A 55,314-nucleotide genomic window follows, 5' to 3' on the forward strand; every position below is an offset into this window, starting at 1 on the left:
TTCGTGATCTTCAACCCGTGGCGCCAGGCAGGTGAACGGCAGGTGGGGCTGGTTGGCGTCGAGTGCCCAGACTTCGCTGGTGGTCTTGCTGCCCAGCGACAGGATCAACTGCTGCTCGGAGCTGGAGCGATAGCAGTGCAGGAAGAAACGCCCGTCCGGCTCATGGAAGACTTCTTCGGCGGCGGTGCCATCGAGGCGATAACGGAACAACTTGTGCGGGCGGTGGGTGTCGTCGAGCACGCCGAAGAACAGCGTCAGGCTGTCGTTGGCCCAGGTCATGCTGCCGTCACTGTCTTCGAATTCCAGTTCGCTGACCTTTTCGTTGGACAGTTCCTTGACGAACAGCGTGTAGATCTCATCGCCCGAGGTGTCGACGCTGTAGGCCAAACGCTGATGATCGGGGCTGATGCTGAACGCGCCCAGCGAGAAGAAGCCGCCGTTGGCCAGCGCATTCGGGTCGAGCAACAATTGCTCGCGGCTTTCGTCCAGGGTCAGGCTGTCGTCGGCCGGGCGCGGGCAGCGGTAGTGACGCGCGTATTCGTCGCCCGCCGTGGTGCGCGTGTAATACAGGTAAGGCCCCCACGGCGAGGGCAGGGACAGGTCGGTTTCGAGGATGCGGCCCTTGATCTCATTGAACAGGGTTTCGCGCAGTTCGGCCTGGTCGGCGGTCTGTGCCTCTTGATAAGCGTTTTCGGCCTTGAGGTAGTCGAGCACCGCATCGGTGTCGCGTTCCTGCAGCCAGGCATACGGATCGGCGCCGGCCGCCTTGTGGGCAATCGGGGCACTGATGACGGGGGTGGATGCGGACATGGAAGGCTCTCGGATAATTCAAGAATTAGGGGTTTCGCACGACTTGCAAATCGCCACAGCTCTTGTAGGAGCGAGCTCGCTCCCACAGGGTTGGCTACTGGCCGTCTGGTATTGGGACAAGCCGCAGGCGCGAAAAGTCGTTACTATAAGCGCCTCTTTGCCTGCCTTGCCATGGACACCATGACCGAGAACGACTATCTGATCGCCTGGGGCCTTTACGCCTTTGCCGCCGTGGGCTGCCTGCTGGTATGGATGCGCCTGACCACCTGGATGTGGCGCTGGCTGCGCGAGCCGCTGCGTGTGCTGATGGCGGTGTTGCTGTTCAGCCCGACCATCGTCGATCCGGTGAAAGCCAAGGTTGCGCCGGCCATCGCCATCACTGCGCTGGACATGCTGTTCAAGGTTGGCAACAACGCCTGGCGCGCGGTGTCCGACCTGTTCATGTACGGCATGATCGCCTTGGGCGTTTATCTGGTTTTCGTGTTGATCCGCATGCCGATCGAGCGCGCTTCGAAGGCCCGTCGCGAACAGACCGAGGCCGCCAAGGCCGCCGCCCGTGCCGATGAGCGCGACGACGATCAGCCGTTCGGCGGTGCCGGTGACGACCGCTACGGTCGCCCGCCGGTACCGAACAGCCCGCAGCGCATGCGGGTCGAGCCGCGTCTGTAACCCGAGAGTCCGCACATGTGTGAATTACTGGGCATGAGTGCCAACGTGCCGACCGATATCGTGTTCAGCTTTACCGGCCTGATGCAGCGCGGCGGACGTACCGGCCCGCACCGCGACGGGTGGGGCATCGCGTTCTATGAAGGGCGCGGCTTGCGCCTGTTTCAGGACCCGGCCGCGAGCAGCGAATCGGAAGTCGCCAATCTGGTGCAGCGTTATCCGATAAAGAGCGAAGTGGTCATCGGCCATATTCGTCAGGCCAATGTCGGCAAGGTCTGTCTCTCCAATACTCACCCGTTCGTCCGCGAGCTATGGGGACGCAACTGGTGCTTCGCGCACAACGGTCAGCTCGCCGAATTCACCCCGATCAAAAGTTTCTACCGCCCTGTTGGCGACACCGACAGCGAGGCGGCGTTTTGCGATCTGCTCAACCGCGTGCGTGCAGCATTTCCGGAACCGGTCGATATCGAAGTGCTGTTGCCGGACCTGGTCGCCGCCTGCGCCGAATATCGCAGCAAAGGCGTGTTCAACTGCCTGCTCAGCGACGGTGACTGGCTGTTCTGTTATTGCTCGACCAAACTGGCACAGATCACCCGGCGCGCACCGTTCGGCCCGGCGCGCTTGAAGGACGTCGACGTGATCGTTGATTTTCAGGCCGAGACCACGCCCAACGACGTGGTCACGGTGATCGCCACCGAACCGCTGACCGAAAACGAAACCTGGACCCGATACGAACCGGGCCAATGGAGCCTGTGGCGACGCGGTGAATGCGTCAGTCAGGGCAAGACCGAATAAGGATTTGCATTCATGTTGCTCAGTTATGTACGGCTGGTGTTGTTTGCTGCGGGTCTGTTGATCGGTGTTCAGGTACCGGGTTTCATCAATGATTACGCCCAGCGCGTCGAAGCGCACTTGATCGAAGCGCAAACAGGTTTGCGTGGGTTCCAGGGCACTGCCGATCAGTTCTTCAAGGGCGATATGCAAGCGCTGGTCGCGCATTACCGTGCCAGCGAAGACCCGATCTTTCGCAGCGATGCCGACAGCCTGAACACGCTGCTCAGCCGCCAGGTCGCGCTGGATAAACAATTCCAGGCGATGCAGGGCCCGTGGTACGTGCGTTTTCTGCAAGTGGTGCTGGCCGCCGATCCGGACATCCGCAAGGAAACCTGGAACGGCTACAGCTATCAGATTCTGCTGACGCCAGAAGCGATGATCTGGGGCATGAGCGGTGCGCTGGTGCTGTCGTTCGGCATTGAATGTCTGTTCCGTTTGATCGATTGGGTGGTGCTGGGTGGTCGACGCTTGCGCCAGAGCCGGCCGATCGAAGACCGCGATGTGCGCGGACTCTGAGATTTAACACAAACCCTGTGGAGGGAGCTTGCTCCCTCCACAGGGTTTGTGTCATTCAGCCAGGGCGATGTAGTCCTTGCCCACTTTCTGCGCATACCCCTCAAGCACCTGCTGACACATCGTCACCATCTCTTCTACCCATTCCACCCCGACCCGCCACGACACCACCACCTGCAGATCCGGTGGTCGCTGATCGATGGCAAGCAAGGTCAATTCGCCCCGCGCCAGCTCCTCGGCCACCAGCACCGGCGGCAACGCGCCGATGCCAAAGCCGTCACGCAGCAACCGGGTGATCGCTGAGACCGAATTCACGCAATTCAAGCGTGGCGCCATGACGCCGTTGACCTGCATCAACGCCAGAATGTCCTGATGCGGGCGAGAGTTTTTTGAATAGGTGATGATTCGTTCCTGCGCCAGTTCAGCGAGGTCGGCGTAGTCGCGGTTGTAGATCGAGTTGCTCGCCACGATCCAGCCCAGCGGATGACTCGCCAGCTCCAGGCTACGCACGCTTTCGTGGCGAATCAGGTCGGTCTGCAGCACCAGATCAAGAAAACCTTTTTGCAGCTGATCGCAGAGATTGAGCGACGTATCCGCCACCAGCTCGATTTCCACTCGCGGATACAGGTCGGTCATCTGCGCGACCAAGGGGCTGAGCCAGGTGTGAATCACTGTGTCCATTACGCCGATGCGCACCCGGCCGACCTTGCTTGAACGGGTCTCGATCGACTGCTTGAGCGCTGCCATGGTATCGAGCATCTGCTCGGCATAGTCGAGCACTTTCAGGCCTTCCGGAGTCAGGCTCACCCCGCGTGAGTCGCGCAGAAAAAGCTTCACTCCCAGCTCGCCCTCCAGCACCGCGATGCGGCTGGAAATCGACGCCTGGGTGGTGAACAGCTTGTCGGCGGTCAGGCGAAAACTCTTCAGCCGGGCGACCCAGACAAAGGTCTCGAGAAACTTCAGGTTCATGGTAAAGGCTCGGGTGACAAATTTTTTTTATGGCTAAGGCGGGGTTTTATTCGTTGGACGCCGCAGGGCCGTGCGACGAAAAATCGACGCATCCGGTTCCCACGATAGGCGTCGTCGGGACTTCGAACAAGACCAATAAAAGCCCTGCGGAGATTTGCCATGAGTGCTCCCGACACCCTCGATTTACCCAAGGCCACGGCACGTCCGGGGCCGTTCGACTGGTATCGCAACATCAACCAGCAGGAGCGCCGCACGTTCTGGAGCTGCAAGATCGGTTACGGTCTGGACGGCATGGACACGCAGATGCTCAGCTTCGTCGTGCCTACACTGATTGCGATGTGGGGCATCACCACCGGCGAAGCGGGGTTGATTCATACCAGCACGTTGATCGCTTCGGCGATAGGCGGTTGGGTCGCCGGGATTCTCTCCGACCGCATCGGCCGGGTACGCACTCTGCAACTGACAGTGCTGTGGTTCGCCTTCTTCACATTCCTCTGCGGCTTCGCGCAAAACTACGAACAACTGCTGATCGCCCGCACCCTGATGGGCTTCGGTTTCGGTGGCGAGTGGACGGCCGGTGCCGTGCTGATCGGCGAGGTGATCCGCGCCAAGGATCGCGGCAAGGCCGTCGGCATGGTGCAATCCGGATGGGCGTTGGGCTGGGGCCTGACGGCCATTCTTTATGCGCTGCTGTTCTCGGTATTGCCGCCGGAAGACGCCTGGCGCGCGCTGTTTATCCTCGGCATCGTGCCGGCGATTTTCGTGATTTTTGTGCGTCGTCTGGTGAAAGACCCGGAGATCTATCGCGAAGCCAAAGCCGCGCAATCCCCGGAAAATCCGGCGAAGTTCTACGAGATTTTCGCGCCCGGCATGCTCTTCACCACCTTTCGCGCTTCGCTGTTGACCACCGGCGCGCTGGGCGGTTACTACGCGATCACCTCATGGCTGCCGACTTTTTTGAAGAACGAGCGCGGTTTGAGCGTGCTCGGGACCGGCGGCTATCTGGCGATGGTGATTGTCGGTTCCTACGTCGGCTATGTGATCAGCGCTTACCTGACCGACCTGCTGGGGCGAAAAAAGAACTTCATCCTGTTTGCGGTCGGCTCGTTCACCATCGTTCTGCTGTATACGCAACTGCCGGTCAGCAACGGCGTGATGCTCTGGTTGGGGGTTCCGCTGGGCTTCTTCGCTTCAGGGATTTTCAGCGGGATGGGCGCGTTTCTCACTGAGCTGTTTCCCACGCGAATTCGCGGTTCAGGCCAGGGTTTTTGCTACAACATTGGCCGGGCGCTGGCGGCCTTGTTTCCGCTACTGATCGGCCTGCTCAGCCAGAAAGTGCCGCTGAGCATGGGTATCGGTGCCTTCGCAGCGGTGTCCTATGGCGTGGTGATCATTGCAGCGTTGAGCCTGCCGGAAACCCGTGGCAAGCAACTCGATGCGCAGTAACTGATAACCTGCCGGGCAGTGTCCTACAGATAAAAAGACAAGAACCTACAGGAGCGTTCACCGTGAGCCGCCTGCTATTGAACTGCGACATCGGCGAAAGCTTCGGCAGCTGGACCATGGGTCTGGATTCCGAAGTCATGCCCTTCATCGATTGCGCCAACGTCGCCTGTGGTTTCCATGCCGGTGACCCAGGCATCATGCGCAAAACCGTGGCGTTGGCGCTGAAGCACGACGTACAGATCGGCGCGCATCCCGCCTATCAGGACCTGGCCGGATTCGGCCGCCGCTCCATGGCTTATTCCGCGCAGGAACTGCAAGACATCCTGCATTACCAGGTCGGCGCGCTCGACGGCATTTGCAAAGCGCAGGGCGCGCGCGTCAGTTACGTCAAACCCCACGGCGCGATGTACAACGACATGATGGCCAACCCCGCGCAATTACGCGCAGTGATTCAGGCGGTGGCCGCGTATGACCACAGCTTGCCATTGATGCTGATGGCAACCCGAGACAACGCTGCGGCGCAGCAAATCGGCGATGAATTCGGCGTGACCCTGTGGTTCGAAGCCTTCGCCGACCGTGCCTACGACAGCGCTGGCCGGCTGGTCTCGCGGCAACTGCCGGGCGCGGTGCATCACGACTCCGAGAAAATCATCGAACAAGCGCTGACCATCGCCCGTGGCGGCGAGCTCATCGCCAGCGATGGCAGCGTTTTACGTCTGCGCGCCAACACCTTGTGTGTGCACGGCGACAACGCCAGTTCGGTGGCCGCCGTCCAGCGCATTCGCGAGGCTTTGAAGCAGTCGAGCGCGTCATGAACCCACGGATCGAAGTGGTGGCCGTGGATTGCCTGATGCTGCGTCTGTTCGATGAGATCGCCGAAGCCAACATGCCGTGGATGCTCGCTGCCAGCGAGCGCTTGCGCACGGCGTTTGGCGCGCAGCTCATCGATCTGGTGCCGTCCTATACGACATTGATGGTCCATTACGATTTGACGGTTTTGTACCCGGCTCAGGCGCGAGCGTTGATCGCCGAAGCGCTGATTGATTTGTCACCGAGTACGCGAACCTCTGGCCAATGTCACGTATTGCCGGTCTGGTACGACCTGAGCGTCGGGCCGGAACTGAGTCTTTTGGCCGAGCGCAGCGGCCTGGCGGTGGAGGAGGTCATTCGTCGGCACAGTGCCCGGGAATATGAGGTATTCGCCCTTGGCTTTGCGCCGGGTTTTGCGTTTATGGGGCTGGTGGAAGAAATCCTCGCCGCGCCACGCCTGAGCACGCCACGGAAAAAAGTCGCCGCTGGCAGCGTTGGCATCGCCGAACGTCAGACCGCTGCGTATCCCGTGGTATCACCCGGCGGCTGGAACCTGATCGGCCGCACCCCGGCGAAACTGTTTGATCGCCATCGCGACGGCTACAGCCTGATGCAGCCTGGTGACACCGTCCGATTCGAAGCGGTCAGCCATGCCGAGTTCATCAAGCTGGGCGGCGACGATACGCCGCTGGAGGCGCTGGCATGACTCGACTGACGATTGAGGCGAGCACGCCGCTGTGCCTGTTGCAGGATGCCGGGCGGTTTGGCGTGCGGCACCTGGGCGTGACGCAGGGCGGCGCGGCGGATGGGTGTTCGATGAGTTGGGCCAACTGGCTGCTGGGCAACGCGCTGAATGCGGCGGTGGTTGAAATCACCCTCGGCGGGTTTGCAGTGGTGGCTGAAGACGATTGCCTGCTGGCGTTGGCCGGCGCGGATCTGGGCGCTCAGATCGATGGGCAGCCGCTGGCGCCGTGGCGCAGTTTCATATTGCTCAAAGGGCAAATATTGCGGTTCAACCAGCCGTTACTGGGCGCTCGCGTCTATCTTGCAGCGCCCGGTGGTTTTGCCGCACCGAAGGTGTTGGGCAGCAGTGCCACGGTGGTGCGCGAAGCGCTCGGCGGTCTGGATGGAATGGGTTTGCCACTCGCCAAAGGGGCGACGCTCGGTTATGGCGGGGAAGCGCTGGCGGTGCGTGAAGTGCCTTTGACGCTTCGGCCGGATCTCGCGGCGGGCACGCCTCTGGATGTGGTGCTGGGTGCACAGATTGGCCAGTTCAGCGGGCAAAGCCTGTTTGATGTGTTCAACAGCGCCTGGACGCTGGACAGTCGCGCGGATCGCATGGGCATTCGCCTCCTCGGCAAGACCCTGGAATATCAGGGGCAGCCGATGATTTCCGAGGGGATTCCTTTGGGCGCCGTGCAAGTGCCGCCGGACGGGCAGCCGATTGTGTTGCTCAATGACCGGCAGACAATCGGCGGGTATCCGCGCTTGGGCGCGTTGACGCCGTTAGCGTTGGCGAGACTGGCGCAGTGCCTGCCAGGGGCGCAGGTGAGATTGCGGCCGGTGGTGCAGGAAGTCGCGCATCGCGAGCACATCGAGTATTTGCAGTGCTTTGTTTGATCGTTCCCACGCTCCGCGTGGGAATGCCGCCCGGGACGCTCCGCGTCCCTGTGACGCAGAGCGTCACTTGATGCATCCCCACGCGGAGCATGGGAACGATCAGGTCGTCATTTGGAAAGAAACCGCATCCCTTCTTCAAGCCCGCGCAGCGTCAGCGGATACATCTGATCTTCGATCAGATCGCGGACGATATTGGTCGACGACGTATAGCCCCACGTGTCCTTCGGATACGGATTGATCCAGATGAGCTTCTTGTATTTTTCCATGAAACGCTGCATCCACACGTAACCGGGCTCTTCGTTCCAGTGTTCTACGCTGCCGCCGGCCTGGGTGATTTCATAGGGCGCCATGGCGGCGTCACCGATGAAAATCACTTTGTAATCGGCCCCGTACTTGTGCAGCAGATCCTGCGTCGAAGTGCGCTCGGACGTGCGGCGCATGTTGTTCTTCCACACCGATTCATAAATGAAGTTGTGGAAGTAGAAGTATTCGAGATGCTTGAACTCGGTCTTGCAGGCCGAAAACAGTTCCTCGCAGATCTTCACGTGTGCGTCCATCGAGCCGCCGATGTCGAACAGCAGCAACAGCTTCACCGTGTTGCGCCGTTCCGGGCGCATCTGGATATTCAGCAGGCCGGCGTCTCTGGCGGTATGGTCGATGGTGCCGTCGATATCCAGCTCTTCCGCCGCGCCCTGGCGAGCAAACTTGCGCAACCGGCGCAGAGCGACCTTGATATTTCGGGTGCCCAGTTCCACCGAGTCGTCGAGGTTCTTGTACTCGCGCTGATCCCAGACTTTCACCGCTTTACCCTGGCGCTTGCCGGCGTCGCCGACCCGAATGCCTTCCGGATTGAAACCACCGGAACCAAACGGACTGGTGCCGCCGGTGCCGATCCATTTGTTGCCGCCGGCGTGGCGTTCCTTTTGCTCTTCGAGGCGCTTCTTGAATTCTTCGATCAGCTTGTCCAGCCCGCCGAGGGACTGGATCTGTGCGCGTTCTTCGTCGGTCAGCGAACGCTCGAATTCCTTGCGCAGCCAGTCTTCGGGGATCAGCGCCTGCAGGTGATCGTCGAGCTTTTCCAGACCGTTGAAGTAGGCACCGAAGGCACGGTCGAACTTGTCGAAATGCCGTTCATCCTTCACTAGAATCGCCCGTGACAGGTAATAAAACTCGTCCATGTCGGCGAAGGTCACGCGCTGTTTCAGCGCGTTGATCAGGTCGAGCAGCTCACGCACCGAGACCGGTACCTTGGCTGCACGCATTTCATTGAACAGGTTGAGCAACATGGCATCAGCCTCTTAGCGGGTGCCGCGACGGCTCATGAACGCCAGACGCTCAAGCAATTGCACGTCCTGCTCATTCTTCACCAAGGCGCCTGCGAGCGGCGGGATGGCCTTGGTCGGGTCGCGTTCGCGCAGCACCGCTTCGCCGATATTGTCGGCCATCAGCAGTTTCAGCCAGTCGACGAGCTCCGATGTCGATGGCTTCTTTTTCAGGCCCGGCACTTTGCGCACGTCGAAGAACACGTCGAGCGCTTCGCTGACCAGGTCCTTCTTGATGTCCGGGTAATGCACGTCGACGATTTTCTGCAGGGTGGTGCGGTCGGGAAACGCGATGTAGTGGAAGAAGCAACGGCGCAGGAACGCGTCCGGCAGCTCTTTCTCATTGTTCGAGGTAATGATGATGATCGGGCGCTTTTTGGCCTTGATCGTTTCGTCGATCTCGTAAACGTAGAACTCCATCTTGTCGAGTTCTTGCAGCAGGTCGTTGGGGAACTCGATGTCGGCCTTGTCGATTTCGTCGATCAGCAGAATCACCCGCTCCTCGGACTCGAACGCTTCCCAGAGCTTGCCTTTCTTCAGGTAGTTGCGCACGTCGTGGACTTTTTCGTTGCCCAGTTGCGAATCGCGCAAACGGCTCACGGCGTCGTACTCGTACAGGCCCTGATGGGCCTTGGTGGTGGATTTGATGTGCCAGGTGATCAGCTTGGCACCGAACGACTCGGCCAGTTGTTCGGCGAGCATGGTCTTGCCCGTGCCCGGCTCGCCCTTGACCAGCAGCGGCCGCTCCAGGGTGATGGCGGCGTTGACTGCCAGCTTCAGGTCATCGGTGGCGACGTAGGCCTGGGTGCCTTCGAACTTCATCTGCAAATCCTCGAACGGTAACGCCGGCCCGAAGGGCAGGGCGGGGCGAATAATCGGATGCCCGACTATAACGCGCACATCGGTCGACTGTGAACGCAGACGCCGTATTCAGTCTCTGAATGAGGCGTCACATGTTGACTCAGTTTCGGCCCAAAGCCAGTATTCACGTATCGCCATATTGGCGATACCTTGTGTCGCATGTCTACTAAATACAGATTTCGCGATAAATACAGGATTCAGCTACGAGAGAAGGATCACCCGCCACCCCATGTGCACCTGACGGGCGGCGGAGTTGACGTGATACTGAGCCTTGAAACCCTCGAAGTGATGATGGGTAAGGCGCCGTCGCTCATCATCAGAGAGGCGCTGGTTTGGGTTGCGGCTCATCAGGCGCAACTATTGGAGGACTGGAAACGATGTTACCCATGAAACGGCCTCGATTGTCGGCTGTGAAGGCATTGCCCGGATATGCTCTGGCGCTGACTTTCATTGATGGACAAGAACTGCTGCTCGATTTGAGCAGCGATATAAAAGGACGAGAGGCTCTGCAACCCTTGCTTGATAGCAACGTGTTTGCCTCTGCGATGCTTGCGGACGATGGCTGGTGTGTTGAGTGGCTGGAACCGGATATACAGATCGGTGCCGATACGTTGTATCTGGATGCCTTGGCGCAAAATGCTTCTGACGAAAACACGCGCATATTTATCGACTGGCGTGCGCGCACCGGGTTCTCGCTTAATCAAGCCGCTGAAGCGCTTGGCGTCAGCGCACGCAGCATCAGTCGCTATAGCAGTGGTCGGGACGTCGTGCCGCGCTCTCTAGCGCTTGCCTGTCTGGGCTGGGATTCATTGCAGCAAAACTCAAAGCTGGCCGCCGAAGACGTTGGTCGATACGTCGTCAAGCGAAAACCTTAACCCTCATCCGGCTCCGGCCGTTCATACCGCGCGTTAAATGCCTGAATAAAGCCATTGCGCAGAATCTGCAGGACCGCTTCGAACGCACTGATATTTTGCTGGTGGACGTTGCCGCTGAGTTCGACTCGGGTGGCGAACTGGTTTTTAACCTGGTTTTTCAGCACGTTTTCGGTACCGCCGACCAGGGCTTCCCAGACCGAGCGGAGAATGCCCTTGTTCTTGTTCTCGACGTCCTGCTGCCAGTTGAATACGTCCACGTCGCGCAGCAGCGGTTTGATGTATCCGGTCAGTTTGGCGTTTTTCGCTTTGGCTTCGATGACCACGTCACCGTGGCCCGCGTTGAAATCGAACTTGCCATAAGCGGCGGCGAAATCATTCATGCGCTTGAGCTCGATTTCACGCGCGCGCAGACGAAACTCGAAGTTTTCGAAATCGCTCAGCGGATCGAACGTAGCGGTGGCTTCCACAGGCGCATGACCCAACATCAGGGCTTTGCCCTCGAAGCGTGCATCGCGTTTGCCATCGGTGGCTGCGATGTTGGTGAGGTTGTAAATGCTCGCATCGACATTTGTTGCATTCATGTTCACGGGCGGTTTGGAATTGAAGTTGCGAAAGCTGATCCGCCCGTCGCGGATGCGCAATTCGTTGAGGGTGATCGGCAGGAGTTTGCCCAATTGCTCGCGCCAGTCGGTGCCTTCACCCGTTTGAGAGTTCTGCTTGTTGGCGCCACCGTCGACGAAGTTCACTTCGGGGTTGACGAACGACACCTCAGCCACCACGGCGTGGTCGTACCACAGCGCATGCCAGCTGACGGAAAGGTCGATGAGTGGCGCATCGACGAAAGGCACCGGCACTCTGCCGTCGACCTTGACGATTTTCAGGCCGTTGATTTTGTACGCCCCGCGCCACAGCGCAAGGTCGACGTCAGTGATCTGGCCACGGTAGTCGCCCATGTCGGCGAGCTTGTCATTGAGGTAGTCGCGCACCAGATAAGGCAGGGCGAAGTGCACGGCGACGAGCAGCACCACGACTCCCGCCAGGGTCCAGAGCGGCCAGCTGTAACGACGCTTCATGGCAATGTTCCTTGATGAGTATTCCTTGATGGATCCCTTGATCAGAAATCCATCAGATTCAAATCGATTGACTGCACGCCTTTGCAGACGTTCGACCCGACTGGACTGCGACCGGCAACAGGCTTACCTTGAAAGGCTGAATTCAACGCTGCATAAGGACCCAGCCATGAGCCGCATTTACGCTGATAACGCCCACTCCATCGGCAATACGCCGCTGGTTCAGATCAACCGGATCGCGCCGCGCGGGGTCACCATCCTGGCCAAGATCGAGGGGCGCAACCCCGGTTACTCGGTCAAATGCCGGATCGGCGCCAACATGATCTGGGACGCCGAAAGCAGCGGCAAACTCAAGCCGGGCATGACCATTGTCGAGCCGACCTCCGGTAACACCGGCATCGGTCTGGCCTTTGTCGCCGCGGCTCGCGGTTACAAATTGATGCTGACCATGCCGGCGTCGATGAGTATCGAGCGCCGTAAAGTCCTCAAAGCCCTGGGTGCGGAGCTGGTGTTGACCGAGCCGGCCAAGGGCATGAAGGGCGCCATCGAGAAAGCCACGGAAATTGTCGCCAGCGATGCCGCCAAATACTTCATGCCGGCGCAGTTCGATAACCCGGCCAATCCGGCGATTCACGAGAAAACCACCGGCCCGGAAATCTGGAACGATACCGACGGCGCGGTTGATGTGCTGGTCGCCGGTGTAGGTACCGGTGGAACCATTACTGGCGTCTCGCGGTATATCAAGAATACGGCCGGCAAACCGATTCTTTCGGTGGCCGTCGAGCCGACGTCTTCACCAGTAATCACTCAGGCTCTGGCCGGGGAGGAGATCAAGCCCAGCCCGCACAAGATTCAGGGAATTGGCGCCGGGTTTGTGCCGAAAAACCTTGATCTGTCGATGGTCGATCGGGTCGAGCAGGTGACCGACGAAGAGTCCAAGGCCATGGCCTTGCGCCTGATGCAAGAGGAAGGGATTTTGTGCGGCATCTCCTGCGGCGCCGCCATGGCCGTTGCGGTACGGCTAGCGGAAACCCCAGAGATGCAAGGCAAGACCATCGTCGTGGTGCTGCCGGATTCGGGTGAACGTTATCTGTCGAGCATGTTGTTCAGCGACTTGTTCACCGAGCAGGAAACTCAGCAGTAATCGCGTTGATTCAGGTCAGCCAGGGTTCAGGCTCTGCATGTTAATAAAGGCTTTGTTGCGCAATGCTTAACACTGAATCTTGTGTCAGGCGGGTTTTTCCCGACGCCGGTAGTGTTTATCATGGCCGGCTGCCATGCCGGGTAAAGGGCATTGTGCAGTGTTGTCTTTATTCAAGGAGTTGTTGATGACCGTTTCGTTTGCCGCCAAGGCGTTTGTGCTGTTGCTGTTTCTGGGCAGCACGCTCTATGTGCATTTGCGCGGCAAGGCGCGTTTGCCGGTATTGCGTCAGTTCGTCAACCACTCGGCGTTGTTCGCCCCGTATAACGCCTTGATGTACCTGTTCTCTGGCGTGCCTTCGAAGCCGTATCTGGATCGCAGCAAGTTTCCGGAGCTGGACGTGTTGCGCGACAACTGGGAAACCATCCGCGACGAAGCCATGCATCTGTTCGACGAAGGTTATATTCGCGCTGCCGAGAAGAACAACGACGCCGGTTTCGGTTCGTTTTTCAAGAAGGGCTGGAAGCGCTTCTATCTCAAGTGGTACGACAAACCGCTGCCATCGGCTGAAGCCTTGTGCCCGAAAACCGTGGCGCTGGTCAGTGCGATTCCTAACGTCAAGGGTGCCATGTTCGCGCTGCTGCCGGGCGGCAGTCACCTCAACCCGCATCGCGATCCGTTCGCCGGTTCCCTGCGTTATCACCTGGGCCTGTCGACGCCCAATTCCGACGATTGCCGGATTTTCGTTGATGGCCAGGTTTACGCCTGGCGCGATGGCGAGGACGTGATGTTCGATGAGACCTACGTGCACTGGGTCAAGAACGAAACCGACCAGACTCGCGTGATTCTTTTCTGCGACGTTGAACGCCCGTTGAGCAACCGCGTCATGGCCCGCATTAACCGCTTCATCAGCGGCTGGCTCGGCCGCGCCACGGCGCCGCAGAACCTCGACGACGAACGCGTTGGCGGAATCAATCAGGCTTATGCCTGGAGCAAGCGTTTCAGCGACCGTTTCAGTGGCATGGTCAAACGGTGGAAGCGCCGCAATCCCAAGGCTTACCGCGTGATGCGGCCGGTGCTGGCGGTGGTGGTGCTGACATTGTTGGGATACTGGTTGTTTGGCTGAGGCCGGATCAGACGATAAAAAAACCGCTCCTTTGGAGCGGTTTTTTATCAACGGAAGGAAAAAGACGACCCAGCCAGCACGCCGCATGGCTCTTCAACGGCTGGGGTGGCCAATGCATCCCTGATGCGCTTCAACTCACGTTCAGTTAACTCACCCGAGGGCCGCTTTCTTTCAGCCTTTCTGGATCCGGACGCTGATGATTTCTTTTCAACGACAGCTTTCATGGTATCTCCGACGTTGATCATTAAATGAGCAGGTGCTCAGATACTAGGCTTAGTCAATCCGCTTCACAAGCCGACCCTCTGGGTCGAACTCGAAACCCAGTTGTCGGTATAGCGGGATGGCGCCCGAAACAGGTTCCTGTATTTCGATTTGTTGGCTGCCTATGATCCGTGCAAAGTGAGTAACGGCAGTGAGGGCAAAGGTTGCTATTCGGCTCTTGAGGGGATGATCGTTTACCGGCTTACCCTCCAGGCGCACGATTTTTACTCTCAAGCGGCTTTGGTTAGGGTTGGCAAAGCAAAGTCCGCAAAGCTCATGATCAAACCAGATTGCCAAATCGAAGCTCATTGGCTCTTTGGCCTTCCACCGTCCAACTTCTTCCCAGCAAAAATGCGGATCAGGCCATTCCTCATACGCTTTCAGGGCGGACGCATTGATAGCTTCGAAGCGAACCCCGGATTGATCGAACCCTGCAATGGCGCGCCCCTCCAGTTCGTTCTGCAGTTTGGCAAATGTGAGGGCGGTCCGCTTCCTCGCCTCCGACCTATACAACTGATACCGCAAATATGTCCGTTCCCTTGGCATGTGATCTCTTGCATTCCCTGTCTCCTGACAATCCGTTGCCACCGCAATTACCCTAATCACCCAGCGCCATGCTGTCGCTGGCGGCCCTTTGCCCAAGTCGTTGCAATCTGTGTCCCGCGCTGGTTATAGTCAGCTCTCGCGAGCCGCCGTGCTCATGCTTTCATTTCTTCAAGAAAGATCTGCGCCCATGCCTGCATCCCTCATCAACGCGGTAGTCGAGTCAGCGGTCAACGCTGGCGTCGTGCCGTGCGGGCGTCGGCAGCCCACGCAGATCAGTCATTACCCTCCACCTGTCAGTAGCACGCCGGTGTGCGCAGTCGTATCACCGCCAGGCGTTGGCGTTTCGGGCTGATCGGCAGTTTTCTGCTGACCCCTGCGCCCGCCTGAAAAACTACTGAATCTCAGCTTCGGCTGAATTGGCTATGTGCCTGACTACAGGTGGTATTCATGTTTGTCCTTTCGAAACAATCCGCGCTCGCGGCGGCGTCCACGAGCCTGTTCGTTCTGCTGTGGAGCAGCGGGGCGATATTCTCCAAATGGGGCCTGGCGCACGCTTCGCCCTTTGCCTTTCTGTTGATTCGCTTCGCAATCGCCTTGTGCGGGCTGGTGCTGCTGGCGCCTTTGCTGAAACTGAAGTTGCCCAAGGGTCGCAAGCCGATGCTGTTTGCGGTCGCCACGGGGATGGTGTTGCTCGGGGCTTATCAGATCTTTTATCTGCTGGCGCTGGACAGCAAAATCACGCCGGGGGTGATGGCCACTCTGATGGGCGTTCAGCCAATTCTTACGGTCGTGCTGATGGAGCGCCAGCGTTCGGCGAGCCGCCTGTTCGGCCTGGCGTTGGGGCTGGCGGGGCTGATCATGGTGGTGTATCAGGGGATCGGTCTGGCCGGGATGTCCTGGAGCGGAATGCTGTTCGGACTGCTGGCGCTTGCGAGCATGACGCTCGGCTCGATCATGCAGAAACGCATCACCGACAACCCGCTCGGCACGCTGCCGGTGCAATACCTGGCCGGACTATTGCTGTGCGCGATCTTCGTGCCGTTCCAGCCGTTCCACTTCGAGCACAGCACCGGTTTCATCGTGCCGGTTTTGTGGATGGGACTGGTGGTGTCAGTGCTGGCGACGCTGTTGCTGTATCGATTGATCGCGCGGGGCAATCTGGTGAATGTCACCAGCCTGTTCTATCTGGTGCCGGCGGTGACGGCGGTGATGGATTACCTGATTTTCGGCAATCGGCTGGCAGCGTTGAGTGTGCTTGGGATGCTGTTGATCATTGTTGGATTGGTGTTTGTGTTCCGTAAGACCGGATAGCCGATAGGCAGGTGGCGCTTGTTGCGCCGCCTTTCGCGAGCAGGCTCGCTCCCACATTGGAATGTATTCTTCTGTGGGAGCGAGCCTGCTCGCGAATACCTGCGACGAAAATCTAACGAGCTGACACCCCGGCGGGCTTGACCACCGCCGGCTTCAACACCAGCCACAATGCCAGCGCAATCAGCACGCCACCGTACACATGCGCCATCGACAGCGGCTCATCCAGCAGCAATGCGCCCCACAACACGCCAAACGCCGGGATCAAGAAGGTCACGGTCATCGATTTCACCGGGCCGATGGAAGTGAGCAGGCGGAAATAAATGATGTAGGCGAACGCCGTGCAGCCCAGGCCCAAGCCCAGCAGTGACAGCCAGACGCTCCAGCCGCCCCAGCTCACCGGCGGTGCGGTAATGACGCTGTAGCCGAAGAGCGGCAACAGAAACAGCGAAGCCCCCAACATACTGCCTACGGCCGCGAGTTGGCTGTCGAGCCCGCCGCGCTGGTCCAGCCAGCGACGAGTGAGGAATCCGGCGAATCCATAACACGTGGTAGCGAGCAGGCAGGCGAGGGCGCCCAGCAGCAGTTCCATATCAAAAGCCACCGGGCCTGCGCGCGTCAGTACGCCGACACCGAACAGTCCCAGAAACACACCGGTCAGTTTGGCGACGGTGAGTTTTTCGCTGAAAAACAGGCCGCCGATCAGCACGCCCATCAGTGGCGTGGTGGCATTGAAGATCGCCGAGTAGCCGGCCGGCAACACTTGCGCCGCCACCGAATACAGCGTTGCGGGAATCCCCGAGTTGATCACGCCGAGCAACATCACGGTTTTCAGCTTGCCTTTGAAATCCCAGCTGATGCGCATCAGCCCGAGGATCACCAGCAGCCCGACGGCAGCGATCGATACGCGAAAAAACGCAGTCGGAATCGTGCCGATCACCGGCGCAATAATGCGCATGAACAGGAAACTCGCGCCCCAGATGGCTGCCAGCGACAACATGCGGAAAATATCGACAGGGCTCACGGCGGCCTCCTTCCTTGATCGGGACGAGAGTGTTGCCGAGCCCCCGGATGATGGCAACCGCTAATCGGGCATTAAATTGCCGGCGCCCGACTGCGCTGCGGAAATATGCCACGCCGTACGTCTGCGCTTGGCTTTTGGCAGAAACTGCACTTCTCCTGACGCCGGTTCCGTGGCTAAGCTCAAGTCTTCCGAATGCACGCAAAGGTCTCCTTTATGCCGCAGCCATGGCCAGCCACCGACATCGCCCGAATGATCCTCGATGGCTTTGACGATTACCGCGAGCATTTCCGGCGGATCACCGACGGCGCCCGGGAGCGCTTCGAGCAGGCGCGCTGGCAGGAGACGCAGACTGCGTCGGCGGCGCGGATCAATTTGTACGAGGAAAAGGTCGGCGAAACCATCGCCCGCCTGCGTGAATATTTCGACGAAGAAACGCTGATGAATGTCAGTTGCTGGCCGTTGGTGAAAAGCGCCTACATCAGCGTTATCGACCTGCGCTTCGACGATGAACTGTCAGAGACCTGGTACAACTCGATCTTCTGCGGGTTGTTCAGTCATGACCTGATCAGCGATGGCTGCATGTTCATCCACACCACCCGCCCGACCCTGCGCCGCGCCCGGGCTGCGCAAACCCGCACCTACAAGCCACAGGGCCAACTGTCCGGCATGCTTGCAAGCATCTTCGCCGATTATCGCTTCAGCGAAGATTACGCCGACCTGCCGGGCGATCTGTGCCGGCTCGAAACGCAACTGCGCGAGAACCTGCCGGACTGGGTGTGCAAGGATCCGGAGCTGAGTGTCGAGCTGTTTTCCTCGGTTTTGTACCGCAACAAGGGCGCCTATCTGGTCGGGCGCATCTACACCCGCGACGAGCAGTGGCCACTGGTGATTCCGCTGCTGCATCGCGAAGGGCGCGGCATCCAGATCGATGCGCTGATCACCGACGAAGCCGATGTGTCGATCATTTTCTCGTTTACCCGTTCGTACTTTATGGTCGATGTGCCAGTGCCGGCGGAGTTCATCGGCTTCCTGCGACGGATTCTGCCGGGCAAGCACATCGCTGAGCTGTACACCTCGATCGGCTTTTACAAACACGGTAAATCGGAATTCTACCGGGCGCTGATCAATCACCTGGCCAACACCGACGACCAGTTCATCATGGCCCCCGGTGTGCGCGGCATGGTCATGAGCGTGTTCACGCTGCCGGGCTTCAACACGGTGTTCAAGATCATCAAGGACCGCTTTTCGCCGTCGAAAAATGTTGACCGCGCGACGGTGATCGAGAAGTACCGCCTGGTGAAAAGTGTCGATCGTGTGGGGCGTATGGCCGATACCCAGGAGTTTGCCGATTTCCGCTTTCCGCTGAGCAAGTTTGACCCGGCGTGCCTTGAGGAACTGCTAGAAGTCGCGCCGTCCACCGTCTCGGTGGAGGGCGAAACCGTGCTGATTCGCCACTGCTGGACCGAGCGCCGGATGACGCCGCTCAACCTCTACCTCGAAAATGCCAACGAGGCGCAGGTGCGCGAAGCGCTGGAAGATTACGGGATGGCGATCAAGCAACTGGCGGCGGCGAATATCTTCCCCGGCGACATGTTGCTGAAAAACTTCGGCGTCACCCGGCATGGCCGGGTGGTGTTCTATGACTATGACGAAATCTGCTTCCTGACCGAGGCCAACTTCCGCCACATACCTGCACCGCGCACGCCAGAGGATGAAATGGCATCCGAGCCGTGGTATTCGATCGGCCCCCTGGATGTGTTTCCCGAGGAATTTCCGCCGTTTTTGTTTGCCGATTCGGGGCAGCGCAAGTTGTTCGATCAGTTGCACGGCGAGTTGTACAACGCCGACTACTGGAAGAGCCTGCAGGAGGCGATTCGTGCCGGCAAAGTGATTGATGTATTCCCGTACCGCCGCAAGGGCCGCGATAACGAATGATGGCCCGAGCCTTCGGCAGCTCCTACAGGGGAAGCAGGTCAATCGCAGGCAAATCTGCGACAATCCGCCCCCTGCACAAATAGACGACCGAATTGCCTACCCGATGACCGACGAATCGCCCTCCATCGACACACTGCTGAAAAACCTCGATCACGCCATGCTCGCCGACCGTCACCGGCTGCGGCGGCAGTTGCTTGAGCTGCGCAAGAACCCCGACGAGGCCAAGCTTGCCCAGTGGGTGACGCGCATGCAGGCCTCGTGCGATCAGGTGTTGGCGCGCAAGGCCAGCCTGCCAGTGATTCGTTACGACGACAGCTTGCCGATCGCGGCCAAGCGTGACGAAATCAAAAAGGCGCTGGAGCAGCATCAGGTTCTGATCATTGCGGGCGAAACCGGGTCGGGCAAAACCACGCAGTTGCCGAAAATCTGTCTGGAAATCGGTCGCGGCCAGTTCGGCTTGATCGGCCACACCCAGCCGCGCCGGATCGCTGCGCGCAGCGTCGCCAGCCGTGTCGCCGAAGAACTGGCAACGCCGCTCGGCTCGCTGGTCGGCTATCAGGTGCGTTTCGAGGATCAGAGCGATTCCAATACCCTGATCAAACTGATGACCGACGGCATTCTGCTCGCCGAAACCCAGAACGATCGTTATCTGGAACGCTACGACACGATCATCGTCGACGAAGCGCATGAACGCAGCCTCAACATCGACTTTCTGCTCGGTTACCTGAAAACCCTGCTGCCGCGTCGTCCGGATCTGAAAGTCATCATCACCTCGGCGACCATCGACCTGGAGCGTTTCTCCAAACACTTCGATGACGCGCCGATTGTCGAGGTATCGGGGCGTACGTTCCCGGTGGAAACCTGGTATCGCCCGCTGACCCTTGAGCAGGACGAAGAGGGCAATCGTGTCGAAGATGACCTGACGGTGGATCAGGCGATTCTCGCCACCCTCGATGAAATCGCCGCGTACGAGCGCAGCGAACGGCGTAGCCCCGGAGACGTGCTGGTGTTCCTGCCGGGCGAGCGCGAGATTCGCGACGCCGCCGACATGCTGCGCAAGGCCCAGCTCAAGCACACCGAAATTCTGCCGCTGTACGCGCGCCTGTCTCCGGCCGAACAGCAGCGGATTTTCCAGTCGCACCCGGGCCGTCGTGTGGTGCTGGCGACCAACGTCGCCGAGACCTCGCTGACCGTGCCGGGCATCCGTTACGTAATCGACAGCGGCACCGCACGCATCAGCCGTTACAGCTATCGCGCCAAGGTCCAGCGCCTGCCGATCGAGGCGATTTCACAGGCCAGCGCCAACCAGCGCAAGGGCCGTTGCGGTCGGGTCGAGCCGGGCATTTGCGTGCGTTTGTACAGCGAGGAAGATTTCCTCGGGCGCCCGGCATTTACCGATCCGGAAATCCTGCGCACCAACCTCGCCGCCGTTATTTTGCAGATGCTTCATCTGCGTCTCGGCGAGATTACCGCGTTCCCGTTTATCGAACCGCCGGATGGCAAGGCCATCAGCGACGGTTTCAACCTGTTGCAAGAACTCTCTGCTGTCGATCGCAACAGTCAGCTGACGCCGCTTGGCCGCCAGTTGGCGCGCCTGCCGGTGGACCCGCGCATGGGCCGCATGCTGCTTGAAGCGGCGAAGCTCGGCAGCTTGCAGGAAGTGTTGATCGTCGCCAGTGCGATGTCGATTCAGGACCCGCGCGAGCGTCCGCCGGAGCGCCAGCAAGCCGCCGATCAGGCGCACGCACAATGGAAGGACGTCGATTCCGACTTTGCCGGTCTGGTCAACCTGTGGCGGGGTTTCGAAGAGCAGCGCCAGGCCCTGACCGCCAGCCCGCTGCGCAACTGGTGCCGCAAGAACTTCCTCAATTACCTGCGCCTGCGCGAGTGGCGTGACTCCCATCGCCAGTTGAGCCTGATCTGCCGCGACATGCAGTTGAGCCTGAATAAAGAGCCGGCCGATTATCCGAAACTGCACAAAGCGGTACTGGTCGGTTTGCTCAGCCAGATCGGTCAGAAAACCGAGGACGGCGATTACCTTGGCGCGCGTCAGCGGCGCTTCTGGATTCATCCCTCGTCGGGGATCGGCAAGAAGCGACCGCAATGGCTGATGACGGCCGAGCTGGTGGAAACCACCAAGCTCTACGCGCGCATGGTCGCCAAGATCGACGCCGACTGGATCGAACCGCTGGCCGGGCACCTGATCAAGAAAAACCACTTCGAACCGCACTGGGAGAAGAAACGCGGCCAGGTGGTGGCGTTTGAGCAGATCACGCTATTCGGCCTGATTGTCGTGGGCCGTCGACCGGTGCACTACGGCCCGATCGACCCGGTGGTGTCGCGAGACCTGTTTATCCGCGAAGGTCTGGTGCGCGGTGAGATTCAGTCGAAAGCCAAGTGCCTGAGCGCCAACAAACAATTGCTCGAACAGCTCGACGAGCTGGAAGCCAAGGCGCGGCGCCGCGATATTCTCGCCGACGAGGAAACTCTCTACGCGTTCTACGATGCGCGCTTGCCGGCGGAGATTCACCAGACCGCAACCTTCGACAGCTGGTATCGCGTCAACAGCCAGAAAGACCCGCAGTTGCTGATCATGCGCGAAGAAGACGTGTTGGCCCGCGAGGCCAGCGAAATCACCGCGCGGGATTATCCCGACACGCTGCACATCGGCGACCTGGAACTGGCCCTGACCTATCACTTCGAACCCAATCACCCGCGCGACGGCGTGACCTTGCGCGTGCCGGCGCCGCTGTTGCCCATGCTACCGCCGGAGCGTCTGGAATGGCTGGTCCCGGGGATGATCGAGGCCAAGTGCATCGCCCTGGTGCGCAACCTGCCCAAAGCGCTGCGCAAGAACTTCGTGCCGGTGCCGGATTTCATCAAGGCAGCCTTGCAGCGCATGACGTTCGCCGAAGGCTCGCTGCCGCAGACGCTGGGTCGTGAGCTGCTGCGCATGACCGGTGCGCGGGTCAGCGATGAAGCGTGGGCGGAAGCGGCGCAGCAAGTCGAAGGGCATCTGCGGATGAACCTGGAAATCGTCGACGGCCAGGGCAAGTTCCTTGGCGAAGGGCGCGATCTGGCCGAGCTGACCGCGCGGTTTGCCGAAGCCAGTCAGGCTGCGCTGGCCGTGCCGCAGAGCGCGAAAAGCCAGCAACCGGTGGAGGCAAAAGTCTTCGCGCCAGTGGCGCAGAAGACCCAGCAGAAAATCGCCGGACTGTCGATGACGGTCTATCCGGCGCTGGTGGAAGAGGGCGGTACGGTCAAGGAAGGACGTTTCTCAACGCCAGCCGAAGCCGAGTTCCAGCATCGTCGCGCATTGCAGCGGTTGCTGATGCAACAACTGGCCGAGCCGGCCAAATTCCTGCGCGGCAAGTTGCCGGGGCAGACCGAGTTGGGCTTGCTGTATCGCGAGCTGGGTCGGGTCGATGCGCTGGTCGAAGATATTCTGTTGGCCAGCCTCGACAGCTGCATTCTTGAAGGCGAAGACCCGTTGCCCCGTGACGGCGCTGGCCTCGCCGCCCTGGCCGAGCGCAAACGCGGGAGCTGGACCGAGCACGCCGAGCGTGTCGCGCGTTTGACCCTGGACATCCTCAAGATCTGGCACGGTCTGCAAAAGCGCTTCAAGGGCAAGATCGATCTCGCCCAAGCGGTGGCCTTGAATGACATCAAGCAGCAGATCGGCAATCTGGTCTATCCAGGATTCGTCCGCGAGACGCCGATGCAGTGGCTCAAGGAATTGCCGCGTTATCTGAAAGCGGTCGAGCAACGTTTTGAAAAGCTCGGCGCGCAGGTGCAGAAGGACAGGGTCTGGAGTGGCGAACTCGCCGGCCTCTGGGCGCAATATCAAGCGCGCGCTGCCAAGCATGCGCAGGAAGGCAAACGCGACCCGCAGCTGGAGTTGTACCGCTGGTGGCTGGAAGAATACCGGGTCTCGCTGTTTGCCCAGCAGTTGGGCACAAAAGTGCCGATCTCCGACAAGCGCCTGAACAAGCAGTGGACATTGGTCGAGCAGTAAAGCTGATCGTTCCCATGCTCCGCGTGGGAACGCCTCAGGGGACGCTCCGCGTCCAGTGACGCTGAGCGGCACGGGCTGCATTCCCACGCAGGAGCGTGGGAACGATCATCGTGTGGTGAATCTGAGAAAGGCGCCAAAACCTCGGGTTTATGGCAAACTTCGCCACCATAATCCGCCGTTTCGCGACCCAGAGCCTTCGGCCGTGTCGCGTGTGGAATAAAACGATGCCAGGTTTGCGTCCCCCGGATGGGAATAGACCCTTTGCGTGTTGGTACGACGGTTCCAGCACTTTCTGCCTGAACAGATTAGAGAAACGACCATGCATAACGTCGTCATCAGCGGCACCGGCCTGTACACACCGGCCAACAGCATCTCCAACGAAGAGCTGGTGCAGTCTTTCAATGCCTATGTCGCCCAGTTCAACGCCGACAACGCCGAGGCCATTGCCAATGGCGAAGTCCAGGCCCTGACCGAATCCAGCGCCGCCTTCATCGAAAAAGCTTCGGGCATCAAAAGCCGCTTCGTCATGGACAAGGACGGCATCCTCGACCCGCAACGCATGGCGCCGCGCCTGCCGGAGCGGTCCAATGACGAATGGTCGGTGCTGTGCCAGATGGCCGTCGGTGCTGCCGAACAAGCCTTGCAACGTGCCGGCAAAACCGCTGCCGACATCGATGGCGTGATCGTCGCCTGCTCCAATCTGCAACGCGCCTACCCGGCCATTGCGATTGAAGTCCAGGAAGCGCTGGGCATTCAGGGTTTCGGTTTCGACATGAACGTGGCCTGTTCCTCTGCAACGTTCGGTATTCAGGCTGCCGCCAATAGCGTGCAACTGGGCCAGGCGCGGGCGATCCTGATGGTCAACCCGGAGGTCTGCACCGGCCACCTGAATTTCCGTGATCGCGACAGCCACTTCATTTTTGGCGATGCCGCCACGGCGGTGATCATCGAGCGCGCTGATCTGGCGACCTCCGAACACCAGTTCGAGGTAGTCAGCACTAAGCTGCTGACCAAGTTCTCCAACAACATCCGCAACAACTTCGGCTTCCTCAATCGCGCCGCTGAAGAAGGTATCGGTACCCGCGACAAGTTGTTTGTGCAGGAAGGCCGCAAGGTATTCAAGGATGTCTGCCCGATGGTTGCCGAGCTGATCGGCGAGCATCTGGAGGAGAATCAACTCAACGTCGGCGACGTGAAGCGCTTCTGGCTGCATCAGGCCAACCTGAGCATGAACCACCTGATCGTGCGCAAATTGCTGGGCCGCGAAGCCACCGAAGAAGAAGCGCCGGTGATTCTCGACACCTACGCCAACACCAGCTCGGCCGGGTCGGTCATTGCGTTCCACAGATATCAGGATGATCTGGCATCGGGTTCGCTGGCTATGCTCAGCTCGTTCGGTGCCGGTTATTCGATCGGTAGTGTGCTGCTGCGCAAGCGCTGAAAAGAGGATAAGTTCCCGGTAATCGCGTCGATCTTTCCTACATCCGAAGCGGCCAAAACGCTGTAGTTTTTTCGAACATGGCGGCAGGTTAATACCTGCCGTGTTCATTTTCGAAGTCTGGACACGGGAATTGATGGATGGCGGCTGACGATACCGAACTGCTTGCGCGATTGCTGGCGGGGGAGCAAAAGGCTTTCAAGGAACTGGTCACCGCTTATCAGAGCGCCATGCGTGCGGTGGCCTATGCCATTGTCGGGCAGCGTCACGTCGAGGAAGTCGTGCAGGACGCCTGGCTGTCAGTCGTGCGCCATTTGGGCGGTTTCGAAGGCCGCTCCAGCCTCAAGACGTGGCTGCTGACCATCACCGCCAACTCCGCCAGGAATCGCTACAAACTCAATCGGCGGGAGGTTTTGCTGGATGATCTGCCATCGCCTCATGGCACGATTGACGACGACCGTTTTTCCGCGAGCGACGGTCATTGGCTGATCGCGCCATTCGCGTGGCACCAGGACACGCCTGAAGCGCTACTGACCGAAAGCGAACTGCGCAACTGCCTCGAACACACGTTGCTCAGCCTCTCCGAGCTGCAACGCAGTGTCTTGCTGTTGCGCGAACGTCAGGGGCTGGAGCTGGAAGAGATTTGTAATCTTCTGCAGATATCGCTCTCGAATGTTCGTGTGCTGCTGCACCGGGCACGTTTGAAGGTCTTTGCGACCGTGGAGCATTTTGAGGAGACAGGGGAATGTTGACCTGCAAGGAGCAAGTGGCACGTTCCAGCGATTATCTCGACGGCCAACTGAGCTTTCGCGAGACGCTGATGGTGCGTCATCACCTTTTGTTCTGCCCCAGCTGCCGGCGTTTCATGCGTCAGATGCGCTTGATGCAGGCAACGCTGAAAGCGATGCCGGAACAGCCGGAAGAGAACATCGATGCGCTGGCCGAACGCTTGGCCGATGAACGTCGTAACAACAGTCCTTGATGGACATGTGGCGAGGGAGCTTGCTCCCGCTGGGTCGCGAAGCGGCCCCCGGCTTTACAAAAGCAGAGGACTGCTTCGCAGTCCAGCGGGAGCAAGCTCCCTCGCCACAGATTTAAATGAACAACCCAGTGCGGATGAAGCGAACGGATGATGGGGATCGTCCCGCCCGTACCGGGCTGCTTGCAGCTTGTAGCTGCCCTTCTTAGAACTTCGCTTCCGCATCCAGCTGCAGTGTATTGGCGTCCGCATCGCGCTGACCACGGCTGGCGTAATCGGCCTTGGTCAGGAAGTACGTGGCGCCGACGGCGAAGTTCTTGTCGATATCGTAACCGACCTTGAACTTGTGCCCGCGCGAACCGGTGGTGCCGTTGGCGAAGTCGGAGTCGGTGAAGGCGCCGACCACCGCGTTGCGCTGCACGTCACGATAGTTGTAGTCGAGGTTGAACCCGAAAACTTTCGACTTCGCACCGAGCAACCAGGCAGTGTCCTGATCGGTCACGGCATCGTTGTTCTTCACGTACTGGCCGTAGAACGACAGTGGCATTGGCAGGCCGCCGATGTCGACCTGGCTGAACCCTTCATACAGACGGAATTCGTTGTTGGCCGAGTTGCCGTTGACTGCCAGTGCGCACGGAGTCGAGGTGCCGGTGCAACGGCTGTCTTCGTCATTCTGGTAAGCGTAGACGCTGCCGCCCAGAGTCAATTTCAGGTTGTCGGTAATGGTGAAGCGGCTGCCCAACTGGCCGGCGGTCAGACGCAGGTCGTGGCGGAACTGCACACCGTCGCCGTCAACGTTGTCCTTGAGGTTGTAGTTACCCAGGCTACCGAACAGCTCGGCGCTGCTGCCCAGTGGGTATTTGTAGGTAACGGCCAGACCTTCCGGGTTGATGTCGCTATCCCAGATTACGTCGCCCATGCTGACCCAGGGTTGCAGCATCTTGCCGCCAATGATGTGCAGGTTCTTGATCTGGTCAGGGTGATAGTCGATGTAACCCAGGTCGAGCCAGATCTGCTTCTTGTCGAAGTAGTTGTCCTGGTCCTGGTTGGTGGAACGGGCATCGTCGCCGCCGCCGGTGGCGATACGGATGCCGGTGTCGACTTGCGGATTGATCTCGGTGTAGGCGCCCAGACGGGCACGGATACGCTGGCGATCCTTGTCGCGGCCGCCGTTGTTGGGTTCGCCGTCGATCTTGATGGTTTCCTGACGGATGCGCACGTCGCCCTTGAACTGGGTCTTGGCCGCCCAGGCCAGTTTCTGATCGAACACGCTTTGTTCGTTGGTCTTCTTCGCGACCGCCGCCACTTGTTCGTTGGTTTCCTGCTGCGCCTGGCGGGCGATTTGCTGATCTTTCTGATCCTTGGCCAGCTCTGTTTGCAGCTCGATGTACTGGGCCTGGGAAATCGACCCGTTGGCCTTGAGCATGTCGAGCAGTTTGGCGTCGACTGCAGCACTGGCCGGAACGCTCATGGCCAGCAACAAGCCGCCGCACAGGGCCGCTGCAGTTTTCGTGGAAGCAAGACGCATAGCAATCTCCGAAGATGAAAGGGGATGGCTGAACCATCCTGGGCACAACCGACACGAAGGTCGGAAAACTGTGTCCGGGCTAGAACCCGGCGCTCTAAAAACAGGCGCCAGTATCGCGATCGTTTATGACAGAGCGGTGGCACAGTGATGGCAGGTTAATGACGGTGTGTGGCACGCGTGAACTATTGATCCAGAGCGCTGTCGCCCGATTGCGCGTGTGCAACGGGCCGCGATAAGCGATACTCGCCGGGCTTTGTCGCCAAGCTGTGGAGTGTCAGTGGATGCCGTTGCAACGCCTGCAAAACCTCTCGGAGATCGCCCCGGCAAAATGGGATGCACTGGTGCCGGACAATCAGCCCTTTCTGCGCCATGCCTTTCTCGGTGCGCTGGAAGACAGCGGCAGCGTGGGTCCTCATTCGGGTTGGCAGCCCGAGCATTTGCTGCACATCGAAGATGATCGACTGATCGCCGCGCTGCCCGGTTATCGCAAATGGCATTCCTACGGCGAGTACGTGTTTGACCATGGCTGGGCCGACGCCTGTGCCCGTGCTGGCATTGATTACTATCCCAAGCTGCTGACGGCCGTGCCTTTCAGTCCGGTCAGCGGACCACGCTTGCTGGCGGCAAAAGTGGAAGACGGTTTCGAGCTGCTCAGGAGCCTGCCCGGGTATCTGGAAGTCGAAGGGCTCTCCAGCGCGCACATCAATTTCACCGACCCGTTTACCGACGCGGCGATGGCTGAACAGCCGGGCTGGCTGCAGCGCATCGGTTGCCAGTACCACTGGCAGAATCGCGGCTATCGCGATTTTCAGGACTTCCTCGATGCTCTCAGCTCACGCAAGCGTAAACAGATGCGTAAGGAGCGCGAGCAAGTCGCCGCGCAGGGTTTCGAATTCGAATGGCTGGAAGGCCGTGAACTGGACGAGGCGCAATGGGACTTTGTCTACGCCTGCTACGCCAATACCTACGCCGTGCGTCGCCAGGCGCCGTACCTGACGCGAGAATTCTTCAGTCTGTTGGCCGAGCGCATGCCAGAGGCGATTCGAGTCGTGTTGGCCAAACAGGCTTCACGGCCGGTGGCGATGGCGTTCAGCCTGGTCGGTGGCGACAGTTTCTACGGGCGTTACTGGGGCTGTCTGGCCGAGTTTGATCGGCTGCATTTCGAGACGTGTTTTTATCAGGGCATGGACTATGCGATTGCCCAGGGCATCCAGCGCTTTGATGCCGGCGCCCAGGGCGAGCATAAGTTGATACGCGGGTTTGAACCGGTCATCACCCACTCGTGGCACTACCTGCGCCATCCAGGGTTGAAAGCGGCGGTGAAAGATTTCCTCCAGCAAGAGCGCGCCGGCGTTTTGGCCTATGCCGAAGAAGCCCGGACCGCGTTGCCCTACCGCCAAACCTGACCATGATCGTTCCCACGCAGAGCATGGGAACGATCATGTCGCGCGATCAATCGATACCGACAAATCCGCCCGTCTGGTGCGCCCACAATCGGGCGTACAAGCCACGATGGGCCAGCAGCTCGGCGTGGGTGCCGCTCTCGGCGATCTTGCCGTTTTCCAGCACCACCAGCCGATCCATGCGCGCAATGGTCGAGAGTCGGTGAGCGATCGCGATCACGGTTTTGCCCTGCATCAGCGTTTCGAGGCTTTCCTGAATCGCCGCTTCCACCTCCGAATCCAGTGCCGAGGTCGCTTCGTCCATAATCAGGATCGGTGCGTCTTTGAGCAGTACCCGCGCAATCGCAATCCGCTGGCGCTGACCGCCGGACAGCTTGACGCCACGCTCGCCCACATGCGCATCGAACCCGGTGCGCCCTTCGGCGTCCGACAGCAACGGAATGAACTCATCGGCGCGGGCCTTGTGTACCGCGTCCCAGAGTTCTGCGTCGGTCGCGTCAGGCTTGCCGTAAAGCAGGTTGTCGCGGATCGAGCGGTGCAGCAGGGAGGTGTCCTGAGTGATCATCCCGATCCGCGCACGCAGGCTTTCCTGACCGACTTCGGCGATGTTCTGCCCGTCGATCAGAATGCGTCCGCCCTCGACGTCATACAGGCGCAGCAGCAGGTTGACCAAGGTCGATTTACCCGCACCGGAAGGCCCGATCAAACCGATTTTCTCGCCCGGTTTGATGGTCAGGTTGAGATCGCCGATGATGCCTTTCTTCTTGCCGTAGTGAAAATCCACGTGCTCGAAACGCACTTCGCCCGAGGCCACCGCCAGCGGTTTGGCCTGCGCCTGATCGGTGACGCTGACCGGCTGCGAAATCGTGCGCAAGCCATCCTGAACCATGCCGATGTTTTCGAAAATGCCGGTGACCACCCACATGATCCAGCCGGACATGTTGACGATCCGGATCACCAATCCCGTCGCCAGGGCGATCGCACCGACCGTGATCAGCGATTGCGTCCACAACCACAGCGCCAGCGCCGTAGTGCCGACGATCAACAAGCCATTCATGGCGGTAATCGCCACGTCCATGCTAGTGACGACGCGGCCGGCCATTTGCGCCTTGACGGTCTGCTCTTCGATGGCCTCCTTGGCATAGTGCTGCTCGAAGTTGGTGTGGGCAAAGAGCTTCAGCGTGGCGATGTTGGTGTAGCCGTCGACGATTCGGCCCATCAGTTTCGAGCGTGCATCCGACGCTTCCACCGAACGGTCTTTCACACGCGGAACGAAATAGCAGAGTGCGCCAATGTAGGCGGCGATCCACGTCAGCAGCGGGATCATCAGGCGCCAGTCGGCCTCGGCAAACAGCACCAGCGAACTGATCGCGTAGATCACCACATGCCACAGCGCATCGACCGCCTGCACGGCCGAATCGCGTAGCGAGTTGCCGGTCTGCATGATGCGTTGAGCGATGCGCCCGGCGAAGTCGTTCTGGAAGAAATTCAGGCTCTGCTTGAGCACGTAACTGTGGTTCTGCCAGCGAATCATGCTGGTCATGCCAGGGCTCAAGGTCTGGTGCACCAGCAAGTCATGCAGGGCAAAGAAAATTGGCCGCAGCACCAGGGCGACCACCAGCATCCACGTCAACTCGAGGGCGTGGTCGCTGAAGAAATTCGGGTTGGGCGTGCCTTGCGCAAGGTCGATGATGCGGCTCAGGTAACTGAACAGCGCCACTTCGATCAGCGAGGCAAACAGGCCGATGACGAGCAGGGCAGCGAAGCTCGGCCAGACCTGTTTCAGGTAATAGATATAGAAGGGGAGAACACGGTCCGGCGGAGAAGCCGTCGGAGCGTCGCGGAATATGTCGATCAGTTGTTCGAAACGGCGATAGAGCATCAGATAATCGCCCGGGGCACGGGCTCTCCTTTTATCAGCATGAGCGGCGCGGGGTCAGCCCCGGCGCCGCTCGATATGCCCTGCAGACTCAGTCGACGCGCTTGGCCGATTTGATGATCACAGGGTCGACAGGCACGTTCTGCATGCCGCTTTTGGTGGTGGTTTGCGAGTTGACGATGACATCCACGACGTCCATGCCCTTGACCACTTTGGCGAATACCGCATAACCGGCGTCACGGCCAGGGTCGAGGAAGGCATTGTCAGCCACGTTGATGAAGAACTGGCTGGTGGCCGAGTCCGGGTTGGAAGTGCGCGCCATCGACAGCGTGCCGCGAACGTTGTGCAGGCCGTTGCTGGCTTCGTTCTTGATCGGCGCCTTGGTGTCTTTCTGCTGCATCTGCTGGGTGAAACCGCCGCCCTGGGCCATGAAGCCCGGGATTACGCGATGAAAAATGGTGTTGTTGTAGAAGCCACTGTCGACGTACTCAAGGAAGTTCTTGGTACTGATCGGCGCCTTGACCGGGTCCAGTTCGATTTCAATCTGGCCGTTGGTGGTGTCCAGCAGTACGTGTGGCGCCTTGGCCGGGGTGGCAGCCATCAGGTTGGCGGCAAACAGTACGGAGCCGGCGGCGAGGGCGATTTTTTTCAGCATGGGTCAGAGATCCTGAGATTGAAGGTCGGCTGTGGCGAGGAACGCCAGCAGCGTTTGGTTGAAGCGTTCGGGTTGATCGAGCGGGGTGGCGTGGCGCGAATCGGCGATCACCACCAGCCGCGCATCCGGTAGCAGTTTTACATAGGTTTCTTTCAATGCCACCGGTGTGTAGTCACGGTCGGCGCTGATGACGAGCGTTGGACAGGAAACCCGGGAAAGTCGTTCCTGAACGCCCCAGCCCACGATCGCGTCGAAGCTGGCGAGGTAAGCACGTTTGTCGTTTCTTGCCCAGCGTTCGGTCATTTTGCGCCGCAGATCGGCCTGTTCCGGTTTAGGGAACAGTTTGCTGCCGAGGGCTTTGCCGATGGTCTCGAGGCTGAGCATACGCATCAGGCTCCAGCGTTTGAACCACTGCCAATAGTCATCGCGGCTGCGCAATTTGACCTGAGGCGCACTGTTGACGATGGTCAGGCTCTTTAGCGCTTGCGGCTGATCGACGGCGAGCTGAAAGCCGATCATCCCGCCCATCGAGAGGCCGACGTAATGCACCGGGCCGAGTTGCAAATGCTCGATCAGGGCTAGCAGGTCATCGCTGAAACCGGCGATGCTGTAAGGCTCGCGGGGCTTGTCCGAGCGACCATGGCCGCGAATGTCCGGGACGATGACCCGGTAGTGCGCGGCCAGTGCCGGGATTTGCATTTCCCAGTCCAGCGTGCTCGAACCGAGCCCGTGAACCAGCAGCACCGGCGTACCGTGGCCGTATTCCTCGTAGTGCAGGTTGCAACCTTCGTGCTCGAAATACGCCATCGGTGAACTCCGTGTCAGGCTTGTTCTGGGGCGGCGAACGGTGCGTCCAGCGGCAAGGTGTCGAAGGCGCGCAGCAGTTCGATGAGGATCTGCGTGGCCGGGCCCAGGGGTTTTTCCTTGTTCGAATACAGGTAGAAGTTCGAGTTGCGGCTGCGACCCTGATCCAACGGTAGCAGTTTGAGCGAACCTTCTTTCAATTCCCGCTCGATCATGTGGCGCGGTAGCCAGGCGAAGCCCAGGCCATTGCTGACGAACGTGGCCGCGGTGGCGAGGCTGCCGACGGTCCAGCGCTGCTCGGCGCCGAGCCAGCCGACGTCCCGTGGCTGCTGGCGGCCGGAGTCGCGGATGACCACTTGCATCTGGTTCTCAAGGTCTTGAAAGCTCAGGTCGCGATTCAGTCGATGCAGTGAGTGTTCCGGGTGGGCGACGGCGACGAACTCGACATCGCACAACTCCGCGCCGAGGTAGCCGGGAATGCTCAGGCCGGTGATCGCCAGATCGGCGACGCCTTCAAGCAACACTTCTTCAACACCCGACAGCACTTCTTCGCGCAGACGCACCCGGCAGCCACGGCTTTGCGGCATGAACGCGGTCAGGGCGCGGACAAGGCGGGCGCTCGGGTAGGCCGCGTCCACCACCAGCCGCACTTCGGCTTCCCAGCCTTGCTCCATGTGATGGGCAAGGTCTTCCAGCTGGCTGGCCTGTTTCACCAGTTGCCGCGAGCGCCGTAGCAGCACGCCGCCGGCTTCGGTGAGCACGGCTTTGCGCCCGTCGATGCGTAACAACGGCACGCCGAGCTGATCCTGCATGCGCGCAACGGTGTAGCTCACCGACGATTGCGAACGGTGCAGGGCCTCGGCCGCCTGGGCGAATCCGCCGTGGTCGACCACGGCCTGCAACGTTCGCCATTGATCAAGGGTCACGCGGGGCGCTTTCATCAATAGCTCCTCTTGTCCTAAGCTGGCTGTCCCTCATGGAGACTGCCGAATGAAAAAATTCTGTTGTGTGGTGCTTGCACTGCTGCCGTTGACCGCGTTTGCTTATCCGATCGATGTGCAGAAAGAACTCAACGGCTTGAAGATCGACTACGAAACCTTCGACACCGATAACGACATCGGCTCGATCCGGGTAGCCAACTACGGCGACGTTGATGCGACCTGCAAAGCTGTATTCAGTAACGGCCCTGAGGCGCCACGCACTCGCAGCATCGATGTCCCGGCGGGCAAGCATAAAAACGCGACGGCCAAGTTCACCCGCGAGATCATCAAGCTGCGCATCAAGCTGACCTGCGCCCCGAAATAACGACAGTCCCCTGTAGGAGCGAGCAGGCTCACTCCTACAAGGTATGCGTTAGCTTATAAACGAATTTATCGATGGGTTACAGCGGATATTTGCGCTTTTTCATCGATTCAACTCTGTTTAATCTTCACTCCATCGACTTACAACATTCTCGGATGGAGACTACACAGCATGTCCCGCGTTCTGATCATCGAAAGCAGCGCCCGTCAGCAAGACTCGGTTTCCCGTCAACTGACCCAGACCTTCATCGCCCAGTGGAAAGCCGCGCACCCCACCGATCAGATCACCGTGCGTGACCTTGCCGTCAACCAGGTGCCGCACCTGGACATCAATTTGCTGGGTGGCTGGATGAAGCCTGCCGATCAGCGCAACGACGCCGAGCAATCTTCGCTGGATCGCTCCAACGCGTTGACTGATGAATTGCTCGCCGCCGACGTGCTGGTGATGGCCGCGCCGATGTACAACTTTGCGATACCGAGCACCCTCAAAGCCTGGCTCGACCACGTGCTGCGTGCCGGCGTGACCTTCAAGTACACCGAAACCGGCCCGCAAGGTCTGCTCAGCGGCAAGCGTGCCTACGTGCTGACCGCTCGCGGCGGTATCTACGCCGGTGGTCCGGCCGATCATCAGGAACCGTACCTGCGTCAGGTGATGGGTTTCATCGGCATCCATGATGTGACCTTCATTCACGCCGAAGGCATGAACCTGGGCGGCGACTTCCAGGAGAAGGGCCTGAATCAGGCCAATGCCAAACTGTCCCAGGTCGCTTGATCGGTTAATCGCCAGATAATCGCTGGATGGTCTAGTGACCTGGCGCAACCCCTTCAAGGTTCCACGCGCATCGAACCTCCCTTTGCACTTTTGCTCCTGAGTGCTGTAGCCCGATTGAACGCTTTAGCGAGATCGGGCTTTTTTTTGTCTGGGATTTACGGTTGTTTGAAGGTTCGCAGTCTGGGTGAAAACCCGCTATCGTCGCCGCCATTCGAAACAGAGGCGAGCATGGGCTATCTACTTTTTGTCACGCTGATTCAGGCGTTTTCCTTCAGTCTGATCGGCGAATATCTCGCTGGGCATGTCGACAGTTACTTTGCGGTGCTGGTGCGCGTGGTGCTGGCGGGGCTGGTGTTTATCCCGTTGACGCGCTGGCGTTCGGTGGAGCCGGCGTTCATGCGTGGCATGTTGCTGATCGGGGCGCTGCAGTTTGGTGTGACTTACGTCTGCCTGTATCTGAGTTTTCGTGTGCTGACGGTGCCGGAGGTGTTGCTGTTCACAATCCTCACGCCGCTGCATGTGACGCTGATCGAAGACGCGTTGAATCGTCGCTTCAACCCGTGGGCATTGGTCGCGGCATTGGTGGCGGTGGGTGGTGCTGCGGTGATCCGTTTTGACCAGATCAGCCCGGACTTCTTCATGGGCTTCCTGTTGCTGCAACTGGCCAACTTCACCTACGCGGCGGGCCAGGTGATGTACAAGCATCTGGTCGCGAAGCACCCGAGCGACCTGCCGCATTACCGCCGATTCGGCTTCTTCTACCTGGGCGCGCTGGCGGTGGTGTTGCCGGCGTTTCTGCTGTTTGGCAAATCGAACTTCCTGCCTGAAGCACCGCTGCAGTGGGGCGTGCTGGTGTTCCTCGGGCTGGTCTCGACGGCGTTGGGTTTGTACTGGTGGAACAAGGGCGCGTGCATGGTCAACGGCGGCACGCTGGCGGTGATGAACAACCTGCACGTGCCGGTGGGGTTGCTGCTGAATTTGCTGATCTGGAATCAGCATGAGGAACTGGGGCGGTTGTTTCTCGGCGGCGGCGTCATTCTGGCCGCTGTGTGGATCAGCAGACTGGGCGTCCGAAAAAAACCGGTCACTGCATAACCCTGTGGGAGCGAGCCTGCTCGCGAAGGCGTTGGGTCAGATAAGTATGGGTCGACTGACACATTGCATTCGTGAGCAGGCTCGCTCCCACATTTGATCTTTGGGTTACATCAGGTGTTTTTCAGGCTCCGGAATACTCGCCGAGCCCAACATCGCCGGCAACAACCCCGACCGCAAATCCCCGCCACTCGGCTGCTGATACAGGCTCAACCCAAACTCCGGCAACACTGCCAGCAGGTAATCGAAAATATCCCCCTGTATCCGCTCGTAATCGGCCCACACCGTGGTGCGGGTGAAACAGTAGATTTCCAACGGAATGCCCTGCGCGGTGGTCTGCATCTGACGGACCATGCAGGTCATGTTCGGCTGGATTTCCGGATGACTTTTCAGATAAGCCAGTGCATAGGCGCGAAACGTGCCGATGTTGGTCATGCGTCGACGGTTGGCCGACATCGCCGCGACATTGCCCTGCGCCTCGTTCCAGGCCTTGAGTTCGGCTTTCTTGCGGCCCATGTAGTCGGTGAGCAAGTGTACTTGCGAGAGCTTTTCTTCTTCGTCGTCGCGGATGAAGCGCACGCCACTGGCGTCGATGAACAGGCTGCGCTTGATCCGCCGTCCGCCGGACTGCTGCATGCCGCGCCAGTTCTTGAACGACTCGGACATCAGACGCCAGGTCGGAATTGAAACGATGGTCTTGTCGAAATTTTGCACCTTGACTGTGTGCAAGGTGATGTCGACTACATCGCCATCGGCGCCGACTTGCGGCATCTCGATCCAGTCGCCGACCCGCAGCATGTCGTTGCTGGTCAATTGCACGCTGGCGACGAATGACAGCAGCGTGTCCTTGTAGACCAGCAGAATCACAGCCGACATCGCACCCAGACCCGACAGCAGCAGCAATGGCGAACGGTCGATCAGCGTGGCGACAATGATAATCGCGCCGAACACGTACAAGACCATTTTCGCCAGTTGCACGTAGCCTTTGATCGAGCGCGTGCGGGCATGCTCGGTGCGCGCGTAGATGTCGAGCAAGGCATTGAGCAGGGCGCTGACCGCCAGCAGCAGAAACAGAATGGTGAATGCCAGCGCCACGTTGCCGAGGAAATTCATCGAGGTTTTGCTGAGTTCCGGCACCAGATGCAGGCCGAACTGGATGACCAGCGATGGCGTCATTTGCGCCAGTCGTTGGAAAACCTTGTTGTGACGAAAGTCGTTGATCCAGTGCAGGGCTGGCTGACGACCGAGCATGCGGCTGGCATGCAGGATCAGATAGCGCGCCACTCGTCCGAGTACCAGCGCGATCACCAGCAGCACCAGCAGCGCCAGCCCCGATTGCAGAAGCGGGTGCTCTTCGAGCGTGCCCCAAAGATCCTGAGCGTTGAGCCAGAGCTGTTTGATGTCCATAAGCGAAACGTTCTTCCGAAAGGCGCGGGAGGGTAATTAGAGCATTTAAGACGCTGCGTATTACGATTGGAGACAAATCGGGCAACAAAAAAACCACTGATTGCGCTCGTTTTCACAAAGAAACTCGGCCTGAGCGCTCGAAACCGGTAACCTATGCAGCTGTTTTTTTGCATATCTTCGAGGTAGCACCCGTGTTTTCCCAATTCGCCCTGCACGAACGCCTGCTTAAAGCCGTGGCCGAGCTGAAATTTGTCGAGCCAACGCCAGTGCAAGCCGCGGCCATCCCGCTGGCGCTCCAGGGGCGTGATTTGCGGGTGACGGCGCAAACCGGTAGCGGCAAAACCGCCGCTTTCGTTCTGCCAATCCTCAATCGCCTGATCGGCCCGGCGAAGATCCGCGTCAGCATCAAGACCCTGATCCTGCTGCCGACCCGTGAGCTGGCCCAGCAGACCCTGAAGGAAGTTGAGCGTTTTGCGCAGTTCACCTTCATCAAGTCCGGCCTGATCACAGGCGGTGAAGACTTCAAGGTCCAGGCTGCGATGTTGCGCAAGGTGCCGGACATCCTGATCGGTACGCCGGGTCGGATGATCGAGCAACTCAACGCCGGCAACCTCGACTTGAAAGAAGTCGAAGTGCTGGTGCTCGACGAAGCCGACCGCATGCTCGACATGGGCTTCGCCGAAGACGTGCAGCGTCTGGTCGACGAGTGCGTGAACCGTCAGCAAACCATGCTGTTCTCGGCCACCACCGGTGGTTCCGGCCTGCGCGAGATGATCGCCAAGGTCCTGAACAACCCTGAGCACTTGCAACTCAATGCGGTCAGCCAGCTGAACTCGACCACTCGTCAGCAAATCATCACCGCCGACCACAATCAGCACAAAGAGCAGATTGTGAACTGGCTGCTGGCCAACGAGACCTATCAGAAAGCCATCATCTTCACCAACACCCGCGCCATGGCCGACCGCATCTACGGCCGCCTCGTGGCGCAGGAATACAAAGCGTTCGTGCTGCACGGCGAGAAGGATCAGAAGGATCGCAAACTGGCGATCGATCGCCTGAAGCAGGGCGGTGTGAAAATCCTGGTTGCGACCGACGTTGCGGCCCGCGGTCTGGACGTCGATGGCCTGGACATGGTGATCAACTTCGACATGCCGCGCAGCGGCGACGAGTACGTGCACCGCATCGGTCGTACCGGCCGCGCCGGTAACGATGGCTTGGCGATCTCGCTGATCTGCCATGGCGACTGGAACCTGATGTCGAGCATCGAGCGCTACCTGAAGCAGAGCTTCGAGCGCCGCACCGTCAAGGAAGTCAAAGGCACCTACGGCGGGCCGAAAAAGGTCAAGGCTTCGGGCAAAGCCGTTGGCGTGAAAAAGAAAAAGACCGACGTCAAGGGCGACAAGAAGAAAACAGCCGCCAAGACGCCAACCAAGCGCAAGAGCGCCAACCGTCCGAAGCCGGATTCATTGGTGAGCAGCGACGGCATGGCCCCGCTCAAGCGCCGCAAGCCGGCCGAGCCAGCAGCTGAGTAAGCTTTGAGGCGCGCACAAAAAAACCGGACGATGTCCGGTTTTTTTATGTCTTCAGCTCTCGGCTTTTTTCTCTGCCGTACCCAGCTCTTTCAAGCGCTGGTCGATTAACTGGCACTTGTCAGGCAGATCAGCGCTGGCCGTGCCGAGTTCCATTTTCTGCAACTCGGCATTGATCTCTTTGGCCTTGGCCGGGTTCTGTTCGGTGAGCTTCGAGACTTCCTTGGCCAATTGTTCACGTTTGATCACGGCTTCTTCTGGCGTGCAGGCCCACGCGGGCAGGGCGCAGGCAAGCGTGGCGACGAGTGACAGCTTGATCAGGGTTTTCATGGGCAGGCCTCAGTTCCGGTTAAGGCGGGTTAACCGGTTGAGGGGCCTAGTCTGCCAAAAGTTCAGAAACTGTGGGACGGCGGTGTGCTCAATCGCCATGACAGCAACCCGACTTCGTCGCGCCGTCATACCGATCATGATGCCGCACCCATTCCATGATTTCGTCTTCGTTCCTGCCCTTGGGCGTCAGATCAAGGTAGTTGTAGGCGCCGACCAGTATGTCCAAGCCTCGGGCATACGTTGAATAGGTGTGGAATATCTCGCCTTGATCGTTGCGATAAAACACGCTCAGCCCCGGCATTTCCTCCTCGACGCTGTCGGTCTTTTCGTAGTTGTAGGTGGCGTTCCCCTCTGCAACTGCTTCAGCCCGGGCGCATACGCCGAAGTCGTAATTGAAGTCGCAGCCCTCGGACGACACCCAGTCAAACTTCCAGCCCATCCGCCGTTTGAACGCCTGGAACTCGCTGAACGGCGCGTGGGAAACCGCCACCACCGCGACATCGTGATGAGCCAGATGCTGGTTGGCGCCATCGATGTGGTCACTGAGGAAAGAGCACCCGGTGCACCCTTGCTCCCAGTCCTTGGCAAACATGAAGTGGTAGATGACCAACTGGCTGTGGCGACCGAACAGGTCATTAAGCTTCAGTTCGCCGTTCGGGCCTTGAAAATGGTAATCCTTGTCGATTTTCACCCAAGGCAGCCCACGGCGTTCGGCGCTGAGTCGGTCACGCTCCCTGGTGAACGCTTTCTCGTGGCGCAGATGCTCTTTGCGGGCAACAAGCCATTCTTCGCGCGATACCACCGGATGGTTCTCAACGTTCATGACGATTCTCCTGCGGGTTGGTCGGCTGTTTCAGACTAGTCGCTTGACGGGTCGGGAAATCGACAGACCGCCGGTCGGTCGGCTCAGGAAATGCAGCTGAACGGCTGCGAAGCGCTTCGGTCACAACCTGTGAACGCGTCATTAATCACGCGCACCGGAGGTTGGATCAGGATGACAACTTACAACTGGGATTTGATTGAACGCTTGCTGCACGAAGTGCAGAACGGCGCTGGCCACAGTTTCACGCCACGGCCTTATGCCGAGCAGCATGCTGCGGACCAGGCGGCGGTCGGTGAATCCGTAGGGAATCTGGATCACCTGAAAACAGAAGCCTGTGGATACGAAAAGCTCTTGCTGGAGCGCGGCTACATCGAGCCTCGGCCGGAGGAGGAGGGCGGTAATGGCGAGAACTTCGTGCTGACGCCGCGTGGCTCGAGATTGCTGAGCCTGATCGACAGCAGCATTCCCGGCAATGATCACCCGCGTCAGGTGCTGGATGAGCAGGAGGATGCGCTGGATGAACTGACGTTTGATGAAGTCGCCTCAAAAGCCCAAATCGCTTGAGCCACGAAAATTCCCTGTGGGAGCGAGCCTGCTCGCGAATACGGTCTGTCAGTGACATTTGAACTGTCTGACACAGCGCATTCGCGAGCAGGTTCGCTCGCACAGGGGTAATCGGTGTATTCAAGGTTTTTGCGCGGCCTTCAGGCATTTCAGGTCATTGAAATCCTTGCGCACACCTTCGATTTTCTTCAACAGGCGCTGACGTTGTTCAGGCGTACTCTCAGCCATAAGATCCACAAACAGCGAGCGCGCCTCAGCCTCGGTCCTGGCGTAGGCTTTTTGGTAGTCCGCCGTCCATAAACGTTCGCGATTGCCCAGAAGCGTCTCGATTCTTTGTGGGAATTGCGGGCTCGTGCGCTGCGCAACAGCCGCGCTGAACTGTTGCTGCCAGTGCGCACGGTTGGCGATCCACTGAGTGTTCTGATCGCCCAAGGCATTGGACCATGCCACCACTCGTTGTTTTTGCGTGGCACTCAGGGGGCCGAGCCAGTCGCCGAGGCGTTTTTCCATGCGTTCGCTGCGTTCGGCGATCTGCTGCGCGAGAGGCGGTTCGAGGTATTCGCGCTGGCGTTTGCGCAAATCCTTGGCGAACGCTTCATTCATCTCGGCGACCTGTTTATCGTCCAGCCCTTGCAGCAACTGCACCGCAGAAGGAGTGATCTCACGGGCAGTTTCGGCTATTGCCTGTTTCGCTTCTGCGGTGCGCGCCTGCAGTGCAGCGTCGGTCACCTGATTGGTCTGGACCATGGTTTCCAAACGATCCAGCCAGTCCAGATAACCCGGCAATTGCGTGGTGCAGTGCCAACTCAGATGCTCCTGGAGCCTTTCGTTGAACCAGTCTTTTTGTTCGCCCTTGATATCCAGGTAATCACCGAGCGTCCACGGAATGATGACATCGAGGTTGCGGTACGCCAGGCCGACGCGGCTGCAGGCGCCGAGGGCGAGGGTAAAGATCAACAGGGCGGCAATGTGCTTGAACCAGCGAGACATGGGCAAATCCTTGCGAGAGCCTGGCTTCGGAATTCTGATTCTTATGTGATGCAGGATGCGCGCGGCAGTTCAGCCGATCAATAGAACGTGCGTACAGCCTTGAGGGTGACGAGGCCGTCGCACTCGCTGTTGTGCCCGGAATAGGCTGAGCAATCGCTGCCGCTGAGGCTGGAGTTGCTGTAGATCAAATCGAGATCAACACCCATGAACGGACGCGAAAGTTTCACCGACCAATCGGTGAAGCTGCTGATATAGCCACCGTCCACCGCGACCGGCGCGTTCAATTGGTGGGTGGTGTATTTCATGCTGACGCCGATACCGAACGGTTGATTACCACTCAGGTCGGCAAACAAAGTGTTGTTCTGTTTATCCGGGTCGTTGCTCAGTGCGATGCCAAAGCGACTGCCGAGCAGGGTCAGGCCGCCGAACAGCTCCTGGCTGTCGAGGGTTTCCACGTGGGGATAGCTGTAGTGAATCATCCCGACTTCATAGCCAAGGACTTGATCGAAAGGCTGTTTGTAACCGACGTAGGAATCGATTTCGAGGTTCTTGCCCGGCGTGATCCCCATACTTGGGGCGTACTGGCCGAAATACACGCCGCTGTCGTGGCTCAGGTCGAGGCCGCCATGGAATGACCCGACCGCCGCCGGTTTGACCAGACCCTGAGCCATGCTGCGACTGGGAGTGGTGCCGAGTTTGAGATTGAAATCACCCAGTTCGCCCTGGAAAACCTGCGCGTGCGCGGTCGCGCCTGACAACAGGCTGACAAGTAAAAAACAGGAAGATGGGCGCATGCGTCACTCCATGAACCGCGAGCGCAGGTAGGTGGCCTGCTGAAACGCTTGATCTAGACGCGTGCAAGGATACCGGCGAATCATCGGCATTGATGGCCGTTCGTCGATTTTCGGGTATTTTTTGTTTAAAGCGGAGGGGGATTACGCGGTGCCAGTCCAGGCGCTTCGAAGCTCAAAGCGCCTCTGGACGGGGTAAAACCGGTGTTACTTCTTGCCCAGGCTGATCTGCTTGGACGGGCCGAACGTCTGGCCGCTGACGCCTTTGGCAATTTGCTGGATCTCGCCGCCGGACTTGAGGAACGCTGCGATCTGATTGTTGATCGATTCGCTGGTTTCAACGGCTGGAGCTGGCTTTGCTTTGCTGGTGGATGCTTTTACACGCATGGCGGCCATTAACCTATAGAAAAGTAACTCGGCCAGGCATCGTACAGGAATAACTTGACAATAGCTCGGTAAATATCCCCCGGAATAACCAACCACGACGCTGGATTATTATCGTTTCGGTGTGCGTAATGGGCTGCTAAGTCGCTGTTTTAAATGAGAACCTTTATTCCGATTAACACGTTTGAACGCTGACGACGACGGCTTGGCCGGACTGACGAGCGGCGTCCTGCCGGAACGCAAACGAGAAAAAACAAGGCGTTGAAGCAGATTTCTCGGTGCGAGGATCTGCCTCCCGACGGTTTCGACAAAAGCGGGTAGAATACCGCCCACGTATTGAGGGTTTCGGAAAATGGCTTTAGTCGGGCGTTACAACAGTTTGCAAGTGGTTAAACACACTAACTTCGGTTTATATCTGGACGGCGGTGCCGATGGCGAAATTCTTTTGCCCAACCGTTATATCCCTAAAGATATTCCCAGCGAAGATGAAGACTGGCTCAACGTATTTATCTATTTGGACAGCGAAGACAAACTTCTCGCGACCACTGAAAAACCTAAAGTTCAGGTCGGCGAATTTGCCAGCCTGAAGGTGGTTGAAGTTAACAGCATCGGTGTGTTCCTCGACTGGGGGCTGCCGAAAGATCTGTTGCTGCCGTATTCGGAAGAAAAGCGGCAGATGACCGCAGGCGAATACTGCGTGGTGCATGTCTACCTCGACAAACACACCCGTCGCATCACCGCCACTGCGCGTCTTGACCGCTATCTGGACAAGACTCCGGCGACTTACAGCCCGGGCGAGGAGGTTGACCTGTTGGTGGCCGAAGCTACCGAGATGGGTTTCAAGGCAATCATCAACAACAAGCACTGGGGCTTGATCCACAAGAATGAGATCTTCAAATTCATGCGTTCAGGCATGCGCGAGAAAGGTTTCATCAAGGAAGTGCGCCCCGACGGCAAGATCAGCCTGAGCCTGCAACCGGTGGGGCAGGAAGCAGCCAGCAGCCTGAGTTCGAAAATCCTCGGCAAATTGCGTGAAAATGACGGCATGCTGGCGGTCAGCGACAAGAGTGACCCGGCGTTGATCAGCAGCCTGTTCGGCGTGAGCAAGGGCAACTTCAAGAAAGCCATCGGCTCGCTGTACAAGGAAGGCAAGATCGTCATTCACGCCGATCGCATTGAACTGACCTGAGCCACCGCAGGCCCATGCAGGAGCAGCCTTCGGCAGCGCCTGCATTTAGAGGGATGAGCCAATGAAAAAGGCGTTGATCGCTTACGTCGCTACGCTGCTGACGTTTCTGCTGCTCGACGGCATCTGGCTCGGGCTGCTGATGGCGCCGACCTATCGCGAACTCCTCGGTCCGCTGATGCTGGAAAAACCGCTGCTGGTCCCCGCAGCGGTTTTTTATTGCCTGTACGTTATTGGCTGCGTGGTATTTGTGGTATTGCCGGCGTTGACTTGGCAGCGGGCGGCGAAAATGGGAGCGCTGCTGGGGCTGGTGGCGTATGGCACTTATGACCTGACGAATATGGCAACGCTGCGCGGCTGGTCGGTGCAGGTGACCTTGATGGACTGGGCGTGGGGCACGCTGGCGACGGCGATCGCCTGTACGGTGGGCTTTTTGCTGGCGAAGCGGCTTGCATGAGCTGATCGGAAAATCGGTGTTGGCAATGCCGGCCTCTTCGCGAGCAGGCTCGCTCCCACAGGGGATCGATGATTGACTCGGATACTTTGGGAGCGAGCCTGCTCGCGGTCGACGGCGCAACCGTCAGCCATTCAGCGCTGACGCCACTGACCAACTGAATGTCTTTTCCAGACGCCTTTTTCCGTCCGGCTGATTGATAATCCCCACCACTGTTTTTTGACCATTGGATGGCCTGCCATGCTGTGTATGTTCGAGGTGTCGCGGTGAGTGCCGAGCGGCGCAACGCCGACGGTTTTGCCCTGCAAGTGATGATCGGACTGTGCCTGATCTGGGGCGTGCAGCAAGTGCTGATCAAGTGGGCGGCAACGGACATTGCGCCAGTGATGCAGGCGGCCGGGCGCTCGGGGATTTCGGCCTTGCTGGTCGGTTTGCTGATCTGCTGGAAGGGCGGCTGGGACCAGGTAGGCAGCACTTGGCGTGGCGGCTTGTTGGCCGGTGCGCTGTTCGGTCTGGAATTCCTGTTTATCGCAGAAGGGCTGCAACTGACCACCGCTGCGCACATGTCGGTGTTTCTTTATACGGCGCCAATTTTTACCGCGCTCGGTGTGCACTTCCTGCTGGCCAGTGAGCGCCTGCGACCGTTGCAATGGCTGGGGATTCTGCTTGCCTTTATCGGTATCGCGGTGGCCTTCGCCGGCGGTGTGTCGTGGGACAACCTCGACCGGCGCATGCTGTTGGGCGATGCCTTTGGCGTGCTGGCCGGCGCCTGTTGGGGCGCGACTACCGTGGTGGTGCGCGCCTCCCGGCTGTCGGAAGCGCCGGTGACGCTGACCCTGTTTTATCAACTGATGGTCGGTTTCGTCGGCCTGTTGCTGATCGCGCTGTTCAGCGGCCAGATCACTCACGTCAGTTTGACCACTGTGGCGGTGGCCAGTGTACTGTTTCAGGGGCTGGTGGTGTCGTTCTTCAGTTATCTGGTTTGGTTCTGGTTACTTCGACGTTATCTGGCGGCCAACCTTGCGGTGTTCTCGTTCATGACTCCGCTGTTCGGCGTGACGTTCGGCGTGCTGCTACTCGACGAACAGTTGAGCCTGAACTTTGTCATTGGCGCGGTGCTCGTGCTGCTCGGTATTACGTTCGTCAGCGCCGAGCAGTGGCTGCGCCGGCGTTTGCGCAAAGCGCTGGGCCAGTAGCACTCGATTGCATCGCCAGTGCGCCGGCGATCAGCAGGCCTGCGCCGGCGATCACCAGCGCCGGCTGCAGACCACCGCTGAAATGGCTGCTCAGCGCCGCCAGCAACGGGCCGCTGAGCTGACCGACGGCGAAGCACGCCGTGAGCAGGCCCGCATTGCGCTGAGTCGCGTGCGGTGCCAGCTCCCGCGAGCGCTGCATGACCAGTTGCATGAAGGCCAGAAACGGGGTGCCGCACAGGATCACACCCAGCGCCAGGCCGAGGCCGCTGCCTGGCAGGCAGGCAAACACGCCGGCCGCTTGCAACCCTAACGTCGCCGTCAGCCAGTGCCGTGTGGTCTTGGGATCATGCCGGCGCAAACTTACCAGCCACACCCCGATCGCCGCGCTCAGGCCAAAGCACGGCCAGAACAGATCCGCCTGCCATTGTCCGTGAAATTGCGCATTGGCCATTTGCGAAAGAAACGTCGCAGGGATGATGTAACCGATTCCGTACAGCGCGTAAATCAGCGCCAGCCGTCCAATGCCTTGACTCGATGGAGTTGCGTGTGTGGTCGCCGTCGTCGTTACAGCCGTGGGTTGCGGCAAAAACCGCCAGACGCCGAGCATCATCAACAACGCGGCGGCCGCATAGATCAACCACAGCGTTGCCGAGGTCTGCTGCAACTGATGTGAGACCAATGCCAGCAAGCCTGTCAGAAAAATCCCCAAACCCGGCCCGGCAAATACCATAGCCCCCCAGCGCGGGCGGCCCGCTGCCGCCGCCAGTGGCTGACTCAGCGAAGTGATCATCACCAGCACCCATGCGCTGGCCACGCCGGTGCCAAAACGCAGCACCAGATGCGACCAGAAGCCATTGGCCCAAAACGATGCGAGCGTCAGCACCACGCACAGCCATAAGCCGCCGTGCAAACGTCGCTGCACCTGCTGGGGCCGATGAGCAAACATCGCATCCACCGCGCCCAGCAGATAACCGAGATAGTTGGCCGCTGCAATCAGACCGGCAGCGGTCAGGTCGATCTGACCTTCGCTGAGCAGGTGTGGCATTTGTGGGGTCAGGGCGAAACGGCCGATACCCATCGCCATCATCAGGGCAACGAAGCAGGCGGATAAGCGAATCAGCGGCGACATGGTCGGGTTTTCCGTCTAAGACAATGACCGTCAGGCTAGGACTGATTGACTTTCTTTAAAATTGAATAATAGTGAGGAACTTGTTCTGTTCTGGAGAAAGAACGTGGAATTCAGTCAGCTGCGGATTTTTCAGGCGGTTGCCGAGGAAGGCTCGATCACCCGCGCCGCCGAGCGCCTGCACCGCGTGCCGTCGAACCTGTCGACCCGGCTCAAACAACTTGAGGAGCAACTGGGCGTCGAACTGTTCGTTCGCGAGCGTCAGCGGTTGCAGTTGTCGCCGGCGGGGAAAGTCCTGCTGGACTACACCGGCAAACTGTTTGCCCTGCGCGATCAGGCCAGCGCGGCGGTGATGGGTGGGCAGCCGGCCGGGGATTTCGTGCTGGGCACCATGTACAGCACGGCGGCGATTCATCTGCCGGCGTTGCTGGCGCGTTATCACAAGCGATACCCGATGGTGAACCTGCAGGTTCAATCGGCGCCGACCGGTGAGCTGCTGGAAGGGTTGCTCACCGGGCGGCTCGACGCGGCGCTGGTAGACGGGCCGCTGGAATTGGCCGGTCTCGATGGCGTGCCGCTGTGCGAGGAGCGTTTGGTGCTGATCACCGAAGTCGACCACCCGCCGGTACGCAGCGCGCGGGATGTGGAAGGGCGTTCCGTGTTCACTTTCCGCCGGGGCTGTTCCTACCGAATGCGTCTGGAAGCCTGGTTCGCCCACTACCATGCGGCCATGGGACGGCCGATGGAGATCGAGTCGTATCAGGGCATGCTTGCTTGCGTGGTTGCCGGCAGCGGCGTGGCGTTGATGGCCGAGTCGATGCTCGCCAGCCTGCCGGGCCGCGAAAATGTCGCGGTGCATCCTTTGGCCGAGCCGTTCGCGGGTGCGACAACATGGCTCATGTGGCGCAAGGGCATGGCGGGCGCAAACCTGAATGCCTGGATCGACGTGCAGCAAGCGGTCTATCCCGTGGCTTTGGCCCAGGAGCGTGAAACAGCGTGAACCAAACGCAACAGATTCTGTTCAATTCAGTAACAGATCATTGCGGATTTGGCCGAGCATTGCGTAGGACTTCGGACTATTATCAGTGCGAAGCGACCTCAGAATTCCGGCCGCTCAGCACCACCCTGAAGGGGGCATGACGATGAAAGAGAAAATCCAGAACTGGCTGCACGATTTGGGAGTTGCCCTCGGTTTGATCGAACCGCCTCTGCAACCGGTACCGATTCGCACGGACGACGAACAGCGCCGACGCCAGCCACGTCGCCGTTAATACCTGCGATCAGAGATTTCAAGATCGCAGCCGTCGGCCGTTTCTACAAAGTGTGGGAGCTGCCGAAGGCTGCGATCTTTTGCTTTTCGCCAAGCGAAAAAAACGGGTGTTGGCCACCGACGCCACACCCGTTGAAGAAAACATCAAGTCGTTACCTCAACCTCAGATCGCGCTCGCCACTGGGGCCGGGCGACGCGACAGCAGGCTCACTACCACGAAACTCACCAGACCGACCGCCAGGCTGTAGTAGATCGGCGTATTCGCATCCAGGCCATCCTTGAACATGAACACCAGGGCGGTTGCGAAACCCAGGCCCATGCTGGCGATGGCGCCGGCGGTGGTCGCGCGTTTCCAGAAAATCGCACCCATCAGCGGAATCAGCATGCCGCCCACCAGCAGGTTGTAAGCGAGGGTGAGGGCGCTGATCACGTCATTCACCACCAGCGCGATACCCAGCACAACGACACCGGTCAGCAGGGTGAACAGACGGTTCACGCCCAGGCTCGACTGTTTGCCGCCACGCAGTTTCGGCAGCAAGTCTTCGGTCAGCGTGGTGGCTGCAGCGAGCAGACCGGCGCTGGCCGTGGACATCATCGCCGCCAGTGCCGCAGCGATCACCAGACCGCGGATACCGTCCGGCAGCGACAGTTTGACGATGGCGGCGAAGGCGTTGTTAACGTTGTCCAGGTCCGGAATCAGCACATGGGCGGCCATGCCGATCAGCGCACAGGCCAGACCATAAAGGATGCAATAGAGACCGGCGAAGCTGCCGGCGTATTGAGCGACTTTGGCGTTCTTGACGGTGAACACCCGTTGCCAGATGTCCTGGCCGATCAGGATGCCGAAGAAGTAGATCATGAAGTAGGTGATGATCGTGTCCCAGCCGATCGTGGTGAAGTTGAACGCAGTGGCTGGCAGTTTAAGCACCAGTTCGTCCCAGCCGCCGACGCGGTACAGGCAGATCGGCAACAGGATGAACATCAGGCCCACGGTCTTGATGATGAACTGGACAATGTCGGTCAGGGTCAGCGACCACATGCCGCCAATGGCCGAATAAACCACCACCACGCCACCGCCAAGCAACACCGAGATCCAGAACGGCAGGCCGAACAGCACTTGCAGCACGGTGCCGATCGCGAGGATCGAGGTCACGCCAATCATCAGCGCATACGCCAGCATGATCGCTGCGCTCGCCGAGCGGGCCATCGGGTTGTAGCGTTTTTCCAGGACTTGGGTAACGGTGTAGATCTTCAGTTTCAGCAGCGGCTTGGCCAGGAACAGGTTCAGCGCAACGATGCCGCAACCCAGTGCCGCGCAGAGCCAGAAACCGGAAATACCATGCACGTAACCCAGCCGCACGGTGCCCACGGTGGACGCACCGCCGAGCACGGTTGCGGCCATGGTGCCCATGTACAGGCTGGGGCCAAGGTTACGACCGGCGACGAGAAAATCCTCGTTGGTCTTGGCCTTGCGCATGCCGAAGTAGCCGAGCAAGAGCATGCCGGCGGCGTAGATGAGGACGACGAATAAATCCAAAGCCATGATGGCGTGTCTCCGATTGTCTTTTTTATGGTGAGGCTGAATTCGAATCTCACTGTGGGAGCGAGCCTGCTCGCGAAGGCGTCAGCACATTCAACAAAGAAGTGACTGACAGATTGCTTTCGCGAGCAGGCTCGCTCCCACAGGGGATAGGCGTTTACTCAGGCGACTTGCGCTTTAGCCGACGACTCCCCGGCTTGGCTGCGGGCATCCTTCGGGCCGAACACTTCGCGCGGTTCCGGAAACAAGCGCAGCAACGTCAGGTAAATCACCGACGCCAGGCCCAGGGTCACCGGCAGACTGACGTCGATGCCACCGGCCAGCTCACCGAGCGGGCCGACGAACTGCCCCGGCAGGTTGACGAAGCACAGGCCGACCAGCGCACTCGGGATCCACGCGCCGAGGCCACGCCAGTTCCAGCCATGGTTGAACCAGTAGCGTCCGCCTTGTTCGCCGCGGGTAAACACTTGCAGGTCATCCGGGCAGTAGAACCCTCGACGCACGACCAGGCCGATGATCATGATCACCATCCACGGGGTGGTGCAGGTGATGATCAGCACGGCGAAGGTCGACACGCTTTGCACCAGGTTGGCGGCGAAGCGCCCGATAAAGATGAAGGCGATCGACATCACGCCGATCAGCAACGTCGCCTTGACCCGCGACAGCACGCGCGGAAACACGCTGGACATGTCCAGCCCGGTGCCATAGAGCGAAGTGGTGCCGGTCGACATGCCGCCGATCACCGCAATCAGGCACACCGGCAGAAAGAACCAGCTCGGCGACACCGCCAGCAAACCGCCCACGTAATTATTTGCCGCGATGTAGTCCGGCGCCTTGATCGCGACGATGGTGGCGGTGGCCAGGCCGAACAGGAACGGAATCAGCGTCGCCAGTTGTGCAGCGATCACCGCCAGCATGATTTGGCCCTTTGGCGTCTCACGCGGGATGTAACGTGACCAGTCACCGAGGAACGCGCCGAAGGAAATCGGATTGCTCATCGCCACCAGCGCCGCGCCGATGAACGCCGCCCAGAACCCGGCCTGACCGAGTGCCACGCTGCCGGCATACTGGCTGTCGAAAGCGGGCGCGAAGGCGAAGATGCCGAGCAGGAACAACAGGCTCGCGGCCCACACGGCAATGCGGTTGACCCATAGCATGATGCGGAAGCCGTAGATGCACACGGTCAGTACCAGCAGCGCGAACAAACCGTAGGCGAGGCCCAGGGTCAGGTCGGTTTCCGGCAGGTCAATCAGGCGTTTGGCGCCGCCGACCAGCGCGTCACCCGAGCTCCAGACTGAGAGCGAGAAGAACGCGATCGCGGTCAACAACGACAGGAAGGAGCCGACAATCCGCCCGTGCACGCCAAAGTGCGCACCGGAAGACACGGCGTTGTTGGTACCGTTGAGCGGGCCGAACAGGCCCATCGGCGCCAGAATCAGCGCACCGACCACCACGCCCAGCACAATTGCCCAGACGCCGGCCTGAAACGACAGGCCGAACAACACCGGGAAACTGCCAAGCACAGCGGTGGCGAAGGTATTGGCGCCGCCGAAGATCAAGCGAAACAAGTCGCCGGGTCGGGCATCGCGCTCATGGTCCGGGATCTGTTCGACCCCGTTTGTTTCTATGCTGCTAAGGCTTTTTTCGTTGTTGTTGTTATTCATGATCTGCTCCGATCATCAGGCGCGCTCATCGTGCGTGAGCGTCACCATTGGCTAAGGGGGTGGCAGCCCTTCCGGCATTGCGGACAAATGTTCGTGACAGGCCAGCCATAGGCCTTGTTGTTCTAGGCTCGACGCTTGTTTCCTGAAAACAATCGTCTCGCGCTCCTGGCTGAAATGTTGCTCCCCTTGCATGCGCAGCTCCGTGGCCACGTCATGGATGAAAATCGCCATGTCACCCTGCAGGCTGACGAAAGCGTTGCTTGAAGTGCACGACAGCACCTCGAAGCCATCCTCGGCGCGCCAGCTGTCCCACAACGCCTGATAGGCATCACGCGACAGCAGCGGCTGGTCGAGGGTGTAGAAGACGAAGCTGGCATCGGCGCTGAACGCACCGAAGTAAGCTTCGCGATCGTTACGTGCAAATGCAGCCACCAGTTCGGCGGCCGCGTGCAAAACCTGATCCCGTGCGTTCATGACCGGCCCTCAGCGATGGACCACGCCAGGCAATACGCAGAGCATTTCGTACAGCAGGTTGGCGGCCAGCAGCGAGGTGTTGCCGGTGGTGTCGTAAGCGGGCGAGACTTCTACCAGATCGCAACCGATCAGGTCGAGGCCCTGGCATCCGCGCACGATCTCGATCGCCTGAATGGTTGTCAGGCCGCCGATTTCCGGGGTGCCGGTGCCGGGCGCCCAGGCCGGGTCGATGCCGTCGATGTCGAAACTCAGGTACACCGGGCCGCCGCCGACCTTCTCGCGCACTTCGGCCATCAGCGGTGCCAGCGATTTATGCCAGCACTCTTCGGCCTGCACCACGCGAAAGCCCTGATCGCGGCTCCAGTTGAAGTCGTCGGCGGTGTAACCCTGAGCACGCAAACCAATCTGCACCACACGGTCGCAATCGAGCAGGCCTTCTTCGACGGCGCGGCGGAACGTGGTGCCGTGGGCGATTTTCTCGCCGAACATATGGTCGTTGACGTCAGCGTGCGCGTCGATGTGCACCAGGCCGACCTTGCCGTGCTTTTTGTGAATCGCCCGCAGGATCGGCAGGGTGATGGTGTGGTCGCCACCCAAAGTCATCGGGATGACGTTGTGCTCGAGGATGTTGTCGTAGGCTTCTTCGATGATGCGCACGGCGTCGAGCAGGTTGAACGTGTTGATCGCCACGTCACCGATGTCGGCTACCGACAGCGAGTCGAACGGCGCGGCGCCGGTGGCCATGTTGTAGGGGCGGATCATCACTGATTCGGTGCGGATGTCGCGCGGCCCGAAGCGGGTGCCGGGGCGCAGCGAAGTGCCGATGTCGAGCGGCACGCCAACGAAGGCAGCATCCAGGCCGGCAGCGGTCGGTACATGGGGAAGTCGGAGCATGGTGGCGATGCCGCCGAAGCGCGGCATTTCGTTGCCGCCCAGTGGTTGGTGAAGAATCTTGTCCACGGGTAAGGCCTCATCGTCTTGTTTTATTTATGTCGGCGCGCCGTGGAGCACGGGTCGGGCGCCGCTGTGGGGTCGATGATGCGAAATGTAGTGCAGCGGAAGAATCGCTACGGGCAAAAACTTAGTTCAGATTTTTCTAAACTAATGACGAGGCGCCGGATAAACTCCTCGCGCTCGTTCCCACGCTCCGCGTGGGAATGCATCCACGGACGCTCCGCGTCCAGCCGTACTCGCAGGTGACGCAGAGCGTCACGGGCTGCATTCCCACGCAGAGCGTGGGAACGATCCTTGGAGCAGAAATGGCCAACGCTTTACCCGACCTGAAACTCTTGCGCATCTTCGTCAGCGTCGTGCGTCATCAGGGTTTTGCCAATGCGCAGCAGGAACTCAACCTGTCGACCTCGGCGATCAGCACCTACATGAGCCAGCTCGAAGCCGCGCTCGGCCTGGTGCTGTGTCATCGCGGGCGCGGCGGGTTCAGCCTGACCAGCAAGGGCGAGTTGTTCCATCAGGAAACCTTGCGTCTGCTTGCCGAACTCGAAGGGTTCGAACAGTACGCCGCTGCGCTCAAAGGCGAACTGCGCGGCACGCTCAATCTTGGTGTGATCGACTCCACGGTCAGCGACAAGGCCTTGCCGTTCGCCGAAGCCATCGGTGCGTACAGCCAGGAACACCCGGCCGTGCATTTGCACCTGTCGGTGATGAGCCCTTACGAATTGCAGCTGGGCGTACAGGACAACCGCCTCGACCTGGCCATCGGCGCGTTTTCCACGCGCATGAGCGGTCTGGTCTACATGCCGCTGTACCGCGAGCAGCATTGGTTGTATTGCAGCAGTCGCCATCCATTGTTCAACGAGCGGCGCATTCCCGAGCAGGTCATCACCCAGCAACGCATGGTCGGACGCGGCTACTGGAGCCAGGCGGAACTGGCCCGTCACGGTTTCAAGCACAGCGCCGCCACGGTGGAAAGTATGGAAGCGCAGCTGATTCTGGTGCTCTCCGGGGCCTACATTGGCTACTTGCCGGAGCACTACGCTCAGGCCTGGGTGGACAAGGGCGATCTGCGCGTCTTGCTGCCGGCGACCTTTGGCTATCAGGCGCCGTTCTCGATGATCATGCGCCGGGGCCGCAGCCGCGAGCCGCTGATCCAGACCTTCCGCGATTTGCTTAAAGCCCAGCTCAATCAGGCCTGAAACCATGTCCAGACCCCAATGCCCGCGCTGCCTGCGCCCCCAGACCCATTGCCTGTGCGCGCTGATCCCGAGCCTCGACAGTCGCACCCGGATATTGGTGCTGCAGCATCCGAGCGAGGTCAATCACGCGCTCAACACGGCGCGGTTGGCGGCCCTGGGGTTGACCAATGCCGAGCTGATTATCGGTGAAGTATTTGAAGATCTGCCGGCGCTTTTGAACCGGCCCGGGTATCGGGCGCGGTTGCTGTTCCCGGCTGACGATGCGCAACCGCTGCAGGTTTACGGCAAGTCCGATGAGCCGCTGTTGTTGGTGGTTCCCGATGGCACCTGGCGCAAGGCGCGCAAGATGTTGCACCTCAATCCGCTGCTGGCGGCGTTGCCACGGGTGACATTGGCCGAGGGGGGCGTGTCGCGCTACCGCTTGCGCAAGGCACCGGGGCCGGGAGCGTTGTCGACGGTCGAGGCGATTGTGCAAGCGCTGCAGACACTTGAAGCGCCGGCCTCGTTTGAGCCGCTGCTCAAACCGTTCGAAGCGTTGATCGAAGGGCAGATTGCGGCGATGGGGGAGGAGGTCTTTCAGCGTAATCATGGCGACAGATAGTGGTTGTCTGTGCCGGCCTCTTCGCGAGCAGGCTCGCTCCCACAATCGGAATGCATTCTCCCTGTGGGAGCGAGCCTGCTCGCGAAGGCGCCAGATCAATCACCGCAAATTCAACATGGCTAACGTTCGCGCATCGCCTCGGTCCGCGCCTTCAGCACCGGTTTGAGCAAATAATCCAGCACGCTTTTCTCCCCGGTAATGATGTCCACTGTCGCCACCATCCCCGGAATGATCAACAGCGGTTTCGCATCCCCGCCCAGGTGATTTTTATCGGTGCGCACCTGAATCAGGTAGAAACTATTGCCCTTGTCATCGGTGATGGTGTCGGCGCCGATCAACTCGAGCTTGGCGCTCAGACCGCCGTAAATCGTGTAGTCATAGGCGCTGAACTTGACCATGGCTTTCTGGCCCGGGTGCAGGAACGCGACGTCTTGCGGGCGCACCTTGGCTTCGATCAGCAGGTTGTCTTCCAGCGGCACGATTTCGACCATGTCACTGCCGGGCTGGACCACGCCGCCGATGGTGTTGACCTTCATTTGCTTGATCACTCCGCGCACTGGCGAGGTCACCGTGGTGCGGCTGACGCGGTCGTCGATGGCGATGCTTGAAGCCGTGATTTTCGACAGGTCGGTGCGTTTCTCATTCAATTCCTTGGCGGCCTCGGACCGGAAGGTCTGTTCCGATTCGTCGATCTTGCTGCGGATCTCGGCAATGGCCGATTCGGCGCGGGGAATCGCCAGGGTCGTCGCGTTCAGCGAGCCACGGATCTCTACCGCGCTGCGCCTGAGCCGCAGGATCTCCACCGGTGAGACGGCGCCGGTTTTCACCAGCGGTTCGGACATGTTCATCTCTTGTTGCAGCAGCGCCAGGCTGGAGCTGAACTGGCCTTGCTTGGAGCGAAATTCCGCCAGCTCCTGAGTTTTCTGCCGCAACTGTTCGCTGAGGGTGCGTTGCTCGCTGGCGAGCCGACGCTGGCGTTGTTCGTGCAGCGAGCGCTCGTCTTCGGCGACTTGCGGCGCCTTGGCGATCACTTCAGCGGAGAGCTTGAAGGGTCGCCCCTCGGCCTCCGCCGACAGCCTTTCGACCTGCGCCGTCAGTGCGTAACGATCAGCCTCGCTCTCGCCCTTGTTCGAGCGAAACCGCGTGTCATCCAGACGCAGCAAGGTATCGCCCTTGTTGACCATTTGCCCTTCACGAACAAAAAGTTCAGTGACAATCCCGCCCTCCAGGTTCTGGATCACTTGAACCTTGCTCGACGGAATCGCCTTGCCTTCGCCCATGGTCACTTCTTCGAGCACGGCGAACTTGGCCCAGACCAGCGAGGCGATCAACAGCGCCGCCGCCAGCCACACGGTGATTCGCGATTTGCGCGGCGAGTCCTGCAACGAAGCGCCAGCGGTTTCCGGCATGAACTCGGCTTCGGCGCTCTTGCCGAAGCTGTCGAAGTAACCGCGCTTGTTGCTATCGGAGGAAGCAGGCATGGCGTTACTCCTAGACCGCCGCCGAGCCGACACGGCCCTTGCGCAGTGCATCGATGACCGCTTCTTTCGGACCGTCAGCGACGACCCGGCCGTTGTCCAGCACCAGCAACCGGTCCACCAGGCTCAGCATCGAGGTGCGATGGGTGACGAGCAACAGGGTTTTGCCCTGTACCCAGCCGTGCAGTTTCTGCCGCAGCGCATCTTCGCTGCTGTTGTCCATGGCGCTGGTGGGTTCATCGAGCAGCATTATTGGTGGGTCGAGCAGCAATGCGCGCGCCAGCAACACTGCCTGGCGCTGGCCGCCGGACAGCAACTGCCCACGCTCGCCCACCGGCCGGTCGAAGCCTT

The 55,314-nt window shown here is 59.6% G+C and carries 57 protein-coding genes (2 of these 57 running past the window's edge); 31 read left to right on the forward strand and 26 right to left on the reverse strand.

Going from position 1 to position 55,314, the window contains the following annotated elements:
* On the reverse strand, positions 1-810 hold the beginning of the coding sequence (locus tag HU727_RS00580) for a S9 family peptidase (protein ID WP_186532170.1). The gene continues 1,245 nt to the left of window position 1, outside the view; the window shows 810 of its 2,055 coding nt (coding positions 1-810); its start codon is at positions 808-810; its stop codon lies off the left edge, out of view.
* 171 nt (positions 811-981) lie between these two features.
* Between HU727_RS00580 and HU727_RS00585 the strand changes: the two genes are divergently transcribed.
* The 3 genes from HU727_RS00585 to HU727_RS00595 are packed head-to-tail and all read left to right on the forward strand — an operon-like array spanning position 982 to position 2,826.
* Positions 982-1,479 (forward strand): MFS transporter, encoded by a 498-nt coding sequence (locus HU727_RS00585; RefSeq protein WP_186532169.1) that lies wholly within the window; start codon positions 982-984, stop codon positions 1,477-1,479.
* Positions 1,480-1,494: 15 nt separating this feature from the next.
* Complete coding sequence (locus HU727_RS00590) at positions 1,495-2,271, forward strand: class II glutamine amidotransferase (RefSeq protein WP_186532168.1); 777 nt, start codon at positions 1,495-1,497, stop codon at positions 2,269-2,271.
* A 12-nt stretch (positions 2,272-2,283) separates the two neighbouring features.
* A complete protein-coding gene (locus tag HU727_RS00595; RefSeq protein ID WP_186532167.1) occupies positions 2,284-2,826 on the forward strand; it encodes a DUF2937 family protein in 543 nt (180 codons plus the stop codon).
* Positions 2,827-2,877: 51 nt separating this feature from the next.
* On the opposite strand, the gene HU727_RS00600 is transcribed toward HU727_RS00595, so the two are convergent.
* Positions 2,878-3,792 carry a LysR family transcriptional regulator gene (locus HU727_RS00600; RefSeq protein WP_186532166.1) on the reverse strand — a complete coding sequence of 305 codons (915 nt, stop codon included), beginning with the start codon at positions 3,790-3,792 and terminating at the stop codon, positions 2,878-2,880.
* A 159-nt stretch (positions 3,793-3,951) separates the two neighbouring features.
* Here HU727_RS00600 and HU727_RS00605 point away from each other — a divergent pair, with 159 nt between their 5' ends.
* From HU727_RS00605 to HU727_RS00620, 4 genes are all read left to right on the forward strand, one after another.
* Positions 3,952-5,238, forward strand: a complete 1,287-nt coding sequence (locus tag HU727_RS00605) for an MFS transporter (RefSeq protein WP_186532165.1) — start codon at positions 3,952-3,954, stop codon at positions 5,236-5,238.
* 62 nt (positions 5,239-5,300) lie between these two features.
* Positions 5,301-6,053, forward strand: coding sequence for a 5-oxoprolinase subunit PxpA (locus HU727_RS00610; protein WP_186532164.1), 753 nt, complete (start codon positions 5,301-5,303; stop codon positions 6,051-6,053).
* Positions 6,050-6,754, forward strand: a complete 705-nt coding sequence (gene pxpB, locus HU727_RS00615) for a 5-oxoprolinase subunit PxpB (RefSeq protein WP_186532163.1) — start codon at positions 6,050-6,052, stop codon at positions 6,752-6,754. Before HU727_RS00610 ends, pxpB begins: the two co-directional genes overlap by 4 nt.
* Positions 6,751-7,668 carry a 5-oxoprolinase subunit C family protein gene (locus tag HU727_RS00620; RefSeq protein ID WP_186532162.1) on the forward strand — a complete coding sequence of 306 codons (918 nt, stop codon included), beginning with the start codon at positions 6,751-6,753 and terminating at the stop codon, positions 7,666-7,668. The genes pxpB and HU727_RS00620 overlap by 4 nt, the downstream gene beginning before the upstream one ends.
* A gap of 107 nt (positions 7,669-7,775) precedes the next feature.
* On the opposite strand, the gene HU727_RS00625 is transcribed toward HU727_RS00620, so the two are convergent.
* The gene (locus HU727_RS00625; protein WP_038446738.1) at positions 7,776-8,954 is read right to left on the reverse strand and encodes a vWA domain-containing protein; all 1,179 of its coding nucleotides are present in this window, start codon (positions 8,952-8,954) and stop codon (positions 7,776-7,778) included.
* A gap of 12 nt (positions 8,955-8,966) precedes the next feature.
* Positions 8,967-9,812: an AAA family ATPase gene (locus HU727_RS00630; protein WP_007911294.1), complete on the reverse strand. Its 846-nt coding sequence runs from the start codon at positions 9,810-9,812 to the stop codon at positions 8,967-8,969.
* Between the two features lie 198 nt (positions 9,813-10,010).
* Between HU727_RS00630 and HU727_RS00635 the strand changes: the two genes are divergently transcribed.
* Positions 10,011-10,241 carry a DUF4160 domain-containing protein gene (locus HU727_RS00635; RefSeq protein ID WP_186532161.1) on the forward strand — a complete coding sequence of 77 codons (231 nt, stop codon included), beginning with the start codon at positions 10,011-10,013 and terminating at the stop codon, positions 10,239-10,241.
* Positions 10,229-10,726: a helix-turn-helix domain-containing protein gene (locus HU727_RS00640; RefSeq protein ID WP_186532160.1), complete on the forward strand. Its 498-nt coding sequence runs from the start codon at positions 10,229-10,231 to the stop codon at positions 10,724-10,726. The genes HU727_RS00635 and HU727_RS00640 overlap by 13 nt, the downstream gene beginning before the upstream one ends.
* On the opposite strand, the gene HU727_RS00645 is transcribed toward HU727_RS00640, so the two are convergent.
* On the reverse strand, positions 10,723-11,799 hold the full coding sequence (locus HU727_RS00645) for a DUF748 domain-containing protein (RefSeq protein WP_186532159.1): 1,077 nt from the start codon (positions 11,797-11,799) through the stop codon (positions 10,723-10,725). The two genes, HU727_RS00640 and HU727_RS00645, sit on opposite strands and share 4 nt — an antisense overlap.
* Positions 11,800-11,965: 166 nt before the next feature.
* Between HU727_RS00645 and cysK the strand changes: the two genes are divergently transcribed.
* Both cysK and HU727_RS00655 read left to right on the forward strand, forming a co-directional pair.
* Positions 11,966-12,940 (forward strand): cysteine synthase A, encoded by a 975-nt coding sequence (cysK, locus tag HU727_RS00650; RefSeq protein ID WP_186532158.1) that lies wholly within the window; start codon positions 11,966-11,968, stop codon positions 12,938-12,940.
* A 184-nt stretch (positions 12,941-13,124) separates the two neighbouring features.
* Entirely contained in the window at positions 13,125-14,063 is a 939-nt protein-coding gene (locus tag HU727_RS00655; RefSeq protein WP_186532157.1) for an aspartyl/asparaginyl beta-hydroxylase domain-containing protein, read from the forward strand.
* Between the two features lie 47 nt (positions 14,064-14,110).
* Here the strand turns inward: HU727_RS00655 and HU727_RS00660 are convergent, their stop codons facing one another.
* Together HU727_RS00660 and HU727_RS00665 are read right to left on the reverse strand one after the other, a co-directional pair.
* Complete coding sequence (locus tag HU727_RS00660) at positions 14,111-14,287, reverse strand: hypothetical protein (protein WP_186532156.1); 177 nt, start codon at positions 14,285-14,287, stop codon at positions 14,111-14,113.
* A 49-nt stretch (positions 14,288-14,336) separates the two neighbouring features.
* A complete protein-coding gene (locus HU727_RS00665) occupies positions 14,337-14,870 on the reverse strand; it encodes a hypothetical protein (RefSeq protein ID WP_186532155.1) in 534 nt (177 codons plus the stop codon).
* Between the two features lie 187 nt (positions 14,871-15,057).
* Here HU727_RS00665 and HU727_RS00670 point away from each other — a divergent pair, with 187 nt between their 5' ends.
* Together HU727_RS00670 and HU727_RS00675 are read left to right on the forward strand one after the other, a co-directional pair.
* The gene (locus tag HU727_RS00670) at positions 15,058-15,222 is read left to right on the forward strand and encodes a hypothetical protein (protein WP_186532154.1); all 165 of its coding nucleotides are present in this window, start codon (positions 15,058-15,060) and stop codon (positions 15,220-15,222) included.
* Positions 15,223-15,317: 95 nt separating this feature from the next.
* Positions 15,318-16,181: a DMT family transporter gene (locus tag HU727_RS00675; RefSeq protein WP_186532153.1), complete on the forward strand. Its 864-nt coding sequence runs from the start codon at positions 15,318-15,320 to the stop codon at positions 16,179-16,181.
* A gap of 112 nt (positions 16,182-16,293) precedes the next feature.
* Here the strand turns inward: HU727_RS00675 and HU727_RS00680 are convergent, their stop codons facing one another.
* Complete coding sequence (locus HU727_RS00680) at positions 16,294-17,202, reverse strand: DMT family transporter (protein ID WP_186532152.1); 909 nt, start codon at positions 17,200-17,202, stop codon at positions 16,294-16,296.
* Between the two features lie 213 nt (positions 17,203-17,415).
* On the opposite strand from HU727_RS00680, the gene aceK reads away from it, so the two are divergent.
* The 5 genes from aceK to HU727_RS00705 all read left to right on the forward strand — a co-directional run bounded on the left by aceK (position 17,416) and on the right by HU727_RS00705 (position 25,572).
* On the forward strand, positions 17,416-19,137 hold the full coding sequence (aceK, locus tag HU727_RS00685) for a bifunctional isocitrate dehydrogenase kinase/phosphatase (RefSeq protein WP_186532151.1): 1,722 nt from the start codon (positions 17,416-17,418) through the stop codon (positions 19,135-19,137).
* A 103-nt stretch (positions 19,138-19,240) separates the two neighbouring features.
* Entirely contained in the window at positions 19,241-23,152 is a 3,912-nt protein-coding gene (gene hrpA, locus HU727_RS00690) for an ATP-dependent RNA helicase HrpA (protein WP_186532150.1), read from the forward strand.
* Positions 23,153-23,471: 319 nt separating this feature from the next.
* Positions 23,472-24,593, forward strand: a complete 1,122-nt coding sequence (locus tag HU727_RS00695) for a beta-ketoacyl-ACP synthase III (protein ID WP_186532149.1) — start codon at positions 23,472-23,474, stop codon at positions 24,591-24,593.
* A gap of 137 nt (positions 24,594-24,730) precedes the next feature.
* Entirely contained in the window at positions 24,731-25,342 is a 612-nt protein-coding gene (locus HU727_RS00700) for an RNA polymerase sigma factor (RefSeq protein WP_186532148.1), read from the forward strand.
* A complete protein-coding gene (locus HU727_RS00705) occupies positions 25,336-25,572 on the forward strand; it encodes an anti-sigma factor family protein (RefSeq protein ID WP_186532147.1) in 237 nt (78 codons plus the stop codon). Before HU727_RS00700 ends, HU727_RS00705 begins: the two co-directional genes overlap by 7 nt.
* A gap of 202 nt (positions 25,573-25,774) precedes the next feature.
* Here the strand turns inward: HU727_RS00705 and HU727_RS00710 are convergent, their stop codons facing one another.
* Positions 25,775-27,097 (reverse strand): putative porin, encoded by a 1,323-nt coding sequence (locus tag HU727_RS00710; protein WP_186532146.1) that lies wholly within the window; start codon positions 27,095-27,097, stop codon positions 25,775-25,777.
* A 281-nt stretch (positions 27,098-27,378) separates the two neighbouring features.
* Between HU727_RS00710 and HU727_RS00715 the strand changes: the two genes are divergently transcribed.
* Complete coding sequence (locus tag HU727_RS00715; protein WP_186532145.1) at positions 27,379-28,503, forward strand: GNAT family N-acetyltransferase; 1,125 nt, start codon at positions 27,379-27,381, stop codon at positions 28,501-28,503.
* A gap of 46 nt (positions 28,504-28,549) precedes the next feature.
* On the opposite strand, the gene HU727_RS00720 is transcribed toward HU727_RS00715, so the two are convergent.
* From HU727_RS00720 to HU727_RS00735, 4 genes are all read right to left on the reverse strand, one after another.
* The gene (locus HU727_RS00720) at positions 28,550-30,382 is read right to left on the reverse strand and encodes an ABC transporter ATP-binding protein (protein ID WP_186532144.1); all 1,833 of its coding nucleotides are present in this window, start codon (positions 30,380-30,382) and stop codon (positions 28,550-28,552) included.
* Between the two features lie 88 nt (positions 30,383-30,470).
* Positions 30,471-31,034, reverse strand: coding sequence for a peptidylprolyl isomerase (locus HU727_RS00725; protein WP_186532143.1), 564 nt, complete (start codon positions 31,032-31,034; stop codon positions 30,471-30,473).
* A gap of 3 nt (positions 31,035-31,037) precedes the next feature.
* Positions 31,038-31,841 (reverse strand): alpha/beta fold hydrolase, encoded by an 804-nt coding sequence (locus tag HU727_RS00730; RefSeq protein WP_186532142.1) that lies wholly within the window; start codon positions 31,839-31,841, stop codon positions 31,038-31,040.
* A gap of 14 nt (positions 31,842-31,855) precedes the next feature.
* Positions 31,856-32,779, reverse strand: a complete 924-nt coding sequence (locus HU727_RS00735; RefSeq protein WP_186532141.1) for a PA3225 family LysR-type transcriptional regulator — start codon at positions 32,777-32,779, stop codon at positions 31,856-31,858.
* 49 nt (positions 32,780-32,828) lie between these two features.
* Here HU727_RS00735 and HU727_RS00740 point away from each other — a divergent pair, with 49 nt between their 5' ends.
* The 3 genes from HU727_RS00740 (at position 32,829) to HU727_RS00750 (ending at position 35,006) form a co-directional block, all read left to right on the forward strand.
* Positions 32,829-33,143 carry a 3-phosphoglycerate kinase gene (locus tag HU727_RS00740; RefSeq protein WP_186532140.1) on the forward strand — a complete coding sequence of 105 codons (315 nt, stop codon included), beginning with the start codon at positions 32,829-32,831 and terminating at the stop codon, positions 33,141-33,143.
* Between the two features lie 168 nt (positions 33,144-33,311).
* Positions 33,312-33,911, forward strand: coding sequence for an FMN-dependent NADH-azoreductase (locus HU727_RS00745; protein WP_186532139.1), 600 nt, complete (start codon positions 33,312-33,314; stop codon positions 33,909-33,911).
* Between the two features lie 228 nt (positions 33,912-34,139).
* Positions 34,140-35,006, forward strand: coding sequence for a carboxylate/amino acid/amine transporter (locus HU727_RS00750; protein WP_186532138.1), 867 nt, complete (start codon positions 34,140-34,142; stop codon positions 35,004-35,006).
* Positions 35,007-35,111: 105 nt separating this feature from the next.
* Here the strand turns inward: HU727_RS00750 and HU727_RS00755 are convergent, their stop codons facing one another.
* A complete protein-coding gene (locus HU727_RS00755) occupies positions 35,112-36,410 on the reverse strand; it encodes a mechanosensitive ion channel family protein (protein WP_186532137.1) in 1,299 nt (432 codons plus the stop codon).
* Positions 36,411-36,601: 191 nt separating this feature from the next.
* On the opposite strand from HU727_RS00755, the gene HU727_RS00760 reads away from it, so the two are divergent.
* A complete protein-coding gene (locus tag HU727_RS00760; RefSeq protein ID WP_186532136.1) occupies positions 36,602-37,942 on the forward strand; it encodes a DEAD/DEAH box helicase in 1,341 nt (446 codons plus the stop codon).
* 51 nt (positions 37,943-37,993) lie between these two features.
* Here the strand turns inward: HU727_RS00760 and HU727_RS00765 are convergent, their stop codons facing one another.
* Together HU727_RS00765 and HU727_RS00770 are read right to left on the reverse strand one after the other, a co-directional pair.
* A complete protein-coding gene (locus HU727_RS00765) occupies positions 37,994-38,269 on the reverse strand; it encodes a hypothetical protein (protein ID WP_186532135.1) in 276 nt (91 codons plus the stop codon).
* An 88-nt stretch (positions 38,270-38,357) separates the two neighbouring features.
* Positions 38,358-39,092 carry a DUF899 domain-containing protein gene (locus HU727_RS00770; RefSeq protein WP_186532134.1) on the reverse strand — a complete coding sequence of 245 codons (735 nt, stop codon included), beginning with the start codon at positions 39,090-39,092 and terminating at the stop codon, positions 38,358-38,360.
* Positions 39,093-39,263: 171 nt separating this feature from the next.
* Here HU727_RS00770 and HU727_RS00775 point away from each other — a divergent pair, with 171 nt between their 5' ends.
* Complete coding sequence (locus HU727_RS00775) at positions 39,264-39,656, forward strand: transcriptional regulator (protein WP_186532133.1); 393 nt, start codon at positions 39,264-39,266, stop codon at positions 39,654-39,656.
* A gap of 120 nt (positions 39,657-39,776) precedes the next feature.
* Here HU727_RS00775 and HU727_RS00780 read toward each other — a convergent pair whose 3' ends face one another.
* From HU727_RS00780 to HU727_RS00790, 3 genes are all read right to left on the reverse strand, one after another.
* The gene (locus HU727_RS00780; RefSeq protein WP_186532132.1) at positions 39,777-40,646 is read right to left on the reverse strand and encodes a DUF6279 family lipoprotein; all 870 of its coding nucleotides are present in this window, start codon (positions 40,644-40,646) and stop codon (positions 39,777-39,779) included.
* Between the two features lie 77 nt (positions 40,647-40,723).
* Entirely contained in the window at positions 40,724-41,440 is a 717-nt protein-coding gene (locus tag HU727_RS00785; protein ID WP_186532131.1) for a TorF family putative porin, read from the reverse strand.
* A gap of 204 nt (positions 41,441-41,644) precedes the next feature.
* The gene (locus tag HU727_RS00790; RefSeq protein ID WP_186532130.1) at positions 41,645-41,833 is read right to left on the reverse strand and encodes a PFL_1563 family small protein; all 189 of its coding nucleotides are present in this window, start codon (positions 41,831-41,833) and stop codon (positions 41,645-41,647) included.
* A gap of 340 nt (positions 41,834-42,173) precedes the next feature.
* Between HU727_RS00790 and HU727_RS00795 the strand changes: the two genes are divergently transcribed.
* The 3 genes from HU727_RS00795 to HU727_RS00805 all read left to right on the forward strand — a co-directional run bounded on the left by HU727_RS00795 (position 42,174) and on the right by HU727_RS00805 (position 44,657).
* Entirely contained in the window at positions 42,174-43,010 is an 837-nt protein-coding gene (locus HU727_RS00795; protein ID WP_186532129.1) for a CvfB family protein, read from the forward strand.
* 61 nt (positions 43,011-43,071) lie between these two features.
* The gene (locus HU727_RS00800; RefSeq protein WP_186532128.1) at positions 43,072-43,464 is read left to right on the forward strand and encodes a DUF2177 family protein; all 393 of its coding nucleotides are present in this window, start codon (positions 43,072-43,074) and stop codon (positions 43,462-43,464) included.
* A gap of 263 nt (positions 43,465-43,727) precedes the next feature.
* Positions 43,728-44,657 carry a DMT family transporter gene (locus HU727_RS00805; protein WP_186532127.1) on the forward strand — a complete coding sequence of 310 codons (930 nt, stop codon included), beginning with the start codon at positions 43,728-43,730 and terminating at the stop codon, positions 44,655-44,657.
* On the opposite strand, the gene HU727_RS00810 is transcribed toward HU727_RS00805, so the two are convergent.
* Entirely contained in the window at positions 44,605-45,786 is a 1,182-nt protein-coding gene (locus HU727_RS00810; protein WP_186532126.1) for an MFS transporter, read from the reverse strand. The two genes, HU727_RS00805 and HU727_RS00810, sit on opposite strands and share 53 nt — an antisense overlap.
* Before the next feature lie 103 nt (positions 45,787-45,889).
* On the opposite strand from HU727_RS00810, the gene ptrR reads away from it, so the two are divergent.
* Together ptrR and HU727_RS25830 are read left to right on the forward strand one after the other, a co-directional pair.
* On the forward strand, positions 45,890-46,783 hold the full coding sequence (gene ptrR, locus HU727_RS00815; protein ID WP_186532125.1) for a putrescine utilization regulator PtrR: 894 nt from the start codon (positions 45,890-45,892) through the stop codon (positions 46,781-46,783).
* A 142-nt stretch (positions 46,784-46,925) separates the two neighbouring features.
* The gene (locus HU727_RS25830) at positions 46,926-47,054 is read left to right on the forward strand and encodes a PA1414 family protein (RefSeq protein ID WP_003184145.1); all 129 of its coding nucleotides are present in this window, start codon (positions 46,926-46,928) and stop codon (positions 47,052-47,054) included.
* Positions 47,055-47,216: 162 nt separating this feature from the next.
* Here HU727_RS25830 and HU727_RS00820 read toward each other — a convergent pair whose 3' ends face one another.
* The 4 genes from HU727_RS00820 to speB form a co-directional block, all read right to left on the reverse strand.
* The gene (locus tag HU727_RS00820; protein WP_186532124.1) at positions 47,217-48,596 is read right to left on the reverse strand and encodes a sodium:solute symporter family protein; all 1,380 of its coding nucleotides are present in this window, start codon (positions 48,594-48,596) and stop codon (positions 47,217-47,219) included.
* A 158-nt stretch (positions 48,597-48,754) separates the two neighbouring features.
* Positions 48,755-50,257 (reverse strand): purine-cytosine permease family protein, encoded by a 1,503-nt coding sequence (locus HU727_RS00825; RefSeq protein WP_186532123.1) that lies wholly within the window; start codon positions 50,255-50,257, stop codon positions 48,755-48,757.
* 51 nt (positions 50,258-50,308) lie between these two features.
* Positions 50,309-50,731, reverse strand: coding sequence for a YybH family protein (locus tag HU727_RS00830; protein ID WP_186532122.1), 423 nt, complete (start codon positions 50,729-50,731; stop codon positions 50,309-50,311).
* Positions 50,732-50,740: 9 nt separating this feature from the next.
* Entirely contained in the window at positions 50,741-51,691 is a 951-nt protein-coding gene (gene speB, locus HU727_RS00835) for an agmatinase (RefSeq protein WP_003222717.1), read from the reverse strand.
* A gap of 299 nt (positions 51,692-51,990) precedes the next feature.
* Between speB and HU727_RS00840 the strand changes: the two genes are divergently transcribed.
* Complete coding sequence (locus HU727_RS00840) at positions 51,991-52,884, forward strand: LysR family transcriptional regulator (RefSeq protein WP_186532121.1); 894 nt, start codon at positions 51,991-51,993, stop codon at positions 52,882-52,884.
* A 4-nt stretch (positions 52,885-52,888) separates the two neighbouring features.
* On the forward strand, positions 52,889-53,485 hold the full coding sequence (locus HU727_RS00845) for a tRNA-uridine aminocarboxypropyltransferase (protein ID WP_186532120.1): 597 nt from the start codon (positions 52,889-52,891) through the stop codon (positions 53,483-53,485).
* 119 nt (positions 53,486-53,604) lie between these two features.
* Here the strand turns inward: HU727_RS00845 and HU727_RS00850 are convergent, their stop codons facing one another.
* Positions 53,605-54,966 carry an HlyD family type I secretion periplasmic adaptor subunit gene (locus tag HU727_RS00850; RefSeq protein ID WP_186532119.1) on the reverse strand — a complete coding sequence of 454 codons (1,362 nt, stop codon included), beginning with the start codon at positions 54,964-54,966 and terminating at the stop codon, positions 53,605-53,607.
* A 10-nt stretch (positions 54,967-54,976) separates the two neighbouring features.
* Positions 54,977-55,314 carry the 3' end of a type I secretion system permease/ATPase gene (locus tag HU727_RS00855; protein WP_186532118.1) on the reverse strand. Its footprint extends 1,822 nt past the window's final position, so only the last 338 of its 2,160 coding nucleotides appear in the window; the start codon falls outside the window, past its right edge; the stop codon is at positions 54,977-54,979.

Origin of the sequence: Pseudomonas khorasanensis, from assembly GCF_014268505.2 — a bacterium.
GTDB lineage: Bacteria > Pseudomonadota > Gammaproteobacteria > Pseudomonadales > Pseudomonadaceae > Aquipseudomonas > Aquipseudomonas khorasanensis.

What these genes read in the sequence shown, in the direction of transcription:
- HU727_RS00635 (WP_186532161.1), top strand. Translation starts at nt 10,011, where the DNA reads ATGTCTACTAAATACAGATTTCGCGATAAATACAGGATTCAGCTACGA.
- HU727_RS00790 (WP_186532130.1), bottom strand. Translation starts at nt 41,833, where the DNA reads ATGGCCGCCATGCGTGTAAAAGCATCCACCAGCAAAGCAAAGCCAGCT.
- HU727_RS00625 (WP_038446738.1), bottom strand. Translation starts at nt 8,954, where the DNA reads ATGTTGCTCAACCTGTTCAATGAAATGCGTGCAGCCAAGGTACCGGTC.
- HU727_RS00595 (WP_186532167.1), top strand. Translation starts at nt 2,284, where the DNA reads ATGTTGCTCAGTTATGTACGGCTGGTGTTGTTTGCTGCGGGTCTGTTG.
- HU727_RS00620 (WP_186532162.1), top strand. Translation starts at nt 6,751, where the DNA reads ATGACTCGACTGACGATTGAGGCGAGCACGCCGCTGTGCCTGTTGCAG.
- pxpB (WP_186532163.1), top strand. Translation starts at nt 6,050, where the DNA reads ATGAACCCACGGATCGAAGTGGTGGCCGTGGATTGCCTGATGCTGCGT.
- cysK (WP_186532158.1), top strand. Translation starts at nt 11,966, where the DNA reads ATGAGCCGCATTTACGCTGATAACGCCCACTCCATCGGCAATACGCCG.
- HU727_RS00735 (WP_186532141.1), bottom strand. Translation starts at nt 32,779, where the DNA reads ATGAAAGCGCCCCGCGTGACCCTTGATCAATGGCGAACGTTGCAGGCC.
- hrpA (WP_186532150.1), top strand. Translation starts at nt 19,241, where the DNA reads ATGACCGACGAATCGCCCTCCATCGACACACTGCTGAAAAACCTCGAT.
- HU727_RS00645 (WP_186532159.1), bottom strand. Translation starts at nt 11,799, where the DNA reads ATGAAGCGTCGTTACAGCTGGCCGCTCTGGACCCTGGCGGGAGTCGTG.
- HU727_RS00720 (WP_186532144.1), bottom strand. Translation starts at nt 30,382, where the DNA reads ATGCTCTATCGCCGTTTCGAACAACTGATCGACATATTCCGCGACGCT.
- HU727_RS00770 (WP_186532134.1), bottom strand. Translation starts at nt 39,092, where the DNA reads ATGAACGTTGAGAACCATCCGGTGGTATCGCGCGAAGAATGGCTTGTT.
- HU727_RS00740 (WP_186532140.1), top strand. Translation starts at nt 32,829, where the DNA reads ATGAAAAAATTCTGTTGTGTGGTGCTTGCACTGCTGCCGTTGACCGCG.
- HU727_RS00730 (WP_186532142.1), bottom strand. Translation starts at nt 31,841, where the DNA reads ATGGCGTATTTCGAGCACGAAGGTTGCAACCTGCACTACGAGGAATAC.
- HU727_RS00750 (WP_186532138.1), top strand. Translation starts at nt 34,140, where the DNA reads ATGGGCTATCTACTTTTTGTCACGCTGATTCAGGCGTTTTCCTTCAGT.
- HU727_RS00825 (WP_186532123.1), bottom strand. Translation starts at nt 50,257, where the DNA reads ATGAATAACAACAACAACGAAAAAAGCCTTAGCAGCATAGAAACAAAC.
- HU727_RS00665 (WP_186532155.1), bottom strand. Translation starts at nt 14,870, where the DNA reads ATGCCAAGGGAACGGACATATTTGCGGTATCAGTTGTATAGGTCGGAG.
- HU727_RS00845 (WP_186532120.1), top strand. Translation starts at nt 52,889, where the DNA reads ATGTCCAGACCCCAATGCCCGCGCTGCCTGCGCCCCCAGACCCATTGC.
- HU727_RS00725 (WP_186532143.1), bottom strand. Translation starts at nt 31,034, where the DNA reads ATGCTGAAAAAAATCGCCCTCGCCGCCGGCTCCGTACTGTTTGCCGCC.
- HU727_RS00850 (WP_186532119.1), bottom strand. Translation starts at nt 54,966, where the DNA reads ATGCCTGCTTCCTCCGATAGCAACAAGCGCGGTTACTTCGACAGCTTC.
- HU727_RS00705 (WP_186532147.1), top strand. Translation starts at nt 25,336, where the DNA reads ATGTTGACCTGCAAGGAGCAAGTGGCACGTTCCAGCGATTATCTCGAC.
- aceK (WP_186532151.1), top strand. Translation starts at nt 17,416, where the DNA reads ATGCCGCAGCCATGGCCAGCCACCGACATCGCCCGAATGATCCTCGAT.
- HU727_RS25830 (WP_003184145.1), top strand. Translation starts at nt 46,926, where the DNA reads ATGAAAGAGAAAATCCAGAACTGGCTGCACGATTTGGGAGTTGCCCTC.
- HU727_RS00700 (WP_186532148.1), top strand. Translation starts at nt 24,731, where the DNA reads ATGGCGGCTGACGATACCGAACTGCTTGCGCGATTGCTGGCGGGGGAG.
- HU727_RS00585 (WP_186532169.1), top strand. Translation starts at nt 982, where the DNA reads ATGGACACCATGACCGAGAACGACTATCTGATCGCCTGGGGCCTTTAC.
- HU727_RS00775 (WP_186532133.1), top strand. Translation starts at nt 39,264, where the DNA reads ATGACAACTTACAACTGGGATTTGATTGAACGCTTGCTGCACGAAGTG.
- HU727_RS00800 (WP_186532128.1), top strand. Translation starts at nt 43,072, where the DNA reads ATGAAAAAGGCGTTGATCGCTTACGTCGCTACGCTGCTGACGTTTCTG.
- HU727_RS00765 (WP_186532135.1), bottom strand. Translation starts at nt 38,269, where the DNA reads ATGAAAACCCTGATCAAGCTGTCACTCGTCGCCACGCTTGCCTGCGCC.
- HU727_RS00745 (WP_186532139.1), top strand. Translation starts at nt 33,312, where the DNA reads ATGTCCCGCGTTCTGATCATCGAAAGCAGCGCCCGTCAGCAAGACTCG.
- HU727_RS00810 (WP_186532126.1), bottom strand. Translation starts at nt 45,786, where the DNA reads ATGTCGCCGCTGATTCGCTTATCCGCCTGCTTCGTTGCCCTGATGATG.
- HU727_RS00780 (WP_186532132.1), bottom strand. Translation starts at nt 40,646, where the DNA reads ATGTCTCGCTGGTTCAAGCACATTGCCGCCCTGTTGATCTTTACCCTC.
- HU727_RS00715 (WP_186532145.1), top strand. Translation starts at nt 27,379, where the DNA reads ATGCCGTTGCAACGCCTGCAAAACCTCTCGGAGATCGCCCCGGCAAAA.
- HU727_RS00820 (WP_186532124.1), bottom strand. Translation starts at nt 48,596, where the DNA reads ATGGCTTTGGATTTATTCGTCGTCCTCATCTACGCCGCCGGCATGCTC.
- HU727_RS00600 (WP_186532166.1), bottom strand. Translation starts at nt 3,792, where the DNA reads ATGAACCTGAAGTTTCTCGAGACCTTTGTCTGGGTCGCCCGGCTGAAG.
- HU727_RS00755 (WP_186532137.1), bottom strand. Translation starts at nt 36,410, where the DNA reads ATGGACATCAAACAGCTCTGGCTCAACGCTCAGGATCTTTGGGGCACG.
- HU727_RS00695 (WP_186532149.1), top strand. Translation starts at nt 23,472, where the DNA reads ATGCATAACGTCGTCATCAGCGGCACCGGCCTGTACACACCGGCCAAC.
- HU727_RS00655 (WP_186532157.1), top strand. Translation starts at nt 13,125, where the DNA reads ATGACCGTTTCGTTTGCCGCCAAGGCGTTTGTGCTGTTGCTGTTTCTG.
- HU727_RS00630 (WP_007911294.1), bottom strand. Translation starts at nt 9,812, where the DNA reads ATGAAGTTCGAAGGCACCCAGGCCTACGTCGCCACCGATGACCTGAAG.
- HU727_RS00785 (WP_186532131.1), bottom strand. Translation starts at nt 41,440, where the DNA reads ATGCGCCCATCTTCCTGTTTTTTACTTGTCAGCCTGTTGTCAGGCGCG.
- HU727_RS00605 (WP_186532165.1), top strand. Translation starts at nt 3,952, where the DNA reads ATGAGTGCTCCCGACACCCTCGATTTACCCAAGGCCACGGCACGTCCG.
- HU727_RS00840 (WP_186532121.1), top strand. Translation starts at nt 51,991, where the DNA reads ATGGCCAACGCTTTACCCGACCTGAAACTCTTGCGCATCTTCGTCAGC.
- HU727_RS00795 (WP_186532129.1), top strand. Translation starts at nt 42,174, where the DNA reads ATGGCTTTAGTCGGGCGTTACAACAGTTTGCAAGTGGTTAAACACACT.
- HU727_RS00660 (WP_186532156.1), bottom strand. Translation starts at nt 14,287, where the DNA reads ATGAAAGCTGTCGTTGAAAAGAAATCATCAGCGTCCGGATCCAGAAAG.
- HU727_RS00670 (WP_186532154.1), top strand. Translation starts at nt 15,058, where the DNA reads ATGCCTGCATCCCTCATCAACGCGGTAGTCGAGTCAGCGGTCAACGCT.
- HU727_RS00640 (WP_186532160.1), top strand. Translation starts at nt 10,229, where the DNA reads ATGTTACCCATGAAACGGCCTCGATTGTCGGCTGTGAAGGCATTGCCC.
- HU727_RS00830 (WP_186532122.1), bottom strand. Translation starts at nt 50,731, where the DNA reads ATGAACGCACGGGATCAGGTTTTGCACGCGGCCGCCGAACTGGTGGCT.
- HU727_RS00590 (WP_186532168.1), top strand. Translation starts at nt 1,495, where the DNA reads ATGTGTGAATTACTGGGCATGAGTGCCAACGTGCCGACCGATATCGTG.
- HU727_RS00675 (WP_186532153.1), top strand. Translation starts at nt 15,318, where the DNA reads ATGTTTGTCCTTTCGAAACAATCCGCGCTCGCGGCGGCGTCCACGAGC.
- HU727_RS00710 (WP_186532146.1), bottom strand. Translation starts at nt 27,097, where the DNA reads ATGCGTCTTGCTTCCACGAAAACTGCAGCGGCCCTGTGCGGCGGCTTG.